This window comes from Synechococcus sp. BIOS-E4-1 (assembly GCF_014279995.1).
Lineage (GTDB): Bacteria > Cyanobacteriota > Cyanobacteriia > PCC-6307 > Cyanobiaceae > Synechococcus_C.
Genome location: NZ_CP047935.1, coordinates 2356775 through 2408962, shown reverse-complemented (window position 1 = coordinate 2408962; position 52188 = coordinate 2356775). Strand labels below are relative to the sequence as shown.

62 protein-coding genes (2 of these 62 only partly in view) are annotated in these 52188 nt (G+C 57.8%); 32 read left to right on the top strand and 30 right to left on the bottom strand.

Annotation, left to right across the window (positions count from 1 at the left end; all coding sequences use genetic code 11):
- Window positions 1-329: the 3' portion of a YajQ family cyclic di-GMP-binding protein gene (locus tag SynBIOSE41_RS13075; RefSeq protein ID WP_067325844.1), read on the top strand. It extends 166 nt beyond the left edge of the window; only the last 329 of its 495 coding nucleotides appear in the window; the start codon falls outside the window, past its left edge; it ends in the stop codon at window positions 327-329.
- Window positions 330-332: 3 nt separating this feature from the next.
- On the opposite strand, the gene SynBIOSE41_RS13070 is transcribed toward SynBIOSE41_RS13075, so the two are convergent.
- The 3 genes from SynBIOSE41_RS13070 to xth form a co-directional block, all read right to left on the bottom strand.
- Window positions 333-1607, bottom strand: a complete 1275-nt coding sequence (locus SynBIOSE41_RS13070) for a carbohydrate porin (RefSeq protein ID WP_186538217.1) — start codon at window positions 1605-1607, stop codon at window positions 333-335.
- Window positions 1608-1649: 42 nt separating this feature from the next.
- Window positions 1650-2951 (bottom strand): glutamate-1-semialdehyde 2,1-aminomutase, encoded by a 1302-nt coding sequence (hemL, locus tag SynBIOSE41_RS13065; RefSeq protein WP_186541219.1) that lies wholly within the window; start codon window positions 2949-2951, stop codon window positions 1650-1652.
- A 350-nt stretch (window positions 2952-3301) separates the two neighbouring features.
- Entirely contained in the window at window positions 3302-4147 is an 846-nt protein-coding gene (gene xth / locus SynBIOSE41_RS13060) for an exodeoxyribonuclease III (RefSeq protein ID WP_186538216.1), read from the bottom strand.
- A 62-nt stretch (window positions 4148-4209) separates the two neighbouring features.
- Between xth and SynBIOSE41_RS18155 the strand changes: the two genes are divergently transcribed.
- Window positions 4210-4506 carry a hypothetical protein gene (locus tag SynBIOSE41_RS18155; protein WP_255476087.1) on the top strand — a complete coding sequence of 99 codons (297 nt, stop codon included), beginning with the start codon at window positions 4210-4212 and terminating at the stop codon, window positions 4504-4506.
- Here the strand turns inward: SynBIOSE41_RS18155 and SynBIOSE41_RS13050 are convergent.
- Window positions 4484-5161, bottom strand: a complete 678-nt coding sequence (locus tag SynBIOSE41_RS13050) for a lipopolysaccharide assembly protein LapB (protein WP_186538215.1) — start codon at window positions 5159-5161, stop codon at window positions 4484-4486. The genes SynBIOSE41_RS18155 and SynBIOSE41_RS13050 overlap by 23 nt on opposite strands.
- Window positions 5162-5289: 128 nt before the next feature.
- Between SynBIOSE41_RS13050 and SynBIOSE41_RS13045 the strand changes: the two genes are divergently transcribed.
- The 4 genes from SynBIOSE41_RS13045 to SynBIOSE41_RS13030 are packed head-to-tail and all read left to right on the top strand — an operon-like array spanning window position 5290 to window position 8796.
- Entirely contained in the window at window positions 5290-5940 is a 651-nt protein-coding gene (locus SynBIOSE41_RS13045; protein WP_186538214.1) for a hypothetical protein, read from the top strand.
- Window positions 5940-6578, top strand: a complete 639-nt coding sequence (locus tag SynBIOSE41_RS13040; RefSeq protein WP_186538213.1) for a hypothetical protein — start codon at window positions 5940-5942, stop codon at window positions 6576-6578. Before SynBIOSE41_RS13045 ends, SynBIOSE41_RS13040 begins: the two co-directional genes overlap by 1 nt.
- Window positions 6575-7810: a nickel pincer cofactor biosynthesis protein LarC gene (gene larC, locus SynBIOSE41_RS13035; protein ID WP_186538212.1), complete on the top strand. Its 1236-nt coding sequence runs from the start codon at window positions 6575-6577 to the stop codon at window positions 7808-7810. The genes SynBIOSE41_RS13040 and larC overlap by 4 nt, the downstream gene beginning before the upstream one ends.
- A complete protein-coding gene (locus SynBIOSE41_RS13030) occupies window positions 7804-8796 on the top strand; it encodes a lysylphosphatidylglycerol synthase domain-containing protein (protein WP_186538211.1) in 993 nt (330 codons plus the stop codon). Before larC ends, SynBIOSE41_RS13030 begins: the two co-directional genes overlap by 7 nt.
- Here the strand turns inward: SynBIOSE41_RS13030 and SynBIOSE41_RS13025 are convergent.
- Window positions 8751-9668 (bottom strand): cation diffusion facilitator family transporter, encoded by a 918-nt coding sequence (locus SynBIOSE41_RS13025; RefSeq protein ID WP_186538210.1) that lies wholly within the window; start codon window positions 9666-9668, stop codon window positions 8751-8753. The genes SynBIOSE41_RS13030 and SynBIOSE41_RS13025 overlap by 46 nt on opposite strands.
- Between SynBIOSE41_RS13025 and SynBIOSE41_RS13020 the strand changes: the two genes are divergently transcribed.
- On the top strand, window positions 9600-10727 hold the full coding sequence (locus SynBIOSE41_RS13020) for an esterase-like activity of phytase family protein (protein WP_255475763.1): 1128 nt from the start codon (window positions 9600-9602) through the stop codon (window positions 10725-10727). The genes SynBIOSE41_RS13025 and SynBIOSE41_RS13020 overlap by 69 nt on opposite strands.
- A gap of 9 nt (window positions 10728-10736) precedes the next feature.
- Here SynBIOSE41_RS13020 and SynBIOSE41_RS13015 read toward each other — a convergent pair whose 3' ends face one another.
- The 4 genes from SynBIOSE41_RS13015 to SynBIOSE41_RS13000 form a co-directional block, all read right to left on the bottom strand.
- Window positions 10737-12290: an iron ABC transporter permease gene (locus SynBIOSE41_RS13015; RefSeq protein ID WP_186538209.1), complete on the bottom strand. Its 1554-nt coding sequence runs from the start codon at window positions 12288-12290 to the stop codon at window positions 10737-10739.
- Window positions 12291-12551: 261 nt separating this feature from the next.
- On the bottom strand, window positions 12552-12698 hold the full coding sequence (locus tag SynBIOSE41_RS13010) for a hypothetical protein (protein ID WP_170953724.1): 147 nt from the start codon (window positions 12696-12698) through the stop codon (window positions 12552-12554).
- A gap of 64 nt (window positions 12699-12762) precedes the next feature.
- Window positions 12763-13848 carry a GTP-binding protein gene (locus tag SynBIOSE41_RS13005; protein WP_186538208.1) on the bottom strand — a complete coding sequence of 362 codons (1086 nt, stop codon included), beginning with the start codon at window positions 13846-13848 and terminating at the stop codon, window positions 12763-12765.
- A gap of 37 nt (window positions 13849-13885) precedes the next feature.
- Window positions 13886-14167: a 4a-hydroxytetrahydrobiopterin dehydratase gene (locus tag SynBIOSE41_RS13000; protein WP_186538207.1), complete on the bottom strand. Its 282-nt coding sequence runs from the start codon at window positions 14165-14167 to the stop codon at window positions 13886-13888.
- Between the two features lie 103 nt (window positions 14168-14270).
- Here SynBIOSE41_RS13000 and SynBIOSE41_RS12995 point away from each other — a divergent pair, with 103 nt between their 5' ends.
- Together SynBIOSE41_RS12995 and SynBIOSE41_RS12990 are read left to right on the top strand one after the other, a co-directional pair.
- Entirely contained in the window at window positions 14271-14474 is a 204-nt protein-coding gene (locus tag SynBIOSE41_RS12995) for a hypothetical protein (RefSeq protein WP_186538206.1), read from the top strand.
- 81 nt (window positions 14475-14555) lie between these two features.
- A complete protein-coding gene (locus tag SynBIOSE41_RS12990) occupies window positions 14556-14699 on the top strand; it encodes a hypothetical protein (RefSeq protein ID WP_186538205.1) in 144 nt (47 codons plus the stop codon).
- Between the two features lie 92 nt (window positions 14700-14791).
- Here SynBIOSE41_RS12990 and SynBIOSE41_RS12985 read toward each other — a convergent pair whose 3' ends face one another.
- The gene (locus SynBIOSE41_RS12985; RefSeq protein ID WP_186541428.1) at window positions 14792-15130 is read right to left on the bottom strand and encodes a hypothetical protein; all 339 of its coding nucleotides are present in this window, start codon (window positions 15128-15130) and stop codon (window positions 14792-14794) included.
- On the opposite strand from SynBIOSE41_RS12985, the gene SynBIOSE41_RS12980 reads away from it, so the two are divergent.
- Complete coding sequence (locus SynBIOSE41_RS12980) at window positions 15083-16615, top strand: carboxypeptidase M32 (RefSeq protein ID WP_186538204.1); 1533 nt, start codon at window positions 15083-15085, stop codon at window positions 16613-16615. The genes SynBIOSE41_RS12985 and SynBIOSE41_RS12980 overlap by 48 nt on opposite strands.
- Before the next feature lie 124 nt (window positions 16616-16739).
- Window positions 16740-17327 (top strand): inorganic diphosphatase, encoded by a 588-nt coding sequence (locus SynBIOSE41_RS12975; protein WP_186538203.1) that lies wholly within the window; start codon window positions 16740-16742, stop codon window positions 17325-17327.
- Window positions 17328-17418: 91 nt separating this feature from the next.
- Here SynBIOSE41_RS12975 and SynBIOSE41_RS12970 read toward each other — a convergent pair whose 3' ends face one another.
- A complete protein-coding gene (locus SynBIOSE41_RS12970; RefSeq protein ID WP_186538202.1) occupies window positions 17419-17571 on the bottom strand; it encodes a hypothetical protein in 153 nt (50 codons plus the stop codon).
- 188 nt (window positions 17572-17759) lie between these two features.
- On the opposite strand from SynBIOSE41_RS12970, the gene SynBIOSE41_RS12965 reads away from it, so the two are divergent.
- Window positions 17760-18266, top strand: coding sequence for a L,D-transpeptidase (locus SynBIOSE41_RS12965; protein WP_255475762.1), 507 nt, complete (start codon window positions 17760-17762; stop codon window positions 18264-18266).
- A gap of 33 nt (window positions 18267-18299) precedes the next feature.
- Here the strand turns inward: SynBIOSE41_RS12965 and SynBIOSE41_RS18150 are convergent, their stop codons facing one another.
- A complete protein-coding gene (locus tag SynBIOSE41_RS18150; RefSeq protein WP_255475761.1) occupies window positions 18300-18674 on the bottom strand; it encodes a MarC family protein in 375 nt (124 codons plus the stop codon).
- Here SynBIOSE41_RS18150 and SynBIOSE41_RS18145 point away from each other — a divergent pair.
- Window positions 18627-18791: a hypothetical protein gene (locus SynBIOSE41_RS18145; protein ID WP_255476086.1), complete on the top strand. Its 165-nt coding sequence runs from the start codon at window positions 18627-18629 to the stop codon at window positions 18789-18791. The genes SynBIOSE41_RS18150 and SynBIOSE41_RS18145 overlap by 48 nt on opposite strands.
- Window positions 18792-18888: 97 nt before the next feature.
- On the opposite strand, the gene hemC is transcribed toward SynBIOSE41_RS18145, so the two are convergent.
- Complete coding sequence (hemC, locus tag SynBIOSE41_RS12955; protein ID WP_186538201.1) at window positions 18889-19842, bottom strand: hydroxymethylbilane synthase; 954 nt, start codon at window positions 19840-19842, stop codon at window positions 18889-18891.
- A 156-nt stretch (window positions 19843-19998) separates the two neighbouring features.
- On the opposite strand from hemC, the gene SynBIOSE41_RS12950 reads away from it, so the two are divergent.
- The gene (locus SynBIOSE41_RS12950) at window positions 19999-20451 is read left to right on the top strand and encodes a DUF6561 domain-containing protein (protein WP_186538200.1); all 453 of its coding nucleotides are present in this window, start codon (window positions 19999-20001) and stop codon (window positions 20449-20451) included.
- 384 nt (window positions 20452-20835) lie between these two features.
- A complete protein-coding gene (locus tag SynBIOSE41_RS12945) occupies window positions 20836-21798 on the top strand; it encodes an AEC family transporter (protein WP_186538199.1) in 963 nt (320 codons plus the stop codon).
- Window positions 21799-22148: 350 nt separating this feature from the next.
- Here SynBIOSE41_RS12945 and SynBIOSE41_RS12940 read toward each other — a convergent pair whose 3' ends face one another.
- From SynBIOSE41_RS12940 to SynBIOSE41_RS12925, 4 genes are all read right to left on the bottom strand, one after another.
- On the bottom strand, window positions 22149-22406 hold the full coding sequence (locus SynBIOSE41_RS12940; RefSeq protein WP_186541212.1) for a Nif11-like leader peptide family natural product precursor: 258 nt from the start codon (window positions 22404-22406) through the stop codon (window positions 22149-22151).
- 169 nt (window positions 22407-22575) lie between these two features.
- Window positions 22576-22857 carry a Nif11-like leader peptide family RiPP precursor gene (locus tag SynBIOSE41_RS12935; RefSeq protein ID WP_186538198.1) on the bottom strand — a complete coding sequence of 94 codons (282 nt, stop codon included), beginning with the start codon at window positions 22855-22857 and terminating at the stop codon, window positions 22576-22578.
- A gap of 365 nt (window positions 22858-23222) precedes the next feature.
- The gene (locus SynBIOSE41_RS12930; RefSeq protein ID WP_186538197.1) at window positions 23223-23453 is read right to left on the bottom strand and encodes a Nif11-like leader peptide family natural product precursor; all 231 of its coding nucleotides are present in this window, start codon (window positions 23451-23453) and stop codon (window positions 23223-23225) included.
- 132 nt (window positions 23454-23585) lie between these two features.
- Window positions 23586-23852, bottom strand: coding sequence for a Nif11-like leader peptide family natural product precursor (locus SynBIOSE41_RS12925; protein ID WP_186538196.1), 267 nt, complete (start codon window positions 23850-23852; stop codon window positions 23586-23588).
- Between the two features lie 207 nt (window positions 23853-24059).
- Between SynBIOSE41_RS12925 and SynBIOSE41_RS12920 the strand changes: the two genes are divergently transcribed.
- On the top strand, window positions 24060-24413 hold the full coding sequence (locus tag SynBIOSE41_RS12920) for a hypothetical protein (RefSeq protein ID WP_186538195.1): 354 nt from the start codon (window positions 24060-24062) through the stop codon (window positions 24411-24413).
- A gap of 240 nt (window positions 24414-24653) precedes the next feature.
- Here the strand turns inward: SynBIOSE41_RS12920 and SynBIOSE41_RS12915 are convergent, their stop codons facing one another.
- Window positions 24654-25070 (bottom strand): DUF3104 domain-containing protein, encoded by a 417-nt coding sequence (locus tag SynBIOSE41_RS12915; RefSeq protein ID WP_186538194.1) that lies wholly within the window; start codon window positions 25068-25070, stop codon window positions 24654-24656.
- Window positions 25071-25306: 236 nt separating this feature from the next.
- Complete coding sequence (rpoD, locus tag SynBIOSE41_RS12910; RefSeq protein ID WP_186538193.1) at window positions 25307-26728, bottom strand: RNA polymerase sigma factor RpoD; 1422 nt, start codon at window positions 26726-26728, stop codon at window positions 25307-25309.
- Window positions 26729-27035: 307 nt separating this feature from the next.
- Here rpoD and priA point away from each other — a divergent pair, with 307 nt between their 5' ends.
- Window positions 27036-29327, top strand: a complete 2292-nt coding sequence (gene priA, locus SynBIOSE41_RS12905) for a primosomal protein N' (protein ID WP_186538192.1) — start codon at window positions 27036-27038, stop codon at window positions 29325-29327.
- Window position 29328: 1 nt separating this feature from the next.
- On the opposite strand, the gene SynBIOSE41_RS12900 is transcribed toward priA, so the two are convergent.
- The 3 genes from SynBIOSE41_RS12900 to SynBIOSE41_RS12890 are packed head-to-tail and all read right to left on the bottom strand — an operon-like array spanning window position 29329 to window position 31858.
- On the bottom strand, window positions 29329-30420 hold the full coding sequence (locus SynBIOSE41_RS12900; protein ID WP_186538191.1) for a DUF3153 domain-containing protein: 1092 nt from the start codon (window positions 30418-30420) through the stop codon (window positions 29329-29331).
- A gap of 3 nt (window positions 30421-30423) precedes the next feature.
- Window positions 30424-31281, bottom strand: coding sequence for an acetylglutamate kinase (gene argB / locus SynBIOSE41_RS12895; protein ID WP_186541209.1), 858 nt, complete (start codon window positions 31279-31281; stop codon window positions 30424-30426).
- Entirely contained in the window at window positions 31274-31858 is a 585-nt protein-coding gene (locus SynBIOSE41_RS12890) for a DUF2854 domain-containing protein (RefSeq protein ID WP_186538190.1), read from the bottom strand. The genes argB and SynBIOSE41_RS12890 overlap by 8 nt, the downstream gene beginning before the upstream one ends.
- 68 nt (window positions 31859-31926) lie before the next feature.
- On the opposite strand from SynBIOSE41_RS12890, the gene SynBIOSE41_RS12885 reads away from it, so the two are divergent.
- Window positions 31927-32139, top strand: coding sequence for a hypothetical protein (locus SynBIOSE41_RS12885; RefSeq protein WP_186541207.1), 213 nt, complete (start codon window positions 31927-31929; stop codon window positions 32137-32139).
- Window positions 32140-32161: 22 nt separating this feature from the next.
- Here the strand turns inward: SynBIOSE41_RS12885 and SynBIOSE41_RS12880 are convergent, their stop codons facing one another.
- On the bottom strand, window positions 32162-32614 hold the full coding sequence (locus SynBIOSE41_RS12880; protein WP_186538189.1) for a single-stranded DNA-binding protein: 453 nt from the start codon (window positions 32612-32614) through the stop codon (window positions 32162-32164).
- A gap of 14 nt (window positions 32615-32628) precedes the next feature.
- Between SynBIOSE41_RS12880 and SynBIOSE41_RS12875 the strand changes: the two genes are divergently transcribed.
- The gene (locus SynBIOSE41_RS12875) at window positions 32629-33468 is read left to right on the top strand and encodes a precorrin-6A/cobalt-precorrin-6A reductase (RefSeq protein WP_186538188.1); all 840 of its coding nucleotides are present in this window, start codon (window positions 32629-32631) and stop codon (window positions 33466-33468) included.
- Window positions 33428-33799: a divalent-cation tolerance protein CutA gene (gene cutA / locus SynBIOSE41_RS12870; protein WP_370594127.1), complete on the top strand. Its 372-nt coding sequence runs from the start codon at window positions 33428-33430 to the stop codon at window positions 33797-33799. Before SynBIOSE41_RS12875 ends, cutA begins: the two co-directional genes overlap by 41 nt.
- Here the strand turns inward: cutA and SynBIOSE41_RS12865 are convergent.
- The 4 genes from SynBIOSE41_RS12865 to SynBIOSE41_RS12850 form a co-directional block, all read right to left on the bottom strand.
- Window positions 33735-34748, bottom strand: coding sequence for an adenosine kinase (locus SynBIOSE41_RS12865; RefSeq protein ID WP_186538186.1), 1014 nt, complete (start codon window positions 34746-34748; stop codon window positions 33735-33737). The two genes, cutA and SynBIOSE41_RS12865, sit on opposite strands and share 65 nt — an antisense overlap.
- A gap of 53 nt (window positions 34749-34801) precedes the next feature.
- The gene (locus SynBIOSE41_RS12860; protein WP_186538185.1) at window positions 34802-36121 is read right to left on the bottom strand and encodes an adenylosuccinate synthase; all 1320 of its coding nucleotides are present in this window, start codon (window positions 36119-36121) and stop codon (window positions 34802-34804) included.
- 117 nt (window positions 36122-36238) lie between these two features.
- Window positions 36239-36661 (bottom strand): photosystem II protein Psb27, encoded by a 423-nt coding sequence (psb27, locus tag SynBIOSE41_RS12855; RefSeq protein ID WP_066906123.1) that lies wholly within the window; start codon window positions 36659-36661, stop codon window positions 36239-36241.
- Window positions 36662-36699: 38 nt separating this feature from the next.
- Window positions 36700-38490: a proline--tRNA ligase gene (locus tag SynBIOSE41_RS12850; protein WP_186538184.1), complete on the bottom strand. Its 1791-nt coding sequence runs from the start codon at window positions 38488-38490 to the stop codon at window positions 36700-36702.
- 147 nt (window positions 38491-38637) lie between these two features.
- Here SynBIOSE41_RS12850 and SynBIOSE41_RS12845 point away from each other — a divergent pair, with 147 nt between their 5' ends.
- The 5 genes from SynBIOSE41_RS12845 (at window position 38638) to SynBIOSE41_RS12825 (ending at window position 40755) form a co-directional block, all read left to right on the top strand.
- Window positions 38638-39102 (top strand): resolvase, encoded by a 465-nt coding sequence (locus SynBIOSE41_RS12845; RefSeq protein ID WP_186538183.1) that lies wholly within the window; start codon window positions 38638-38640, stop codon window positions 39100-39102.
- Window positions 39103-39243: 141 nt separating this feature from the next.
- Window positions 39244-39471, top strand: a complete 228-nt coding sequence (locus SynBIOSE41_RS12840) for a hypothetical protein (protein WP_066905834.1) — start codon at window positions 39244-39246, stop codon at window positions 39469-39471.
- Entirely contained in the window at window positions 39413-39925 is a 513-nt protein-coding gene (locus tag SynBIOSE41_RS12835; RefSeq protein WP_186538182.1) for an inorganic diphosphatase, read from the top strand. Before SynBIOSE41_RS12840 ends, SynBIOSE41_RS12835 begins: the two co-directional genes overlap by 59 nt.
- Before the next feature lie 108 nt (window positions 39926-40033).
- Complete coding sequence (locus SynBIOSE41_RS12830; RefSeq protein ID WP_066905830.1) at window positions 40034-40393, top strand: 2Fe-2S iron-sulfur cluster-binding protein; 360 nt, start codon at window positions 40034-40036, stop codon at window positions 40391-40393.
- 2 nt (window positions 40394-40395) lie between these two features.
- A complete protein-coding gene (locus SynBIOSE41_RS12825; protein ID WP_186538181.1) occupies window positions 40396-40755 on the top strand; it encodes an arsenate reductase family protein in 360 nt (119 codons plus the stop codon).
- Here SynBIOSE41_RS12825 and SynBIOSE41_RS12820 read toward each other — a convergent pair.
- The gene (locus SynBIOSE41_RS12820; RefSeq protein ID WP_186538180.1) at window positions 40718-42223 is read right to left on the bottom strand and encodes a hypothetical protein; all 1506 of its coding nucleotides are present in this window, start codon (window positions 42221-42223) and stop codon (window positions 40718-40720) included. The genes SynBIOSE41_RS12825 and SynBIOSE41_RS12820 overlap by 38 nt on opposite strands.
- Before the next feature lie 82 nt (window positions 42224-42305).
- Between SynBIOSE41_RS12820 and lepB the strand changes: the two genes are divergently transcribed.
- The gene (gene lepB / locus SynBIOSE41_RS12815) at window positions 42306-43037 is read left to right on the top strand and encodes a signal peptidase I (RefSeq protein ID WP_186538179.1); all 732 of its coding nucleotides are present in this window, start codon (window positions 42306-42308) and stop codon (window positions 43035-43037) included.
- Here lepB and SynBIOSE41_RS12810 read toward each other — a convergent pair.
- Both SynBIOSE41_RS12810 and SynBIOSE41_RS12805 read right to left on the bottom strand, forming a co-directional pair.
- A complete protein-coding gene (locus tag SynBIOSE41_RS12810; RefSeq protein WP_186538178.1) occupies window positions 43009-44289 on the bottom strand; it encodes a dihydroorotase in 1281 nt (426 codons plus the stop codon). The two genes, lepB and SynBIOSE41_RS12810, sit on opposite strands and share 29 nt — an antisense overlap.
- 11 nt (window positions 44290-44300) lie before the next feature.
- Window positions 44301-45629, bottom strand: a complete 1329-nt coding sequence (locus SynBIOSE41_RS12805; RefSeq protein WP_186541205.1) for a histidine phosphatase family protein — start codon at window positions 45627-45629, stop codon at window positions 44301-44303.
- Between the two features lie 109 nt (window positions 45630-45738).
- Here SynBIOSE41_RS12805 and SynBIOSE41_RS12800 point away from each other — a divergent pair, with 109 nt between their 5' ends.
- From SynBIOSE41_RS12800 to SynBIOSE41_RS12775, 6 genes are all read left to right on the top strand, one after another.
- Complete coding sequence (locus SynBIOSE41_RS12800; RefSeq protein WP_186538177.1) at window positions 45739-47115, top strand: CPBP family intramembrane glutamic endopeptidase; 1377 nt, start codon at window positions 45739-45741, stop codon at window positions 47113-47115.
- 83 nt (window positions 47116-47198) lie between these two features.
- Entirely contained in the window at window positions 47199-47654 is a 456-nt protein-coding gene (locus tag SynBIOSE41_RS12795) for a hypothetical protein (protein WP_066905816.1), read from the top strand.
- Between the two features lie 3 nt (window positions 47655-47657).
- Window positions 47658-49463, top strand: a complete 1806-nt coding sequence (locus tag SynBIOSE41_RS12790) for a penicillin-binding protein 2 (protein WP_186538176.1) — start codon at window positions 47658-47660, stop codon at window positions 49461-49463.
- Window positions 49464-49555: 92 nt separating this feature from the next.
- On the top strand, window positions 49556-50728 hold the full coding sequence (locus tag SynBIOSE41_RS12785) for a transaldolase (protein ID WP_066906121.1): 1173 nt from the start codon (window positions 49556-49558) through the stop codon (window positions 50726-50728).
- Between the two features lie 27 nt (window positions 50729-50755).
- Window positions 50756-51142: a Crp/Fnr family transcriptional regulator gene (locus SynBIOSE41_RS12780; RefSeq protein WP_066905812.1), complete on the top strand. Its 387-nt coding sequence runs from the start codon at window positions 50756-50758 to the stop codon at window positions 51140-51142.
- A 50-nt stretch (window positions 51143-51192) separates the two neighbouring features.
- Window positions 51193-52188 carry the 5' portion of an FAD-binding domain-containing protein gene (locus SynBIOSE41_RS12775; RefSeq protein WP_186538175.1) on the top strand. The gene runs 471 nt beyond the window's last position, so the window shows 996 of its 1467 coding nt (coding positions 1-996); it begins with the start codon at window positions 51193-51195; the stop codon falls past the right edge of the window.

Below are 52188 nucleotides of genomic sequence, written 5' to 3'. Positions count from 1 at the left end.
TGACATTGCAAGCTGTTGAAGATATTCTGCGGGCCAAGGCTACAAAAAGAAACCTATCTCTGAAGATTTTTGATTTCCAGCCGGCGGAGACAGTGGGTGGTAACCGTGTGCAGCAAATGGTCAAGCTCAAGAAGGGACTCAGTCAGGAACTGGCCAAGAAAATGAGCAAGATGGTGCGTGACGAGCTCAAGAAAGTGACCGTGGCCATTCAGGGTGACAGTCTCAGGGTGACAGGTAAGAGCAAGGATGATCTCCAGCAGGTGATTCAGTTGTTACGTTCAAAAGAAGACGAGCTGGATGTGCCGCTTCAGTTTGAGAACTATCGCTGACTTTTAAAGACTCAAATTGATTTGTACGCCTCCGGCCCAGATGCCTGGCACTTTGCCCTCTCCACCTGGATTGATAATCCATTGCATCACTGGCTGAATTTGCAAAATCTCTGAAAGATAAAATGAATAATTCAACTCGATTGTTCCCTCGTAACTCAGCCCAGGGTTGATGGTCGGGCTGAAACTGGTTCGACCAAGACCGAGTGCAAGCACATCGAGTGGTCTGCCAGGAATGATTCCTTGGCTTAACCACCCACCTGCGATGAAGGTCGGGTAAGGGTTATTGGCAGGGTCGAGGCTGACGGTGCCACCAGCCCAAACTCGATTGTCGATTCCGATCGGCACATCCACAGGCCAGGTGAGTGATCCGTAAACGCCGCGGTTGATTCCTTCTCCAAGCTCCTTTGCATTGTCGACTAAGAGGCGCGTTGATGAGAAATAGCCTCCGAGCTGAACTTCAGGCAGTGGTAACTGTCTGATCACAGTCTCCTTTGTATTGGGAATATTGATCTCTGCCGATAGATCAGTTCTGGATCGGAGCGGATTGGTTTCCCATTGCAGAGCCTGAACACCGCCCTGCACATTGGGGATCCCTGGATCAACACCAAGGCTGGCCGCAAGACTGGTCTGAGGGTTCAGGTAGAAGTAAGCATATTCCAGTGAACCAAGAGATTCCGAATGAGCCTGAAGTTTGACTCCAGGAGCTATGAAAGGATCAATCGGTACTCCCACAATCAGCAGGTTTAACGTGTTGTTGAGGACTGAGCTGATGTAACTGCCCATGGCGGGAGCAGAAATAAAGCCTGGTTCTCCAGCCATGACAGGATCCAGCGACATCACGCCAAGCTCTGCTTGCCACCAGCTTTCACCGCGATTTCTGACCACGGAGGCTTCGGTGATCCAGGTCCCCACAGGATTCACCAGGGTCTGCAACGTGAAGGCAGATCCCAGATCTTTGTTCAGATCAGGATTGCCGGCGTCGTTGGTCAGCTGCACATTGAGCTGCCAGTGGTCCAGTTCATTCCAGTGCTGCTGGCTTTTGCCAAAACCGCTGCTCAGGGACAGATCGAGCACCACAGCCTGATACCAGCTCGAGGCTGAAGGATTGGCACCACCGCTGATTCCTGCCATGGGCTCTGCCGTGTAGTCGATGCTGAGATCGATCCATTCAGGCAGCTCAAGCCAGGTCTGAAGTGGGCCTCCCCGGCTGGGAGAGCCCTGCATTGATACGACCAAGAGGGTCAAGCCGACCAATGCCTTTTTGAGCTGGGACCCCATGCCGATGCTGGGATATGGCATAGGGGTGAGCCTGATTCGGAATCAGGCGACAGCAGCGAAGCTGTCTCGGAATGCCTGAATCGTTGCTTCGATGTCCGCGTCGGAATGGGCCAGGGAGGTGAAGCCGGCCTCGAAGGCTGATGGAGCCAGGTACACGCCACGCTCAAGCATGGCGCGATGCAGTTTGCCGAAGCGTTCAGCATCGGTTGCCTTCGCCTCTTCGAAGTTGCGCACAGGCCCTTCGCAAAGGAAGAAGCCGAACATGGCGCTCACGCTTCCGGTCGTGATCGGAAGGCCGGCAGAGGTCGCAGCCTCATTGATGCCAGTCGCCAGCTTCTCAGTGGTTGCGGTGAGTTTTTCGTAGCTACCGGGCTGCTTCAGAAGCTCGAGCGTCTTTATGCCAGCAGTCATGGCGAGGGGGTTTCCGCTCAGCGTGCCGGCCTGGTACATGGGGCCCGCAGGAGCCACCATCTCCATGATTTCGCGTCGACCTCCGTAGGCCCCTACAGGGAGTCCTCCGCCAATCACTTTGCCCATGGTGGTGAGATCAGGGGTGACACCGAAATGGGCCTGGGCGCCGCCGTAACTGATGCGGAACCCCGTCATGACCTCGTCAAAGACCAGCAGTGCACCGTTCTCCTTGGTGAGTTCGCGCAAACCCTCAAGGAAACCAGGCTCGGGCTGGATGAACCCGGCATTGCCAACGATGGGCTCGAGAATCACACCTGAAATGGCATCCGGGTTTTCAGCGAAGAGCTGCTTGACGGCCTCCAGATCGTTGTAAGGCGCTGTGAGGGTATTGGCAGTGGTGCTGCGGGGAACGCCAGGTGAGTCAGGTAGGCCGAGGGTGGCCACACCGGAACCGGCCTTCACCAGGAACATGTCCGCATGGCCGTGGTAGCAACCTTCGAACTTGATGACCTTGTCGCGACCTGTGAAGGCGCGCATCAGTCGCAGCACGGCCATGCAGGCTTCTGTGCCGCTGTTCACGAAGCGCACCATCTCCACGCTCGGAACGGCATCGATCACCATCTCAGCCAGGGCATTCTCAAGAGCGCAGGGGGCTCCGAAGCTGGTGCCTTTTTCGATCGTTTCCTGAAGCGCACTGATGACTTCGGGATGGGCGTGGCCACAGATCGCAGGTCCCCAACTGCCCACGTAATCGATGTATTTGTTGTCATCAACGTCCCAGGCGTAGGCGCCCTTGACTCGATCGAAGACGATCGGCTGGCCACCCACAGATTTGAATGCACGCACTGGGGAGCTCACGCCACCAGGCATCAGAGCCTGGGCGGCACTGAACAGCTCCTGGGAGCGACTGGTGTTCAAGCTTGGTGCTGTCACGGGGGCGGATGCCAAGGGGCCGATGCAAACCGTGCCACATCCTGACCCAAGAACGTGCCAAAACGGCTGATCTGTGTAGGAAGCGGGGATTCCGGAACTTGTGATACAGACATCGGCATCGTGTTTTAGGCCCTGATCAGGCCTCGCCTGGACAGCGTCCAAGCCGGATCTGAGCCGATTCCCAGCCTTATGTGGCGTTGTAGGTCGCGCCAAAGAACGACTTGTTTAAGACTGTGACGGATCGAGGATGAACTGGTCCGCATCCTCTCTTCAGGCCGGGATAGGGCGCTTTTTGAACAGCCTTGCTGCCACCAGCCTGCTGTCAACAGCTCTGCCACAGGCCTGTGGCTTCAATCAGCGATGAAGGTCTCCTGATCATCATCAACCTCCTCCTCCTCCAGCTCCCAGGAGAGATCAACCACCACAGGTGCATGGTCACTGGGTTGCTCTCGGCCACGCTCCCTTTTGTCGATCTGGCAGCTGAGGGCAAGTTCCTGAAGATCGCAGCTCAGGTAGATGTGATCAATTCTCCAGCCGCTGTCACGGTTCCATGCACCGCTGCGGTAGTCCCACCAGCTCCAGTGGCCGCTTCCCGTCTCGAACAGCCGGAAGGCATCTTTGAGATCATCACCAAGCGCCTGGACCAGGGCATCGCGTTCAGCATCTGAAGCCATGATTCCTCCGCTGAGACGATCGGGGTCATGCAGGTCTCTGGCTTCCGGTCCGATATTGAAATCACCCACAACGCAGAGGGGCTCGTCCCTTGTCTGAGCTGCCCGCAGATACCTCGCCAGGCATGAGAGCCAGTTCAGTTTGTAGCCGTATTTCTCGGATTCGAGGCTGGAACCGTTGGGCACGTAGAGATTGATCACCCTGATCCCATCGACAAGAGCACTGATCACCCTCTTCTGCTGACCCAGCTCTTCAGCTTCAGGATCAGTCCCCAGTTCTCCGATGAACCCCAAGCGCACGTCCTCCAGGGGATGCCGGCTGATCAGGGCCACTCCGTTGTAGGACTTCTGACCATGGACGCTGACGTTGTAACCCCTGGATTGGAAGGGCTCGAGCGGAAAGAGCGGATCATCAACCTTGGTCTCCTGCAGGGCCAGCAGATCCACACCGCTCTGCTCCAACCAGCGGACGACGTGATCCAGTCGAGTGCGAATCGAATTGACATTCCAGCTTGCGATCTGCACGGAGACCCTGATGCACCTGATTGGAGACCCTTAGCATCAACCGCAACCGAGCATTCGATCCCATGCAATCGCTCCGCCTGACCTCCGGTGTTGCGTTCGCCGTATGCAGCGCAATGCTCTCGGTTTGCCCTGCTGTCTACTCACAGACAACGCTTTCACAGCCGAGTGTGATTGAGCGCAATGAGGACCGCGACATCTACAACACACTCCCCGGAGAAGGCAAGAAGAAGGGATCGGTCCTGGATGTCACAAACCCCATGGAATTGATGAGGTCTCTGCGTCAGGCGACTTCCATGAACGATGCCACCGATCCAGTCGATGCCATTGATGAGGCCCTCAGGGAGTTTTCACAGCCTTGAGGCCTGGCTTGGCCGGTCTGTTCCGTGCAGCTTCGAGAGCCCAGCGCAGTTCAAGTGTCTGTAGATCAGTGCCAGTTGGTGCCAGGTTTTTGTTCAGTGTCCTGGCTTTCCTGAGCAGGGCGATGGCAGCGTCTCCTTGACCCTGATCCCGTTTCAGCAGGGCGAACGCCAGCAATGGCTCAGGTCGTTGAGGGTTGTCGTCGATCAGGTTGCGGTAGCGATCGGAAGCTTTTTTTGTGTCACCTGACAAGCGCTGCAGATCGGCCAACAGCATTCCCAGCTTCAGCCGACGTTCAGCCGGAAGGGATTCAAAACGTGCGCTCAGGCGCTTGATTGGCTCTGCGCCCTGGTCGGTCTCCTGTGAAAGAAAAGCCCACAAGGTCATCACTTCGAGCCGATCGGGGTGCAGGCGCTGCAAAGGCCTCAAGGTGCGGAGGGCTGCTTCTCGATCTCCGTCCTCGTACTGCGCGCGAGCCAGCAACAGTGACCATCGCCAGTCGCTCGGATGGCTCTGAACCTGAGTTTTGAGAATCTCCAGACCTGAGACTTCGGCGGCGGAGGAGTGTTTCTGAATGGTTGTCGGGGAGTGAGTCTCAGTCCAGAGATGGGTCACTGTCCAACCTGCGACCACACACAGCCCTGCAACTGCGCCCAAGCTCGCCAGTGTTTTCGTCGTTTGACGCCTGTATCCCGGCACCGTGTCGTGGGAATGCTTCGCCAGTCTGAGGGTCTTTGTCGAAGCTGGCTAGAGTTGCCACGGGCCAGTGGATGCACCTGAATCTGATGCGCGACCATCCCATCCCTGCGGTGACCGAGCCGCTGCAATACCGGGCAATCGGCGTCGTGCGCGGAATGTTCCGGCCCGAATCTGAAGATCAGAGCACCCGTGGCCATTTGGTTGATGCCGATGGCCAGAAACTTGATGCTGTTGTTTTGGGGCGCATGCTCACGTTGATGCGCCGTCATCTCGACATGAGCAAGCCTCACCTCTGGGTGGTGTACCCGCGGTGCAGAGAGGCAGGCCAGTTGCATCTCCAAATCGCTGGAATCTGGGAGCCCAGCACCCTCTCAGCTTCGGATGAAGAGACAGCATCCACGGACGCGTCCATGGATGAGCTGCCTGAAGGCGACGATTACTTCTCGATCAGGGGCGAGCTCATCTACACCAAGCCAGAAGCTTCCGAGGTCGTTATCAAGGTTCGTCAGCAGCCACGCGCTGATGGCTTTCGCCCTTTGCCCTTCAAGTTGCAGCTCAGTGGTGATGTGGAGCTTGCGCATTTACGCCATTTCGTCAGCCTCGACGTGCGTCGCCAGGGACAGATGCTTCATGTGCAGGCGGCAGAAGTGATCGCACCGATGCCAACCCGTGGAGGCAAGGGACGTGGTGGTGCCTCCCGCCGCCCTGCAGACCGCAGTCGGTCGGCTCGCAGCTGATGAACGCATCTCCCGTCTCTGCCACCACGGCGGGTCTGGCAGTGGCCGGTTGCACAGGTCTCGCGGTGTTTGGGCCGTTGGTGGGACTATCGCCTGCCTGGATCGCTCTGCTGGTGGGTGGAGGTTTGCTGGGTCTCACCCTTGATGCTTCCCAGCTCGAAGGGATGGGTGGTCATCTGCTGGCCGAAGCTCTCCCTGGAGGTCGGATGCGTCTGCGACGGGTGGCACGCCACGAAGCTGGTCACTGGCTGGTTGCGCGTGAAGAAGAGATGAAGGTGCGGCGCGTGCTGGTGGGTACCCGTCCCTGTCTGGAGGCTGGCCTGCGCTGCAATGGAGCAACCGAATTCGACCTCCCTGATCAGGTCCGCTTACCCATGGAGGATCTGCGCCGCTGGAGCCGCGTGCTTCAGGCGGGAATGGTGGCAGAAACCCTGTTGGAGGGATCAGCAAGGGGAGGGGCTGATGACCGGGCGCTGCTTGGCAGGATCTGGGGAATGTCAGGTCAGGATGTGGAAACGGCACAACGTGAACAGCGACGTGCTCGACGTGAGGTGGAGCAGTTGCTGAAGAAGCGTCTGGATGATCTGGACGCTGTCGCTGAAAGGCTGCTGGAGGGCCTCGATCCGGAGGTGGCATGACGCCTGGCCTCGCCGCCTCCTACGTGGTGGATTGCCCGACGGGCCTGGCCGGGGACATGTTGTTGGCGTCCTGTCTGGATCTGGGGGTTTCCCCAGAAGTGATTCACGCGCCGCTGCGTGCCCTGGGTTTTGAGAATGGGTATGCCCTTCGAGTCGAGGAGGCGCATAACGGAGGCCTGCGCGGCCTGCGTCTCGAGGTTGAGTCGCGGGAGGAACATCCGCTTCATCGCCACTGGGGCGAGTTGCGGCAAAGAATCCTCACGGCTGCGCTCTCTCCCTTTTTGCACGACAAGGTGTTGTCGGTGTTCACCGCTCTCGCTGAAGCCGAGGCAGCCGTTCACGGCATTGCCGCTGATCATGTGCATTTCCATGAAGTTGGAGCCATGGACAGCCTTGTGGATGTGGTTGGGGTTTGTGCTGCCATCGAGCATCTCAATCCGACATCACTCTGGTGTGTCCCTCCTCCAGCAGGACGGGGCGGAGTTGCCACGGCTCACGGCCTGCTGCCGGTCCCTGCTCCAGCCGTACTCGAGCTGGCGCGATGTCATGGTGTGGAACTGCGCTGGGGCGGGGACTGGCCAGAAGCTGAGCTGACAACTCCGACAGGTCTGGCTCTGATGGCTGTGCTGGCCGATGGCTTTGGATGGCCAGAGAAGTTGGCTCCTGAGGCTGTTGGAACTGGCCTGGGCCATCGTGAGCTGGACCGCCCTAACTTGCTGCGCCTCATCCGTCAGCATCCTCAGGTCTCTGGTGCAACCAACCAGCCCCGTTGGCAGGACCTGATCATTCAGGAGGCCTGGATTGACGATGTTTCGGCTGAAGCCATGGCATGGCTGATTCAGCAGCTGCGTGATTCGGGTGCTTTGGATGTCGCCTGCTCTCCGCTGCAGATGAAGAAGGGACGTCCAGGAACTGCCGTGACGGCACTGGTGCTGCCTGAGCAGGCAGCTGATCTGCGCCGGATCTGGTGGAGGGACAGTCCAACCCTGGGTCTGCGCGAGCGGCGTCAGGGGCGCTGGGTGCTGCCGCGGCGTCGAGGCGTTCTCAGCACTCCATGGGGTGAGCTGGCGGCCAAGCAGATGTTGAAGCCGGACGGAACTCAGTCCGTGAAGCCCGAGCGGGATGCCCTTCAGCAACTCGCACACCGCGCTGGACTCTCTCCGGAGACTTTGTGGCAGAAGCTTTCTCAGGAGCGGCTTCAGTTCAATCCGGAGCAGGAGTGGACATGCTGAAGCGTTTCAGATCCCTGCTTTCGCTGAAGCTCCCGGGAGGCCTGAAGCTGTGGATCACCCTGCTGGCGCTTGGATTTGTGGGTTGGGCGCTGGCCGGTCATGCCGTGGGACTGCGCTCGCTCTCGATCACAACACAAGGCTGGTGGTGGCTTGTGCTGGCCCTCGGCCTCAGTTGGCTGAGTTTGCTCGTGAATGCGGGCGCTTGGCAGGTGCTGGTGGGTTGGCTGGGATATGGCACAGGCTCAACACCGCTGCTGCCTCTATATCTGAGCAGCAATCTGCTCAAGTATCTGCCCGGCGGGGTGTGGCATTTCCTTCGGCGGGTGAGGGCTTTGGGGCCTTCGATCGGTACGGGGCCGGCACTGGTGTCCGTCTTGCTTGAGCCCATGTTGATGGCGGTGGCGGCCCTGCTCTGGGTGCCCTTTGGTGGTTGGCAGAACGGACTGGCCTTGCTGGCACCACTGCCTGCACTGCTCCTGCTTCCACGCTGGAGAGAGCCCTTGCTCTGCCGGCTTGAACGCAGTCGTTTGCGGCAACTCAACCGCTCTGATCCCGATCTGGCCTCCTTGCCTCCCCTGGATCAGTTGGGAAGTGGCCGCAAGGATTACCCCTGGGCACCTCTGATGGCCGAGCTGGTGTTCATCGCTTCACGCTTCTCCGGTTTCTGGTGCTGCATTCAGGTGTTCGGTCTGACCCCGGTGCTGCCGATCGGCAGCTGGATGGCAGCCTTTGCCCTGGCCTGGGCCACAGGGCTTGTGGTTCCCGCTGCTCCAGGGGGGCTTGGTGTATTCGAGGCGATTCTGCTGCTGCGCCTGGGTTCATCCGTGCCGGAGGCAGCACTCCTCGCCGTGGCACTCAGTTATCGCCTCGTGGTCACTCTTGCGGATCTACTGGCTGCTGCAGGCGTGAAAATGGATGGTCTGATCGCCCTGCGCGTCGCTCAGCTGAGTGATTCTCCGCAGTCCTCATCGGGCTCCTCCAGCTGAACCGTGCAGTGCTCGATGCCCTTGTGTTGCATCGCCTGCCGAACCCCGCTCAGCAGCTGCGGATCCTGATCGCTCAGGCCCGCATCTCTCTGCAGGTGAACAGTGAGGGCCACCCGCGTTCCGCCGATGGACCAGATGTGCAGATGATGGACGCCCTGCACCTCTGGCATGGCTTGCAGATCGGCCAAAACGGCGGCTGGATCAATCCGATGGGGAACTTCATCCATCAGCTCGGCGAGGCCATCGCGCAACAACATGATCCCCAGCCATCCCACGCTCAGGCCAACTCCAAGACCTGTGAGGGGATCAATCCATGTCCAGCGGGTGATGGAGGTCACCAAGGCGCTCAGCAGCACCGCCGCTGAGACCGCTGCATCTCCGAGCAGGTGAAGAGCAGCAGCTCGGCGGTTCAGATCACCATGGTGATCTGAACCGAACAGGCGGGCGGAGACCAGGTTCACCACCAGGCCAGCGCCTGCTGCGATGGCGACCGGCCACGCCACCACCAGCTCCGGTTGTCGGAATCGCTGGATGGACTCCACGCAGACCACTGCGGAGGCCATCAGGATCAAGACGGCGTTGGCGACGGCTGCCAGCTGGGTGGAGCGTCCGAAGCCATAACTAAACCGACCCTTGGCAGGTCTCTGGCTCAGGCTCTCCGCTCCCCAGCCCAGCAGGAGTCCCATCACGTCACCGACGTTGTGTAGGGCATCGCCGATCAGTGCGATCGATCCGAAGGCGATCCCAACGGCGATCTGCAAACCGCTCAGGCTGGCATTGAGCAGAACCGTCCACCGGAATGCTTGTCGACTTTGGCCGTGCCCGTGGCTGTGGCTGTGGCCGTGGTCGTGGCTGTGCTGATGATGTTCCAATCGACCTTGGTACCTAAAAACATGATGGCCGCAGCCTTGCCGGCTTTGCCATCGCCAGCACAGGCACTTCCTTGCCCTCTGGCGGCTGGCTGGGAGTTGATTCACAACATTGAACTCCCAGGGCGAGGCTTGGATGGAGATCGTGTTGGTGGCTTCTCTGCAGTGGCCTATCAGCGGAAGGAGGACCGTCTCTGGTTGCTAAGCGACGCAACCACGGGCTACTTGGTGTCGTTCACTGGCCTGAGCCGTTTACTGCAAGGTGAGCAGGCATCGCTGCAAGGTGGTCGACGTCTGCTGTTGAGGGGGCGAGAGGGTTCATCTCTGCCGGCGGACTTTGACGGTGAGGGGCTGGTGCTTAACGGCAATCAGATCTGGATCGTCAGTGAGGGGCGCCGACGCCCTGAGAGAAGGGCAAGACTGCAGAGTTACAACCTCTTGAACGGACGCCTGCAGCGCGAGGTCCCCCTACTTGCTGATTGGCAAGAGACAGAGGGGCAGGGACTTGCTGCCAACAAAGGGCCTGAAGCACTCACGCAGATGGCATCCGGTGATCTGGTCATGGCAGCCGAGGCTCCACTGATTCAGGACAGCGCTCAGCAGGGCAAGGACTGGGTGCGGTTCGCTCGTTTGCGCTCCGGTTCGGATCATCGGCTTGAGCCCCATGGGGGGGTCGAGATCGGACCTGCGGGTGCAGCGGTCAGTCTGAAGCTGGGTTTGACTGAACTGCTGGCCTTGGGAGAGGGCCCAGCAGTTCTGGCGCTGCTGCGCAGTTTTGCCTTGCCTGTGGGGTGGTCTGCCCATCTTCAGGTTCTGCGTCTGCCGGGAAGTGAGTCGCCGTCCGCTCCGCCGATTCAAGCGTTGCAAAGCTGGGATCTGTTGGCGAGTGGCCTGCCATCAGCCAATTGGGAGGGAATGGCCTGGGGACCGGTGATGAAAGATGGTCGAATTCCGCTGGTGCTGGTGAGTGACGATGGTTTTCACCCTTTCCAGAGCAGCTGGCTGTCCGTTCTGGCTCCGCGGCGCGGGCCGGATTGTGTGCCCAATCGTTTCGCCTTCTGATCCCGACCTCTACTCCGAATCCCGATCCAATCGCGGCACCAGAGCTGATGAAGCAATCAGACCCAGGACCAGGATCATCAGCGCCGGCCAGACCGCAGCGGCGAGTCGCTCATCACCTGCGTACTGAAACACCCTCACCGCAAGCGTGTCGAAATCGAAAGGTCGTAGCGCGAATGTGAGCGGCAGCTCCTTGACGGTGTCCACGAACACCAACAGGCTGCCAACGAGGATCGGGCCTCGTAGAAGCGGCAGATGAACCCGTCTGAGCACGGCCGGCCAACGCAAGCCCAGCCCTGTTGCTGCTTCGTCAAGGCTGGGAGAGAGTCGCTCCAGAGCTGCATCAATGCCCCCCTTGTTCACTGCGAGGAAGCGATCGCTGTATCCCCAGAGCAGAAGCAGGATTGGAGACAGTTGCCATGGGGCGCCGATCACCAGCAGAGCCAGCGCCAGAACTGCCCCTGGAATGGCGTAGCCCATGCCCGCAAGAAAAGTCACACCTCTGAGCCATCTGGCAGGACTCCAGCGTTTGGCAATGGCCAGCAACATTGCCGCCAGGCCCGCCAGCAGGGTCGCTGCCAGTGCGAGACCCAAAGTGCGCAGGGTGAGCAGCAGCAATTCTGGTGTCAGACCGGTGGCCAACTGCTGCCAGTTCATTGCGCCCCACAACAGCGGAATGCCAAGGGTGATCAGGGGAGGTAAAGCTCCAAGCACCTGGGCTGCGAAGGCCCTTCCGCCGCTCAGCATCCATGCAGGAGATTCTCCTCCTGCAACGCCTTCTGACCAGCGGCGGCTGCGGCTGCGCAGTCTGCGTTCGCCGAACAGAAGCACCATCACGATGCAGAGTGTGATCAGAGCAAGACCCACAGCACCAGCGGGATTGCCCTCGATTCTCCAGGCCTCGATAATTCCAGCTGAAAGACTGGGAATGCCGAGCAGTTGCACGGCACCATATTCATTCAAAACCTCCATGCCCATGAGGGCAATGCCTGCACCGATCGCCGGCAAGGCCATGGGCAGTGCAATGCGGCGGAAACTGTTCCAGGGCCCCACACCCAGCGAGCGGCAAGCTTCCAGTTGCCGGCGTCCACAGATCGTGAAGCTTTCGGTGCTCAGCAGGAAGACATAGGGGTAGGTGGTCAGCGCCATCACAACGATTCCCCATCCCATCCCGTTGATGGTGATTCCCTCCAGACTGCCGATATCCACCAGAGTCGCCGCCAGCAGATACGACGGATTGGCCAGTGGCAGCAGCTGGGCAATCCGCAGCCAGCGGCGGCCTGGGAATCGGCAGTTCGCCAGCAGCCAACCGTTGGCGGTTCCGATCACACCTCCCATCAGGCTGGTGCCGAGGAGTAGCACAACCGTGCCGCGGATCTGGAGCAGACCGTCCGGCCTGAGGCTGGCATTGCCGCTGCTTACGCCACTGAGTCCTTCGCCCAGCAGGCCGATGACAGGAAGCAGGGCCAAGAACGCAATTGCCACGGCTCCTGCCACCAGCCAAAAGCGGCCTGACAGCAAGCTGCGCGTACGCGTGAGCACTCCTTGCCGAAGGGGATCTGCCATGGAGGAACTGTCGCTATTCACGCTTGAGTCACTTGCAAGGACTGGTGATCAGGAGCTGAGCAGGCTTTCGGCTCTGTTCGCTGGAGCCAGTAGCTGTGGCGTTCTCCAGGCAGAACGAGTCCGTTGTGTCGCGACAGGAATGCTGGGAAGACACGCTTAAGGGCGATTTTGAGAAGCGTATTCAATAACCTGGATACGTGCATCAAAAAACCCTCACGCCAGGTGAGGGTTTTGAAGGTGATAGGGCTTTCAAGCTGCTGTTCAGCGATCGTTGCGACGAACGGGGATGGGAACCAGGGCTGGCTCCATCAAGCCACCACCGCCATTGTCATCATCGGAATCGAGCAGCAGCCAGAAGGCAAGCGCCAGAGCCATCAACAGACCACCAGCCGCGAGAACTTCAACCATGCCCTCTCCTCATTGAATGACACCCTAATCAACTTTGCTGAATACGGGGCAACTTCGCCCCCACTTACTGATCAACAGGCACGACAACGCACTCTTGAAGCTGATGTCTCAGGGAATTATGGTCGAGACCACGACCGATCAGTACCAGTTGGTTCTTTCGGGTTCCATTCCAGTCGCTGTCGTCGATTGAGAACCGTTTGCCCGCCAGGTGGAACACGTGACGTCGCTCGCTTTCCTTGAACCAGAGAATTCCCTTTGCTCGAAAAACGCTTTCGGGCAGATGATTGTCGAGAAAATTCTGAAAGGCTCTCAGATCAAAGGGATCACTGCTTGAGAAGGACAGTGACGTGAATCCTTCAATGGCCAGATGATCAGCGGATCCATGGTCGTGCCCGTGGTCATGGCTGTGTTCATGATCGTGGCTATGCCCATGGTCATGGCTGTGTCCGTCGTCGTGGCTGTGCCCATGGTCATGGCTGTGCCCGTGATCGTGGCTGTGTCCGTGATCGTGGCCTTCGTTCACCACCCGGTCGGATTCGAACAGACCCACGCTCAGCAGAAGGGGCAGCGGCACATCTCCCTTCACTGAGTGCAGGATGCGCGCATCTTTCTTGACGTCGCGCAGCTGTTGTTCGACATCCTTCACGCGACTTTCATCAACAAGATCGGTCTTGTTGAGCATCAGGATGTCGCCATAAATCACCTGTGATCGACCGACTTCGCTGGCAATGGCCTCTGCTCCGAAGTTCTCGGCATCAATCAAGGTGATGATTGAATCGAGCCTTGTCAAATCACGCAGCTCGCTGCCCAGGAATGTCATTGCAACGGGCAGCGGATCAGCCAGACCCGTGGTTTCAACCACCAGATATTCGACGGGTTTGGGTCTGTTGAGGATGCGGTCCACGGCATCAAGCAGCTCGCCGTTGATCGAGCAGCAGATGCATCCGTTGCTCAGTTCGACCATGTCCTCATTGGTGCTGACCACCAACTCATTGTCGATTCCGATCTCCCCGAATTCATTGACAAGCACAGCTGTTTTAAGCCCCTCCTGATTGCTCAGGATGTGGTTCAACAGTGTTGTTTTCCCTGCTCCGAGAAAACCAGTGAGAATCGTCACCGGCACCGCGGCTCGCTTCACGCTGGTTGTCATAGAAAAATTCCCTTCCTTCATCCATTTTGGCAGCGGCTCACTGCAGGGCGTCGATGGATTGCGCCAGCTCTGCATCCAGATTGCTGAGTCCTCCCAGGTCGTGGGTGGTCAGCTCGATCGTCACCCGGTTGTAGACATTGCTCCAGTTGGGATGATGCTGTTTTGCTTCAGCCAGCAGGGCAACCCTTGTCATGAAGGCGAATGCCTCACTGAAGTCGCTGAACTGCCACTGTCGTTTGAGGCGTTCATCCCCCACCTGCCACTGCTTCAGAGTGGCTCGTAGGTTTTCACGATCCTGAAGGCTGAGCAGTGCTGCCATTGATCATCATCTCTGAACTTCAGCTCTAGCCTGGAGCGTGAGCAGCGGTTGTGGTCAACAGATGATCAACAGACTGGTCTGGATTCTGCTGATCCTTGTCCCGATGGATAGCGTTTCAGTGCTTCCGGCAAGGGCGCAACGGGTGGTCAAGAAACTCACTGCTGAGTGCCCGATGGGTTACATCGATCTGTCGAACGGCAAGTGCAGCGCTCTTGGATTAATGAGCTATACCCTTCGCCCGGCAATGGATGACAACTGTCCCTCCGGTTGGAATCCCATGGGCGGTGGCTATTGCCGCAAGGACTGAACCAATCGACCTGAACCAATCGACAAATCCGCGAGACAATGTAGTGATGGAGCGGTCAGCCTGTGTCGGAGAGCTTGAGTCATGACAGACGTCGACTATTTGATCAATCGATTTCATGAGCTGTTCCGACGCCAGGATGCCCAGCGTCAGTTGAAACGGCTGACTCTCGAGGAACAGACGGATCAGGAGCGAGGCTCTCCTGAAGACGGCGAAGAGTTGCCCTGAGCGGAGAGTCAATCCCGACTCCGCCCTGTAACCGCTGTTTCAATTAGAACAGCGTTCCCGACAGATCTTGGGAGATCATGCGACTCCTGTATTTAGCAGCAGTCTTCGCCACGGCCTCCTGGCTGATCGCTCTGTTGTGGCGGAAGCTCGTCGCTGTCCGACAAGTCAACGTCATTGTTGAATCCCCTGAGAGAACAGCCCAGGTCAATGCCCTGGAGAGGGCTCTGAAAGCTGAAGGTGGGGAGCCGGATTCCAGTGCGAACGACGATCAGGAGCTGTCCTGATGGCGCATGGATGGAGCGCAAGCGCATCAGTGATCTGCGTTGTTGGATCTGTGCTCCGATCTTGAAGCTCGTTAAGGTCTTTCCAGATCGATGAAGCCAATGGCTGCCGGGATAACGGCTTGGGATCGTCTTGGCTCGCACCTTCACGAAACCCAGGTTATGGATTCCATAACCAGGACTCTCTACTGGGATCAGAACACCCGAATGCCAAGCGGTGGTTCAGCCTGGCGGGGTGAGCAACTGGCTCTGCTGGCTCGCCAGCTCCATGCACGCCAGAGTTCAGAGCACTACGCGCAGCTGATTGCGGCAGCCCGTGAGGACTGGCGAATTCGCGCCAACAGTGTTGATCACCCTGAAGTCATCAGTGGCCAGGCCCGCAATCTGGACCTGCTTGAGCAGGATCTCCGCCGGCAGCAGGCACTTGATCCGGATCTTGTCAGTGCTCTTGCCACAGCCAAATCCCAGGGTTACGACCTCTGGCAACAGGCCCGCCGCACTTCCGACTTTTCACTTTTTGCGCCGGCTCTCCGTCGGATGGTCGAGTTGCGTCAGGAACAGGCCCGTCAGCTGGCAGAACCGCGAAGTTGCTGGGAAACACTCGCGCAGCCGTTCGAGCCTGATCTCACATTGCAGCGGCTTCAGGATCTGTTTGCGCCGCTGCGCAGACGCTTGCCCGAACTACTGGAGCAACTCAAGGGCAGTCCCAGACCGTCGACTCTCAGTTGGGATCTGCCCACATCAACCCAGCAGCAGCTCTGTGATCAGCTGCTCAGCGACTGGGGCAGGGACAAGGGGATCACATGCGTGGCTGCTTCGCCCCACCCCTTCTCGATCACCTTGGGGCCTCGCGACTTCCGCATCACCACGCGCGTGGTGGCTGGTCAGCCTCTGTCCTGTTTTCTGGCCACAGCCCATGAGTGGGGACATTCGCTCTATGAGCAGGGACTGCCGACCAGCACGCATCAGTGGTTTGCCTGGCCTCTCGGCCAGGCCACGTCGATGGCGGTGCATGAAAGTCAGTCGCTGTTCTGGGAGAACCGGGTGGCCCGCAGTCAGCCCTTCTCGGAACTCTGGTGGGAACGCTTTGCCTCTGCGGGCGCACCTCTTGAGTCAGCAGCGGATCTCTGGCAGGCGATGAATCCGATGGCGCCAGGATGCAACCGGGTGGAAGCTGACGAACTCAGCTATGGACTTCACATCCTGGTGCGGACGGATCTTGAGCTGGCTCTGCTGGAACAGGGGCTGCCGGTGGAGGATCTCCCGAGCGAATGGAATCGTCGTTACCGCGAACTGCTGGGAGTCACCCCTGCTGATGATGCGCAGGGCTGCCTCCAGGATGTGCACTGGAGTGAAGGTCTGTTCGGCTACTTCCCGTCCTATCTGCTCGGACATCTGATCAGTGCACAGCTGAGCGAAGCGATGCAGACGGCGATCGGTTCCCCCGAAGAGCATGTCCGCCGTGGTGATCTGAGCGTCATGCTCGGCTGGCTGAGGGAGAACGTCCATCCCATCGGGCGTGCCCTCAATGCTGAACAGCTTGTGGAGAAGGTCTCCGGTCGCAGTCTTTCCAGCACACCTTTCCTGAACTATCTCGAAGCCAAGCTGGAGCGCTTGTGCATTGCGCGGGTCTGAGCCCTCTTCCCAGAACTAGTTGATGAATCAGCGTGTGGTGATTTTCAGAGTCGAACAACTCTGTTGAGAGCGAAGCTGATGCTGACACTTGCTCGTAATATCACCGCTCCGAACGCCGTCCTCCATGGCCAATCTCGACCAGGCTCCGAGCCGCAGCATGCCGAACCTGCTGCATGTGCTGCCGGCCTTTGCTGATGAATCCGAGTTGCGTCTGAACACGATCGTGGAGCTGAACTCCAACACGATCAACAAGTACGAGCTGATCACCGAGACCGGGCACCTGAAGCTGGACCGGGTTGGTTACTCCTCTTTGGCCTATCCCTTCGCCTACGGCTGCATTCCCCGCACCTGGGATGAAGATGGTGACCCGCTCGATATTGAGATTGTCAATGTCACTGAGCCTCTGATTCCAGGTTCGATTGTTGAGGCTCGCATCATCGGCATCATGACCTTTGATGACGGTGGTGAGGTCGATGACAAGGTCATCGCGGTTCTGGCCGATGACAAGCGCATGGATCACATCAAGTGCTTTGAAGACCTTGGTGAGCACTGGAAAAAGGAAACCACTTATTACTGGGAGCACTACAAGGATCTGAAGAAGCCTGGAACCTGCACCGTGAACGGTTTCTTCGGTACGGAGAAGGCCGTCGAGATCATCAAGGCCTGTGAGGCTCGATATGTGACTGAGATTGACCCCAAGCTCGTCGATTGATCCACGAGTGGCATTGCGATCAACGTCTTGGTGCTGCCCATCTACCCCTGCATCAGCATCTTGCTGATGCAGGACGACTGACTTTTGGGTGTCAGCTGTTGCCTGTCAGGGGCTGCTCTCTGGCCAGTCGGCGATATCTGGCAGTTTTCCGCCTGCTGTGCCCACATTCAGCTGTGCGCACATTGATGAAGGCCTGGAGCATGAATCGAGCTTCAGCTTCGCTCCACTGAAGTTGTTCCGGCATCGCAGCAGCCAGCGGATTGGGCCCTTCTGTTAGAGAAAACCTGGAAACATTCCGCGGCGCAGGGGGGGCATTTCTTCAGAAAGTCCTCCACTGGTGTGCGGTTTTTCCTCTGACCAATGGATACGTTGAGACCAGTGAGTCTTGGCTGTCCGGTAATGCGTCTCAAGTGCGTTGGCTGCTCCTCTTTGTTGGCTGTTGGGGCTGTTTCTGTAGCTCTGGCTGCATCAGGCTCAGCAGTTGCTTCGCCTCAGCTGCAGGCACCGCTCTTTGCTTCAGCGAAGGTGCATTCTGTGAATGCTGAGACGAGCATTCATCTCGATCTCAAGCAGCGACGCATCAGTGTGATCCGCGCTGGACAGTCCATCGGGCGCTGGCCGGTGGCGATTGGTGATCCCAAGACTCCAACACCGACAGGTGTGTTTCGGGTCGAGACCAAGCTTGTCAATCCTCAGTACGAAAGCACGAAATCCGGCCGGGTTCATCCGGTCACCGGACCTGCCAGCCCACTCGGCCATCGCTGGATCGGCTTTCTACAGCAGGGACCCAACCAATTCGGCATTCATGGAACCCCCTGGCCTCATTGGGTGAAAATCCGCGCGGCGGTGTCCAATGGCTGTGTACGCATGCTCAATGCCCACGTTCAGAAGCTCTACGAGCTTGTGGATGTGGGCACTCCGGTGATGATCACCCGGTGAGTCCTATCTCCTGAAGCACCGGGAAGCCTGCACTTAAAACTGAGAACGCATCTGCACTGCAATCGCAGTGAGGATGAGGCCCATGATTTTTGTGAGTACCTGCAAAGCAGACTCACTGATCTTGGATGAGAGCATCTCACCAGCGTTAGTTATTAGATAACTAAGCGCGCTCATGGCGAGCACCACGAGGCTGAGGCTCAGTTTTCCTCCCATGCTTGCTGCGCTTGGATCCACGATCACCAAAGTGATGGTGCCCGGGCCAGCCAGCAGGGGAATGCCCAAGGGAACGATCCCTTTGACCGAGGAGTTCTGGTCGCGTTCCACGGACTTCGGGTCGTGGTGAACCTTCGAAGGTTCGGAGTGCCGCATCGAAAGGCCGATCAGCACCACGATCAAGCCCCCTGCCACCTGAAGGGCTGGTCGCCCGATTCCAAAGAAGCCGAGCAGGTCGTTGCCGATTCAGGTGGCGAGGAGCAGAGCGATCAGCATGGTGGACGCGCTGCTTCGAGCGATGCCCGCTCCTGACGCTTATGGCCATTCGTGAACGACAACTAGATCGGCAGATTGCCGATTGGATTGGAAATGGTGAAAATTCCGCCCGTCGTGTGCAGCAGTGACTTAGTCAGGCTTCGGGACGAACCGTTGCGAAGATCTCCTGCAGGATCTCCCCAGCTCCACGAGATTTCAAGTCTGCTGCGAGCTTCAGGCCCACATCTTCAGGATTACCGAGAGGGCCGCGGCGTTCATCACGGATCAGTCGCTGGCCATCAAGGCTGGCCACCATCCCGGTGAGAACCAGTTCATGGCCGTCAATACGGCTGTTGACCCCGATGGGTACCTGGCAGCCGCCTTCAAGTTCTCGGAGGAAGGCACGTTCCGCGAGGCATCTCCCTGCAGTGGGGCCATGTTCAAGGACTTGAATGATGTTGAGAACATCTTTGTTGTCTGTGACACATTCGATGCCGAGGGCTCCCTGTCCTACGGCATGCAGTGAGATGTGGCCAGGAATGATCTGATGGATCCGATCGGCGAATCCGAGCCGACTCAGGCCTGCCGCAGCAAGGATCAGACAGTCGTAGCCGCCACCATCCAGCTTCTCTAGCCGGGTGATGACGTTGCCGCGAACGTCCTTGAACTGCAGATGGGGAAAGTGGTGGCGCAGCTGGGCGAGTCTCCGCAGTGAGCTGGTTCCGACGACGGATCCCTCTGGAAGTGTTTCCAAGGTGTATTCAGCGTTCTTGCTGTTGACCACCAGGGCATCCGCGGGATCCTCCCGCTCGGTGATGCAACCGAGCATGAGGCCCTCGGGCAGGTTGGTGGGCAGATCCTTGAGGGAATGCACGGCGATCTCTGCTCGACCCACCAGCATCTGGGCCTCCAGTTCCTTGGTGAACAGGCCTTTGTCCCCGATTTTGGCAAGAGCCACATCCAGAATTTTGTCGCCCTGAGTGGCCATGGCTTCCACCGAAATCGCCAGGCCTGGGTGAGCTTTCTCCAGTTCGGCTTTGACCCAGTTGGTCTGCACCATGGCCAGCTGGCTGCGGCGGGAGGCAATGCGCAGTTGCTCGAGAGCCATGGGCACGTTGAAACAGCCACTCAGCCTACGGAGTCGAAGGCCCAGATCTGCTCAAGATTTCACAGAATGCAGGCCCGTGGGGGCTTCTTGCCTCTGGATGACGACTCACTGTTTTAAGCGAGCAGCTTTACGATCAAATCGTTCTCGAGAGTTGTAATGCCTGGTCCTGTGGTCAACGGGGTGAAGGTGAGCCATTCAACTGCTGGCTCGTCTCTTGCTCCGGTGGATGAATCAGTACCTTTTCTGCCTTTGTTGAGCGAGGGATCGATTCGACTGGTGCTACTCACCAGCGGTGTGATGCTGGTGGCGAGGCTCAGGCAGACCACCGACTCCGACGGCGATCGGGCTTATCAGTTGATCAGGCCTCTGCGGCTGGAAAAGCACGATGATTCAGGGCCATGGTCCCTGCATTCCTATCTGGCTGGGTTAACGCCCCAGCGCAATGTTGTGATGCTCAAGGCTGCTGTTGCAGCATTGCTCGAGCCGGAAGCACGCATTCTTCAGGCTTATACCCGTTCCACCAACCAGGAATGTCCTCCATCGGAAACGCCAGTTGAGCGTTTGAAGAAGGCATTTCAGGAATTTACCGACAGCATTGAGTCCCACTGAACGATTTTTCAATTCAAGAAGGCTGCGAAGGAGCAATAAAGCTTTCTACAAAAAATAGAGATTTATAACCATGGTGCTTTTGATATGAGATCAGGTTTTAGTTGACACAATGCGACTGGTCTCAGTTCCTGAATAGGCGTTTTTGGGTTGATATTGAAATTTTGATGAAGAGCTTCTCAGGGTTGGGCCCATGGGCGCTGAGAATTAATTGGTCTTTAGTCAATCGAGCTTGCCATGATTAAGTCAAGTTGATCGCAGCACCTTCCGGCTTTTCGACTTGTGTACTGCGCTTTCATCGGTATGAAAATGCATTTGAGTGCCAGTGCTTCCAGCTTTACAAGAAGGCCATGTCATTACCACTGTCAATAGAACTTCTTCTGCGCCATGCCACATTCGATCATTAGTGCGATCTTCCCTGTTATTGCTTACCTCTGCATTGGCTACATTGCTAAGCGAACTAAAAAGTTTGATCCCGCGAATAGTGGAATTCTCATTGGCTATGCGTTGAATATCTCGATTCCATGCATGATTGTGCTTGATATGACTCGGCAAGATATGTTTAAGGACTTTTCTCAATATTTTCAATTCTTTGGCGGTTACCTTCTTGTCTCATTTATTGTTTTTTTGATATCCTATGTTTACGGAAGAGTTGTTAAGCGTCAGAATTTATTGATTGGCTCATATTTTGCAGCTGCTGCTTCTTATTCAAATACCTGCATGATTGCGTTGCCAATTCTAGCCATCATGCTTCCCATTGGAGGCGCAACGTATGGAGTTATTGGAGTGATCGTTTTGATTATAGGGCTCCAAACCACTTCGATTATTTATGAATACACATCCAAAGAGGAATCAGGCTTGAGTGTTCGTAAGGTGCTTGGCTCAATTTGGAAGGCGATGAAAGCGAATTACTTTATTGCTATGATCCTAGGCTTAATACTCTCCTTCCTGGGCTTTCAGTTTCCCAGTGTACTGGGAGCGAGTTTGAATGCTGTTGGCATCACAACGGCGCCAGTTGCCCTGTTTGCTATCGGGGCTCAACTCAACTTCACTCTCTTTAGGAACCACATTCGTATTGTCAGTGAGTGTACATTTTTCAAATTATTTTTGATGCCTGTGCTTGCCTGGTTTGTTTGTGATCTTGTTAAATTGCCACCAGCTCCAGCTGTTGCGGTGATCCTTTGTAGTGCAGTACCCACCGCGAAATGTCAATACGCTGTCGCTCGATCACATGACGTCTATGTAGAGGAAACTGAATCGATTGTTGCGGGCACAACGATTCTTTCGATGATTACTCTGACAATTGTCATCGCTTTGCTAGCTGCTGAGTTTCCAGCGATTGTTACATGAACATTGCTGTTAAAAGTAATAAGCGCTTAGATTCACTTGCAATTGCAAGAACTGGATCTTCATCTGAATCATCAGATGCTTTGAGTTTCTCCTGAAGACTTGTGTCGCTTTAAATCTTTTTGAGGAAGGCTTTGAGTTGCTCTTCTGACATGTTTATTAAGTCTGTTGAGAAATTTTAGCAACGGTCTGCTGCAGAGGCTTTGGATAATATTTACTGCGCTCAATCGTGCCAGGTGTAGAATGCTAATTGGTGGTCTTTTTGGGGTAATTGAAGAAATAAAAAGCCCCTGCGGTTGCAGGGGCTTTGATGAGTAGGCTCAGAATCGACGGGTCCCGTACGGTCTCTTTGATTACCATTTTGATTGAGCGCTCTTCATGCAGCACTCAAATGCAGCAGATACATACCCACCACCCACGCCTTCCAGCTCTTCTTCTGAAACCTCTGATTGAGCGTTCTTCAAGTCATCAGCAGAGATGCTAAGTCCCGCCTCCTTCGCAATCGCCACAACACCATCAGCATCGGAAGCTGCTTGCAGATTCTCTTGAAGCGTGGTTTCGCCTTTGACCTTGGAGAGGAATTCCTTGAGTTGCTCTTCTGATACGGGTATCGGGAGTCTTTAATGGTTATAGCAATGGTCTGCCTTAGTGTCTTTGGCTAATACTTACTGCGCTCAATCGCGCCAGGTATTGAAGGCTGATTGTTGGGATGAGTCAGACTTTTGAAGAAATCAAAGCCCCTGGGGTCTCAGGAGCTTTGAGTATGTAAGATCCTAGAGCTCATGATTTCGATTTCCTGCATATCCTTTTAGATACCCTATACGCTTTACAGAATTTCCCTGGAAAATTGGTATAAACCCAAAAACCTCCCGCCACGTCTTCAAGTTCATCTTCAGAGATCTCGGACTGAGCGTTCTCCATGTCGTCAGAAAAAATACTTAATCCAGCGCCTTCGGCAATTGCAGCAACAGCATCAACATCAGCAGCTGCTTTGAGCTGCTCCTGAAGGTTTGTGTTGCCTTTGACGTGAGCCAAGAAAGCCGTGAGTTGTTCTTGTGTCATGGTTCTAAGGAGTGAATGTTTGGGGGTGTTGCCCCCTGGACTCCTTCAAGATCACAGCTCTACTGGTGAACTCCACTACACAGCTCTGGTGCAGCACCCAAGAAGTTCTGGTGAGCTTCTGGTGCTTCAGTTACTACCTAATTGAGCAACGCTTTAACCCGCCTGACTTCTGCTCAACTGCGCTCAATCGTGCCAGGTATTGAAGGCTGATTTATGAGCTTATTGGCGAGGTTGAAGCAATAAAAAGCCCCTGTCAATGCAGAGGCTTTGAGTGTGTAGGTTTTGAAGCCGAGGGGAAAAGATTTCAAGAAGGGAGATTGCACATTGCGGTGGAAACTAGGGGGCCCACCCAGTATTCACAATGGTCAACAATGCCCACAAGAGCCAACGCCTTTCACTGAGAGCCACCAGCCACCAGCCACGCCTTCTAGTTCCTCTTCACTGAGTTCTTGCATGTGTTCGGTTCCAAATTCGTGACCGTGTTCTTTAGCAATTCCTACAACATCTTCAGGTGACTTAGCTGCTTTTAGCTTGTCTTGAAGATTGGAATCACCTTTGACTTTGGAGAGAAATGCCTTGAGTTGCTCTAGGGACATGAGTATCAGGTCTGTTCAGCAGTCATAGCAGCAGTCGGCAGTTGGCAATAAAAAACCCCGCACTTGGCGGGGCGTGATCAGTGTAATTTGCTTTGTCGGCTTGAGTTCGAATTTCATTGCATACATTATGCATTAAACGGTAATTATCAAACTACCTTTGAAATGTTTTAGACAGTTGCAGTGAGCTGAATGAACACAGCCACCTCCAGCAACGTCTTCCAGCTCTTCTTCAGAAATCGCTGATTGAGCCTTCTTCAAGTCATCAGCAGAGATACTAAAGCCAGCCTCTTTTGCAATCGCAAGAACTGCATCAGAATCGGCAGTGGCTTTGAGTTTCTCCTGCAGGCTGGTGTCTGCTTTGACCTTCTCAATAAAGGCTTTGAGTTGCTCTTCTGACATGGGTTTCAGGAGCCTTTGGTGGTTCTAGCAACACCTTTTGATATTTCCAACAAGAAAGCCAAGTGCTGGTTAGGAACCACTGGGCTTTCTCGGAGACTAACAATAAGAACCTAAAAGGTTGTGTGAGAGCATCTCAAACACTCACACCATTATTTATGAGGCTAGAAGCTCTCTCCCATAAATACTCAAAAGGACTCATGGACCACAATGGATTACTCGGAACTTGCTAAAGGTCAGCATTTAACTGACGCCAAAGACACCATTCAACTCTTGATGGATGAGGGGTATGACTTCTCTGAATACTCATATGATGAAGTGTTTAAAGCTTATATGTTCAGTGTTTATGGAATTAGTGAGAATGTGAGCTACGAACAACAGCAGATCAACGAAGGGTTGGGAAGCATTCTTCGTCTTGGTTCTAAAGCTGTGAGGGGAGCCCTTCGTAATCGTGGTGTTCGCACTGCTATTGGTTTTGGTGCTGCTGACCAATACTTCACTGGTGGTAAGGGTCGTCGATCTCTGGTCAGAGCAGCAGGGGATGCTCACAACATTGCTCGTTAAGTGGGTCAAAACTTTCCCGAATATGGAGCTGACAACAGCTCTAATAACTCCAGTGGTAGTAGGAGCAATAACAACCCACCAAACACGCCAAGAACTGACAGACCTGATCGGGATGAGAGAGGTGGCTCTAATTCAGGAAATGGGACTGATTCAAAAACCACTGCCACAGCCTCTAGCCCATCACCAGCACCATCCCGTGGACCAGAAAGACCTCAGAGCTCCTCTTCTCCCTCCACTTCGTCACCACCTCAGCCTTCTTCTCCTTCCACTTGTGGCAGGGCTCAACCCAAAACGCACTTCCAGAGCACTCGACTTGGAAATGCAGTCAGTGGTGTGACTGTTGACTCTTGGAAGAAGGTCAAAGCTCAGTGAAATGAAGGTGTGACTCGTAGTTATTCCATGCGAGATGCCTACAGAGAAGTTCTGATGAACGAGAAGGCTGCCTGGAACAACCCAGCCACCTGGAAGAAGTTGTGAATGCTTGGTCTCTTGCTGCTCCACCTCAATGGATAACTGACCCATCCACCAATCCTTGTCCTGTGACTCACCCACCAGGTAGTCATCTCTCACGATCACGGTCATTCCAGGCTTCACATCAAGGAAGACAGGTCTCTTTTCAACAGGTGCCTTGGCCTCGCTGAGGCGGTCAACACTCATCCGGAACCAATACAGGAGTACTGCCCAGGCTAGGGGTCCCTTCTGGGTTCGTCCGGGCCTTTAAGCCCCCTGTTCGACATAGATTTGTAACGAGATCCCTGTCACCTTTCGGAGGAGATTCCACGGAGACCCCTTCTTTTTGGAGGCTCTCATAAAGAAGGGGCTCTCGGCTAAGAACCCCTGTGTAGCAGTTGGTTTGAAGGAATGGCAGAGCCAGTTTTGACCCTGCTTGCTCACTACTTGATGTATTCCTTCAGGACCCCGTTCCGATTGGGATGCCGCAGCTTGCGCAATGCCTTGGCTTCGATCTGGCGGATCCGCTCACGGGTGACGTCGAAGATCTGGCCGATTTCCTCGAGGGTCTTCATGCGTCCGTCATCCAGGCCGTAGCGAAGACGGAGCACGTCGCGCTCCCTCGGACTGAGCGTGGCCAGTACGCCTTCGAGATCCTCACGCAGAAGATTTTTGGCCACGTCCTGCTCGGGATTCTCGATATCGGCTTCGATGAAGTCGCCGAGGCGGGAATCCTCTTCTTTGCCGATTGGGGTCTCAAGGGAGATCGGCAGCTGGGCGCTCTTGGCGATGAAGCGCAGCTTCTCAATGGTCATTTCCATTGATTCAGCGATCTCTTCTTCCGTGGGTTTGCGGCCGAACTCCTGGCTGAGCACTTTGGTGGTCTTTTTGATGCGGGAGATGGTCTCGTAGAGATGGACCGGCAGGCGAATTGTTCGACTTTGATCAGCGATGGCCCGTGTGATGGCCTGACGAATCCACCAGGTGGCATAGGTGGAGAATTTGTAGCCTTTCTCGTGGTCGAATTTCTCCGCGGCACGAATCAGTCCGAGACTGCCTTCCTGGATTAGGTCCTGGAAGCTCAGGCCACGATTCATGTATTTCTTGGCGATCGAGACCACAAGGCGCAGATTCGACTGAACCATTTTTTCCTTGGCCCGACGCCCGAGCATCAGTCGGCGGCGAAAACGAATCAGCGGCATCTCCACCAGCGCCGCCCATTCCTTGTTATCGGGTTCGCGGCCGTTGTCACTTTCGAACTGGGCAGCCAGCTCCTCGAGGTAGAGAAGGTCAGCGATCTTTCTGGCCAGTTCGATTTCTTCGTCTGGCCGCAGCAGGCGGATCCTGCCGATTTCCTGCAGATAGACCCTGATCGAATCCTCGGTGTAGACCCCTTTGGGGCCAACTTTGATGCTCGCCAGCACCTTGGCCTTGGCGTCTGCTTTGGCTTTCTCTTCTTTGCTGATGGAAGGGTTGCCAGAGGTCTTGGCCAGCAACTGATCAGCGGCGGCATCAAGATCAGCGGGCTTGGCAGCGGTCGAGCTCTTGGCTCGGGTTGCTTTCGCAGGGGTTTTCGCGCTCTTTGCTGTCTTGGCGGCTGCTGCACCCTTGGCTGCAGTTGCGCTCTTGGCTGTAGTTGAGCTTTTGGCTGAGCTGCTTTTCGTGGCCGGCTTCGATTTCGTGGCTGCCTTCGTGGCAGATGACTTTGCTGCTGAAGTCTTTGACTCCGGCTTGGCCTTCTTGCTCACACCCTTGGGCAGTCCTTTGGAATCCGCCAACATCACGATGGATGGAGTCGCCTTAGACGTCGCTGCTTTGGAGGAAGCAGTCTTGGGCTGAGCTGACTTGCTTGCAGCAGGACTCATGGGGATTGGGATGGTGAGGGTGTACGGAACTAACGCAGTCAACTGGTACGCAACCAAGCTCGGCCTGGTGACGCATCACCGCCTTGAAGCCTCCCCAAAACAGACGGGGTGACAACTGAGAGCAGTGATCGAGAATCAATTGGTGGGCTTTGGGCTGGGGCAGGGCTGTCAGGGGCGTTCTCAGACCGGTCGGCCGTCGGGGTAACCCCTGGCTCGAGCTTCGTGTCTTCCCACTGGACGGAACTCTGCTCTGTTCCGACAACAGCTGTTGAGCTGTCCAACATCTGTATCTTAAGAAAAACATGTGATGTCGGCAACCCCCGTCAATCAATCCTCCAGCCCTCCTGCCGCGCAGTTGATTTCGGAAGTCGATGTCTGGCTGGAGGCCGGTCGTGACGGGCGTACTTTCAGCTATTGCGACAGTCACAGTCTCGGAGTGGGACTGGGAGATCTGGTGGCGGTCCGTCTGAGAGGCCGTCGACTGCAGGGGCTGGTCACCGGCTGCAGGCCACTCGAAGCAGTGGCGAATTGTGCCGACAGCGACGCCGTTCAGCTCAACCCGGTCGAAGAGCTGGTGCAGCGCGCTGCAGTCGACCCGTCATGGCGCTCATGGCTGGACGCCATGGCAGCTCTTTGCCACACCAGTTCCTTTCGGATGCTCAAGGCGGCATTGCCTCCGGGATGGCTGGGACAACGGCCTTGTGCGGCACCGGCCCTGCGTCAGCTCTGGTGGGTTGAGCGGCTTGAAGCTGCTGATCCAACAGCCATGCCGAAGGCTTCCAGGCAATGCGAGCTGTTGGTGGAGCTCGAACGCAGGGGCGGTGGCGCTTGGCAACGTGACCTTCTGGCGGAGGGGTTCCAAACAGGCACCGTCAAGAGCCTGGAGAGCAAGGGCCTGATTCGCAGACAACGCAAGCCAGCGAACGCTTCCAGTGGATCAGACCCGGAGACGCCCTGCCCTGCCGAGCTGGAGTCACCGCGATTGTTGACGGATGAGCAGCAAGCCGTGGTTAGCCAGTTTCAATCACTCCCCGAGGGTGGAGGACTGCTGCTCTGGGGCATTACAGGCTCCGGCAAGACCGAGGTCTACCTGCAGTTGGCAGCTGAGGAGCTGATGGCTGGCCGTCACGTTCTGCTGCTCACTCCGGAGATCGGCCTCATTCCCCAGCTCGTGGATCGTTGTCGTCAGCGTTTCGGAGGGCGGGTTCTGGAATATCACAGCGGTTGCACGTCCAGTGAGCGGGTTCGCACCTGGCGTCGTTGTCTCGAGAGTACCGATCCCATTGTGGTGGTAGGTACTCGCTCCGCGGTGTTTCTTCCCCTGCGCCCGCTGGGTCTGCTGGTGCTGGATGAGGAACACGACAATTCCTACAAGCAGGACTCACCCATGCCCTGTTACCACGCAAGGGTCATGGCGTCAGAGCGGGTGAGGTTGCAGGGTGGTCGTCTGCTGCTCGGCAGCGCGACACCCTCCCTCGAAAGCTGGAGCCGTCTCCAGCCTCAAGGAACTCTGGTTCTCGCCCGGCTGCGCTCGCGGATCTCCAGCCAGCCACTGCCACCCGTCCGGATCATTGACATGCGTCATGAACTGGCCGAGGGCAATAAACGCTTGATCAGTCGTGCCCTGATGGACCGGTTGGCCCAGCTCCCGGACAAAGGGGAACAGGCAGTCGTGCTGGTGCCGAGGCGCGGATACAGCACGTTTCTGAGCTGTCGCAGTTGTGGAGAGGTGGTGATGTGCCCTCATTGCGACGTCCCTCTGACCGTTCACGGCAATCGGGGCGCACAGCAGTGGCTGCGCTGTCACTGGTGTGACCATCGAGCCCCCATCACCCCCTCTTGCACATCATGCGGTTCCCTGGCGTTCAAGCCCTTTGGTGCAGGTACTCAACGGGTGTTGGAGCGTCTTGGCGAGGAACTCAGTGATCTGCGTCTACTGCGCTTTGATCGGGACACCACCGGTGGTCGTGATGGTCATCGAAGACTGCTGGCTCAGTTTGCGGAGGGTGAGGCCGATGTGCTGGTCGGGACGCAGATGCTGGCCAAAGGGATGGATCTGCCGCGCGTAACTTTGGCGGCGGTGCTTGCCGCCGATGGTCTTCTGCATCGACCTGATCTGAGGGCTGGAGAGCAGTGCCTGCAACTGCTTCTTCAACTCGCTGGCCGAGCCGGACGCGCAGAAAAGCCCGGTGAGGTGCTGGTCCAGACCTACAGCCCTGACCATCCAGTGATCCGTCATCTGGTGGATGGTCGTTACGAACGTTTTCTGGAAGAGGAATCGGCCCTGCGCCGTGAAGCAGGACTGGTTCCATTTGCGCGGGCTTGCCTGATTCGCCTCTCAGGTCAGTCGGCCAGCGATACAGCGACCGCTGGAACCCTGCTGGCTGAACGGATTCGCGCAGGCTGTGCCGCGGCAGGCTGGCAATTGCTCGGCCCTGCGCCCGCTCCTGTGGCTCGGGTGGCGGGCCGCAGTCGCTGGCAGTTGCTTCTGCACGGTCCCCAGCACAGTGAGATTCCCCTGCCATCCGGAACCGGCCTGTGGGAAGGGCTCCCAAAAGATGTTTCGCTGGCCGTTGACCCTGATCCTCTGCAGCTGTGAATCAGGACGGCAGCTGGGGATAGCCAAATCCGAGTCGAACCCGCATGGACTGGAGCAGAAAACTCAGCAGCAGCAGCGGAACGATCAGCACACTGCCCAGCCCGAGAGGACTCCACTGCCATCGCTGGATCTGCAGTTGGTTGACGCTGCCGCTGTCAAGGGTCCAGAGCAGAACATTCCCTTCCAACCGACCCTTCATAGGACTGCTGCTGACCTGCTGAAGATCCTGAATTGGGGTGATGCTGATCTGCAAATCGCCGGCGGGAAACTCGGCGAGTGGAGAGAGGTCGAGGCGCAGGTTCAGTTGCTGCTGCATCCCCACCAACCAGTTTCTCTCCACAATCGCCAGATCCGGGGTGGGGAGGGTCACGCCAGCGCTGCGTCCAGCCAGCTCCACACTTCTGCGCATCAGCGTGGCGGCCTGACCTGCCCCCAGGGTGGGGCTGATCAGGTTGAGGGAGCCTGTCCTGTCCTGATGCACCCTCCAGTTGAGGCCTTCCGAACGCAGCGCCTTCGCAAAGTTCTGCTGCCAGGGAAGACTGTGGCCACTGAGGCTGTTGATTCGCCAGCTCATCGCCAGGCGATCCGGACCCGCCAGATCAAGCTCGGCCGTGACGCGTACGCAGCCGCTGAGCAACAGAGTCAGTCCGATCAGTACCGCCAGCACCAGCACGGCAAAACCTGCTGATGGTGCCTGCGTTGGTCCCGTTGGCGGTGGAGGCGGTGGAGGTGGGCCACGTCTTCGCCGGCTGGTGAGAGTCCCTTTCCCCACGCGGGGAGCCATGTCCAGTGTCGGTAGCTGCATCGACCAGCGTGCCGGACGCTCAAGGCTTGGCGCTTCGAGAACACTCAGCAACTGACGAGCCCGGTTGCGCAGATCAGGATCCTTGCAACGTGTGAGCAGACGACAGGTGGAGATCGCCTTGCGTTCCTCCCCCTGTCCCATCCAGGCCGTCACCATCACCATCCGGATGGCAGCTCCCTCGGGTTCAGTGATCGGGTTCGCGTCGGCGAGAGGCTCCAGCAGGCGCAGACACAGGCCGTAATCACCGCGTTCAAGTGCCCGCTCGGCTGCTGCAAGCCCTGTGCTCATGCCTCAGCTGCGTCCCACCACCATGGTGCCGATGCCGGCATCGGTGAACACTTCCAGCAGCAGGGCATGGGCGACGCGTCCATCCACGATGTGGGCAGCGGCAACTCCCTGGGCGAGAGCTCTGATGCAACATTCGGTCTTGGGTGTCATGCCCCCTGCAACCACACCCTCCTGAATCAGTTGTCTGGCTTCTGAAAGCTTCAGCTGACGGATCAGCGATCCCGGATCCTCGCGGTCGCGCAGGATTCCTGGTGTGTCCGTCAACAAAATCAGCTTCTCGGCTTCCAGGGAGGCGGCTACTTCACCGGCCACGGTGTCGGCGTTGATGTTGTGGGCCACTCCGTCGGGGTTAGCGGCCACGCTGGAGATCACGGGCAAATAACCACGCTCAAGCAGTGCTTCGAGCACGTCGGGATTGACTTTGGCCACATCGCCGACCATCCCGTGGCTGCCATCCCCCCAGGAGCGCGCTTCCACCAGGCTGCCGTCACTGCCGCTCAGGCCGACCGCTTTGGCGCCAAGTCGGTTGAGTCCGTTCACGATCTGTTTGTTGACTCGACCAACTAGAACCATTTCCACCACGTCCATTGTTTCGTGGTCAGTCACTCGCAGCCCATCCCTGAATTCAGGTGCGATGGCCAGTCGCTTCAACCAGTGATTGATCTCTGGCCCCCCGCCGTGCACAACAACAGGCTGGACTCCGACACTGCAGAGCAACGCCAGATCTCTGAACACGGCTGTTTGCAGCTCGGCATGGGCCATGGCCGCACCGCCGTACTTGACCACGATCCTGCGGCCTGCGAAGCGCTGAATGTAAGGAAGAGCCTCACTCAGAACAGAGACCCTGAGGGCATCATCCATTCGCTTGTTCTCCGGAGTCACCTTGCTGATCCGATGCCGAAACGCCCACTGGCAGGAGAATCAGATCCAGGCGGTCTCCGTTGAGAGGGGTGATTGTTGCCTCGAGGCCTTTGGCAAAAAAACGGCTTAATCGGTCTCTTCGCTCCTGCCAGATCTGCAGGGGAACGGCCTCACAGGCGAAACGCAGCCGCAGTCCGTAGTGACCGCTACGAATGATCTCCTCGACCTCGAGCAGCTGAGGAGGGTTGTCTTCATCCCACAGCTTGAGCGATTCCAGAGAACTTTCCAGATGCGCTTTCTGGCCATAACGCCAACGTGTGACATCGCTAAGAAGTTTTCCCAGCTCAGGAGTGGCAGCCTCACGTTCTGTCTTGAGTTGTGCTCTGGGCGTTACACGCTTGGCCGGTGGCAGCTCCGACGATTTCAGGGCCAGTCCCCCAAGCAGGATCGGAATGCCGTAAAAAATTGTCGGCAGGCTCAAGTTGGCAGCGCCGGTGCCGTAGGCCACAGAACCAACCACGGTGAGCACACCGCCGGCGATGGTGACCAGGCTTCCTGGCGAGAGCAGATCGTTCATGCGGCATTGGAAGTGGCGCCATTCTGACCGTGCGGGGTTCAGGATGGATGGGCCTGCGGCCGCAGTTGATGGACAGCACCCGATCGCAAGACCAGGATCAGAACTCCACGCAGGATGCAACAGCGCTGATTCAGCAGCTGGAGCAGGACAGGGCCTGGTTGCTGGAACAGATTGACCGGGGGCGATGGCAGGAATTTCGCCTGGACCTGGCCGCACTCGAGCGTGAGCTTGGCCAGCTGTTGCAGCGAGCTTCAGAACATTTCAGCTCCGGCTCCGAATAGCTCTGAAGACTGTGCCCAGTTTTCAGAAGGGGATGTCGTCCGTGTCTGGAACCAGCGGCGCGGTGTTCCACTGCGCTGCGGGCTCTTTTGCAGGAGCAGGAGCAGGAGCCGCTTCAGATCGTTTGGCAGGAGCGGCCGCTGCGGGCTGGGCCTGAGCCGTGGAACCGGCTCCACCAGTCACAGGGTGGAGCCGGGCGAGTGTAAATTCAGCGCGTTTTTCCTTGGTGCCGTCCTGACGTGGCACCGTGTTCATCCGCAGCCTGCCTTCGATCAGCAGACGCTGGCCCACCTGCACGCGATTCTGCAGGTCCTGGGCGAGGTTGCCCCATCCCACCACCTTGAGTTGGCCTCTGGGGTCATCGGGACGCAACGCATCAAAACCAACCTCCATTTCAGCGATTGGTGTCTGGTTGTCTTGGGTGTATCGCAGGGTGGGAGCCTGTAGAACATCCACCTCGAGTACGCAGTGATTCATCCTCGGCCTGGTCGGTGAGCGCCATCCTGATGCACCGCTGGCGGAATCGCCAGAACCATGTGCTGGTCTTCGCTGGAACCGGTGAGGGACCAGTGATCGCCGGGGCTCTGCTGGAGTCCGGTCACCGCGTCAGTATCAGCGTTGTCAGTGCAGCTGGGGCAAGGTCCTACTCCGCCATGCCCCTGCATGACCTGCATGTGGGAGCTTTCCCCTCTCAGGACTCTCTCGAGGAACACCTGACGGCGCTGGGCGTGACGTTTGTTCTGGATGCGACCCATCCCTTCGCCCTGCAGATCAGTGCTCAACTCCGCATGGCCTGCTCCATCCTGAACCTGCCGCTGCTTCGGTTCGAGCGGCCTGATCACGACGTGTCGGATGGATCAGTGCTCTCAACAGTGGGTGATCTTTCTGACTGTGCTCTTTCGGGCCACCGTCTGCTTCTTGCCGTCGGAGCGCGGCAGCTGGCCTCCGCCGCTGCGGCGGCCAGGCTGGCAGGAGCCTCTGTTCACGCCAGGGTTCTGCCCACGCCTGAAGCCATTCGCCAAGCAGGTCTTGCGGGATTGTTCGGCGAGCGGCTTGCCGTGTTGAGGCCTGGAACCGGTTATCGCACCGGTGGATTGGAAGCTGCGCTGTGTCGCCGCTGGCAGATCACCGATGTGCTCTGTCGTCAGTCGGGTGGAGCTGCGGATCAACTCTGGAGTGATCTGGCTCGCCGCCACTCCATTCGGCTCTGGAAGCTGAAACGACCCAACCCGATGCCCAACGTTGACGTGGTTCATAGCGTGAGCCAGTTGTGTCGACAGCTGAATGACCATGTCAACGGACCTGAGACTGGTCCTCACCACGGAGGCTGATCAGATCAAGGCGGGAGCCCTCGCTGAGCAGTTGATCACGCGCCGTCTAGCTGCCTGTGTCAGCTTGATGCCAGTGCAGTCCTGCTACCGCTGGCAGGGGGAGATTGAGCGTTCGCAGGAAGTGCAGCTGCTGATCAAGACGAGCTCTCAACGCCTGGAGCAGTTGCTTTCAGCTCTCGAGGAACTGCACAGCTATGACACTCCCGAAATCCTCCAGCTGGTAGCTCAGGCTGGAGCTGCCTATGCGGCATGGGCGCTGGATGCTCTCAGCCCAGATGCTCCTTCATCAGCTCAGGAAGAGAGACCTGGGAGCGAGCACCCAGCTGGGTGACGATCTGACCGGCGCAAAGCGCTCCCAGCTGTCCGCAGCGCTCCAGTGAATCGCCCTGGGTGAAGGCATGCAGAAATCCTCCGGCGTAGAGATCACCGGCACCGGTGGTGTCAACCAGTTCGCCGAGCCCGTAGATGCCGATGTCCCAGCGCTGATCTCCGCTGAGTACAACCGATCCATCGCTTCCGCGGGTGACTGCCGTCACGGAGCAACAACCGCGGACCTTCTCGATTGCGGTGTCGAAGTCTTCGGTTTGATAGAGGGCTTTGATCTCCACTTCATTGGCGAACAGCATATCGACATGACCGTTCACCAGTTCGAGAAAGCTTTCCCTGTGGCGATCCACGCAGAAGCCGTCGGAGAGGGAGAGAGAGACTTTCCCTCCTGCAGCACGGCAAGCCTCCGCTGCAGCGATGAAGGCCCGCTTGGCTGCAGGGCTGTCCCAGAGATAGCCCTCCAGATAGAGCACTTTCGTCTCCTTGACCATGGAGAGGTCCAGATCCTCCGGCTCAAGCTGTGTTGATGCCCCGAGGAAGGTGCACATCGTGCGCTCTGCATCGGGAGTCACATAAATGAGACAGCGTGCAGTGGTGGCGCCGGTGGTTGCGGAGGGTGTCTCAAACCTGGTTCCCACTGCACGAATGTCGTGGCTGAAGATCGATCCGAGCTGGTCATCACGCACCCGACCGATAAACCCTGTTCGGCCGCCAAGCTGAGCGATGCCGACCATGGTGTTGGCCACGGATCCACCGGAGGTTTCCAGTCCAGGACCACTGGATGTGTAGAGAGCTTCCGCCTGCTGTTCATCAATGAGGCACATGCCCCCTTTCTGCAGACCGTGCTCGCTGAGAAAACCGTCCTTGGTCTGGACCAGTACATCAACAATGGCGTTGCCGATTCCCACCACATCCAGGGAGGCGTTGGGCTGGAAACGGGAGGAATCGGCCATGAACAATCTGGTGTTGACTGCGGCAGTCTTACGCCCTGATGGGCGTGCCGGAATCAGGCGCTGAGCAGTGCCCGTTTTGGACCGTGGATCGGATCCTCAACAACAATGGTCTGATCGCGACCGGCACCCAGTGACACGATGGCGATCGGGACCTCCATCAGATCGGCCAGGAAGCGCAGGTAGGCCATGGCTTTTTCGGGAAGATCCTCAAGGGTGCGGCATTCAGCGGTGGAACACTGCCAGCCAGGGAACGTCTCGAAAATCGGCTGACAGCGGGCGAACGCCTCGGCACAGGAAGGGAAATGTTCGATCCTTTCCCCATCAAGTTCATAGGCCACACAAACCTGAAGTTCGTCGAGCTCGTCCAACACATCGAGTTTGGTGACGGCCAGGCAATCCAGGCCGTTCACGCCGACGGCATAGCGTCCGATCACACCGTCGAACCAGCCACAGCGCCGGCGCCGGCCGGTGGTGGTGCCGAACTCGCCACCTCGGTCGCAGAGATGATCGTTGAGGCTGCCATCGAGTTCGGTGGGGAACGGCCCTTCTCCCACTCTGGTTGTGTAGGCCTTGGCCACACCGATCACGCGGTCGATCAGGGTCGGACCCACCCCAGCTCCAATGCAGGCTCCGCCTGAGACAGGGTTGGAGGAGGTGACATAGGGATAGGTGCCGTGGTCGAGGTCAAGCAGAGTTCCCTGTGCGCCCTCGAAGAGAATGTTTTTGCGATCGCGCGCCGCCTGGTGAATCTCCCGTGTGCAGTCCACGACATGGGGTGCCAGTCGTTTGCCGTAGGCCAGGTATTCACTGATCACCGCTTCGGCATCGAGCGGTTCCACGTTGTAGATGGTCTGCAGAAGCTGGTTCTTCTCATTCAATGGGCCTTCAAGGCGGTCGCGCAGACGCGATTCGTCAAGAAGGTCGATCACGCGGATTCCACTTCTCTGGGATTTGTCCGCGTAGGTCGGACCGATGCCCCGCCCCGTGGTGCCGATGCGCCGATCGCCTCGCTGCTTCTCCATCGCCTGGTCGAGCAGACGGTGGTAGGGCATGGTCACATGCGCTGTGGAAGACAGCTTCAGCCCGGCGATGTCGATGCCGTTCTCGATCAGCATGTCGAGTTCGCCGAGCATCACCTTGGGATCGACCACTGTTCCTGAGCCGATCAGGCAAATGGTGTCGGGGTAGAGAATTCCAGAGGGGATCAGGTGAAGCTTCAGAACCTGATCGTCCACAACGATGGTGTGGCCAGCATTGACGCCCCCCTGATAGCGAACGACTACATCAGCGGAACGGCTGAGGAGATCTGTGATCTTTCCTTTCCCTTCGTCACCCCACTGCGCACCGATGACGACAACATTGGCCAAAGACATCGCGGCCCGAAGCCGCCATTCTGCACAATCCGGAACTCTCTCAGATCCACCTGCCTGAGGTCAAAGAGAGTTGCGAAATTGTGATTGCATCTTGAGAAACCTTGTGGGTTCTTGAGATCAGGTGCCACGAAGAGCGGCTTTTTCGGCTTTGCTCAGCTCTTTTTCGACGCGCGTGCGCAGTGCTTCCGGCACAGGCCGATTGGTGTAGGTGTTGTAATGACCCTGCAGGGAATTCAGAGCAGTCTGCATCGTGGTGAATGAGCTGAGACCGTTCACCCTGGACTTTGGGCGATACCGCGACATGTAGTCATTGATGAGGTCGTGGGCTTCCTGCTCCGAGGCCTGCAAGCCTTCCGCATCTGAGGGAAGTGAAAGCGTGGTCTGCAGCGAATGAACGACTGCCACTGTGTCTTCGACGTAGTCACCAGTCATGGTCGAGACCGAGTCGCCGCAGGCGGTGAGCAACAAAGAGAGACCCAGGCACAGGGCCAGTGTGAACCCCCTGAGTTGGCGGCTGAGGCGTTGCAGCGCGATTCGCATGGCAGGAAAAGTTTGACGAATTTTAAGGCGGAGCAGCACTAAATCAGCGGGCGACCCTTGACGGCCTCGAGCACAGAGGTCAGCGCGTCCTGATCAGACATGGTGCTGTTTGAGCGAGTGGATCGTTCCACCAGCTCGACCCGTCCGGACTCCGCTTCGCGACCCACAACGATTCGCCATGGGATTCCAATCAGATCGGCATCCTTGAATTTGACTCCGGCACGTTCGCTGCGGTCATCTAGAAGTGCTTCAACCCCTTTGGATTGCAGCGATCCGTAGAGAGCCTCTCCAAGAGCCAGCTGTGTCGGGTCCTGAACGTTGGCAATAACAACAATCACCTGAAAGGGCGCAATGCTCACGGGCCAGCAGATGCCCGCGTCATCGTGATGCTGTTCCACTGCCGCTTGGGCGAGGCGGGAAATGCCAATGCCATAGCAACCCATCAGCAGGGACGACTGTTTGCCATCTTTGTCGGTGAAACGTGCCTCGAGCGCGTCGGAGTATTTGCTTCCCAGTTGGAAGATGTGCCCCACTTCGATGCCCCTGCGCTCTTCAAGAATCTGCTCCTGATTGTGGAGAGACCGATCTCCGGCCTTGGCATTGCGGAGATCAGCACGAATCTGTGCGGGCATGGAGGACCAGGTCGCCCCCCAGCGATGCTGGTCAGAGCAGTTGGCGCCGCAGACAAAGCGCTCAAGATCGAGGGCGGTTGGGTCGGCCAGACGTTCAAAACGGATTTCCCAGCTGCGGGCACCGTTCAATGAGCTGTCTTCAAGGTGCGGGCCGATGGCGCCGAAGGGCAGGGGCGCAAGACCCTGCTGCCGGAGCTGCTCGGGGTTGATTGGTGCAATCTCCAGTGCAGACGATCCCAGTCGCTGGGTCACGGCATTGGTCAACTTGACCTCATTCAGTTCCTGGTCTCCACGCAGGCTGACCAGCAGGGGTTGTTCTCGACCATCATCCAGGCGGGCGAGCAGCGCCAGCACCTTGACGGTCTGACAAGGAGAGAGGCCGTTGGCGGAGCAGAGATCCTCAATTGAGGTCTGATCCGGAGTATCAAACTGTCGTTCCTCGCCTGGCGGCAGAGCCTCCGCTGGGGATGGATGCGACACCGCTTTCTCCTGATTGGCGGCATAGCTCCCGTCGGGCGTGGAGAGGATCAGGTCTTCGCCTGCATTCGCCATCACCATGAATTCCTGGGAAGCGGCTCCTCCGATGGCGCCGCTGTCGGCATCAACACCAACAGCATTGAGACCGCAGCGCTTGAAGATGCGGGCATAGGCCCCGGCCATCAGGGCATAGGTCTGCTCCAGATCCGCTGCGTCGGAATGGAAGGAGTAGGCGTCCTTCATGATGAATTCGCGACTGCGCATCAGCCCGAAACGGGGCCTGATCTCATCGCGGAACTTGGTCTGAATCTGATAGAGCGTCACCGGCAGCTGCTTGTAGGAGCGCAGCAGCTCCCCGGCGAGTTCCGTGACGACTTCCTCATGGGTAGGGCCAAGGCCAACGCGCCGGCCCTGACGATCCTCCAGGTGAAACATGATGCCCTCGCCGGCGGTATAGCCCTGCCATCGACCGCTGCGTTCCCATGGTTCGGCGGGTTGCAGTTGTGGCAGCAGTGTTTCAAGCGCGCCGAGGCTGTCAAGCTCCTCACGAACGATCGTGCTGATCTTGCGCAGCACGCGCCACATCAAGGGGAGGTAAGCGTAAATACCCGGTCCAACACGTCTGATGTAACCACCACGAACAAGCAATTGATGAGATGGGATTTCAGCGTCCGCGGGCACGTTCCTCAACGTCACCAGCGACAGGCGGGAGACGCGCATGACAGGAATTTATAGAGGGGGCCAGGAAGCTATCACCGCCAAGAAAACGGTCGATCCGGGAACTGTCACTTTTGCTGTGATCGATGCTGGCGTCCTGAGTCTCAGCTGCTATGTTCTGCAAAATCCAAGCTGTCCCAGCGCTGTCTCATGTTTCCTCGGCCGTTAGAAGTTTCAGTACCGGCCGTGAGTGGATCTTCGGATTTTCGGAGTGATGCTGCCGCAGTTCTTTCTCAGTCGGATGCGTTGGTTGGTATCGATGATGTTCAGAAGTCGTTGAATCGATCGCGTGCATCGGTGTATCGCTACACCAACACTGATCCGCGTAACCTCAACCCGGTTTTTAATCCCCGCAAGCTCAACCCTGAATACAGAAGTGATCAGAAAGATCCTCTTCTGTTCCATCCCAATGAGGTGGCGCGATTTGCCAAGGATGTTCTGAGGATCAAGGAGGTCACCGTTGAGGTCCTCAATTCCCCTTCCACGGCCACGCAGCAGGTGCTTGGAGCCATTCTCGATGAGCTGCGTCTGATCAGATCCCGCCTCGATGGTCTTCCTGAAGCTCCCTCTGATTTGGCATCACGCCGTGATCGTCAGGAACGTCCTGCTGCATAAGACTTGCAGTGATGTCAGAATACAAGTGAGTTTTGATTCCTCGCATTCACAACTCAATCTCCCGACAGGTCGTTCTTTGTGCGCTCTGTATGACTTCTAAGCCCTGTGCATGAAGTCCGGGATGTCCCCGACCACCACTGAATGGACCCTGAGCCTGCCCCCAAGCCCCCTGCGCATGCTGCGCAGTTCGTGGCCATCCCTGCTCTTGCTGTTCTCGGGTTCACCCTCGCCATCACAGGGCTGGGTATTCCATTGGCCGCTGTGCTGACCGATCGCCCCACCCACACCTCCGTCACCGCCAAGGAGAGTTATGGATCTCAGGGCTCTTACCCCATCTCCGTCTCCAGGACTGGTGAATCTGATCGTTGAGATTCCAGCGGGAAGCAGCAATAAATATGAATACTTTGCTGAAGCTGGTGTGATGGCTCTCGACCGGGTTCTTCATTCATCAGTCAGATATCCATTCGATTACGGATTTATCCCCAACACCCTTGCCGAAGATGGATCACCCCTCGATGCCATGGTCATCATGGCTGAGCCCACTTTTGCGGGATGCCTGATTCAGGCACGACCCATTGGGGTGCTTGATATGCATGACATGGGCCATTACGACGGCAAAATTCTTTGCGTGCCTGTGGCCGACCCACGTCAGCAGGGCATTCAGAGCATTCTGCAGATCGCTCCCAGCCAACTGGAGGATGTTGCTGAATTTTTCCGCACCTACAAAAACATGGAAGGCCGTGTGACGGAGATCGGAGGCTGGCGCGATGTGGATGCGGTGCAGCCTCTGCTTGAGACTTGCGTTCAGGCTGCTTCCGCCTGATCGGTCATCGGACCAGAGAGCACCGTGCTCAGCCTGGTTCACGCGAAGAAATCCTCGAATGCAATCGCGGGCCTTGTAAATTAAGAGACATTCCTACGTAAAAGATCCGTGCCCACCATCCGTTTTGAGCAGGAAGGCCAACAAATTGGCTGCATTGAGGGTGCCAACCTGCGCAAAGCGGCTCTCTCAGCAGGTGTCAACCCTTACAAAGGTTTGAACAATCTCAACAACTGTGGTGGCGTCGGCCAGTGTGGCACCTGCGTGATCGAAGTTCTTGAGGGTGCGCAGAACCTCTCTCCCCTCAGTGATGTCGAGGAGGTTTACCTGGCTGACCGTCCTGCCAACTACCGCCTCAGCTGTCGGACCACGGTCAATGGTGACGTGACGATCCGGACGCGTCCCGGAGACGGTGTGGGTCAGGGCTCCAATAGCCTTGTTGGTGCTGTCAAGAGCCTTCTCGGTCGATAGGCGTGGCTGATTTCACTGTTTTCAGCTATCCCCGTTGCAGCACCTGCCGGAAAGCTCTTGCATGGCTTGAAAGAGAGGGCTTGGATCACGAGGTGATTGATATCACCCTTGATCCCCCATCGCTCGATCTCCTTCAGCTGGCATTCAGGCAGTTCGGACAGGTCAAGCCCTTGTTCAACACCAGTGGTCAGAGCTACAGGGCTATCGGTGCTGAAGCGGTCAAACTGATGAGCGATGAGCAGGCGCTCCAAGCCCTTGCCGCAGACGGAAAACTGATCAAGCGACCGTTTGTTCAATGTCCTGATGGTCGATTTCTGGTCGGTTTCAAGCCCGAGATTTGGTCTGAGTCGCTTCTGAGCTGAAGTTCAATCCGTCAAGCTCCGTGATCAGTTCGTCAACATCTTTCTGGAATCTCAGCTGGTTCATGCTGCTTCTCTTGAAATCCTCGAGAAAAGCCGCCACGAGTTCCTGACTGCGTTCAAGCACCGGACCCTGTTCCAGGGTCTTCGCCAGTTCTTCCCAGAAACGGTCAATGGCCTGGATCCCCAGTTCTTGAAGCATGGGGTCCTTCTGTGCAAAACGATCGCCTGCGTTGCGGGAGAGATTCAACAGTGAATCAACGAGGCCTGTCGAAAGCTGAAGACTGAGCTGAGTTTCGGCTTTGTCCATCCCAGGTAGTGCTCGAAGCCGAGCCGGAATCGCCGTCTCCTCAAGGTTGCGTCGCAGAGCATGACTCACCAGGGCAACCAGCTGGGGGCGCATGCCTGGTCCCACCTGAGTTAGCACCAATGGAAGCCACAGGCGCAGCAGTTCAGCGAGTTCTCTTTCTCCATCCGATTCGATGCTCTGATGGCTGCAGAGGCGACGAATCTTCTCAGGCCAATGGGGCGAACGCACTGCATCCTGAGCAGCATCAAGGATGCGCAGAGTGATCACTTCGAATAACTCGAGGGCGAGTACGGCGACCACACCACGGCTGACTGCGGCTCTAAGCGGTTCCAGCTGGATCATGCGTGCGCTGGACAGACGCTCTGTGACGGGCACGATTCGCAGCAGTCTCCAAAACGGAATCAGCAGCGGTAAATCAATCCATCGACGCAGCAGTGCGTCTCTCCAGGCGATGGCCGGGTAGCGCTGCTTCAGCCGAATGGCCCGCAGCATGATGTCCAGAAGGAACAGAATCTGGAAGGGAAGATCGATCCTCCACGAGAGATCGATCGGCTGGCCGTTTTCATCGGTGCCGCGCCAGTAATTCGTGGAAGCGAGTGGAAGAATGCTTTTGCGCCAGAACCTGCGTTCTGCCGACCATCTTGCATCTGTGAGATAGCGGTCTCCAAGCAGATGGGCGGCGGATTGTTTGGCTGAATCCATGCCTGCCCTGGCCCTCAGGCGACTCTTGATTTTTTCCAGTGTTCCCGTTTTGTCGGAGCTGACAAAAGGGTTCTCATCGATCAGCTGACTGTTGCGCACCACCATTTCCAGACGCAGCTGTTTGGCTGCGGGGCTGTTGATGCCGCTGGCTGCGGCGGTGCGTTCCAAACGCTGAAAATGTTTGATGTAGGCCTCGGTGTCCTGATGGGGCTCAATTCCCTTCACCGGGTCGTACAGAGGTGTGATGTCGGGCAGCCAGGGCAGCGGAACAGCGAGGCTGATGGAGGGCAGCGGAAAGAGTGTGCGCTGCAGCCAGAAGTTGCGCAGGGGCACATAGGTCACATCGAAGACGACCCAGGCCAGGTTCAGTGCTGCGATTCCTGCGATCAACCTGTCCCAGCCAAGCCAGAAGCGACGGCTCGCGGAGGGTTTCACACCTTGCCACCGAGGTCTGACCATGGGTGTGAGCGTTCTCAGCTGAGGCTAGGAGGCCATCGCCATCAGGCCTATCTTGGGGGCCTCAAGGTCAGCAAGGTTTCCGTTGCCAGACGCCCAGCACGACGCTTCGCCTCCACAAGCTGATTCTCAATCGGATTCTTCTGCGGCTCCCTCCAAGTCGCAGGGCCCCAAAGGACATCCGTTCTGGGATTTCTGGGGGCCAGTGATCTTCACCCTGGCTCTGTATCTCGGGATCCGTCATTACGTGGCTGAAGCACGCTTCATCCCTTCCGGATCGATGCTTCCAGGTCTGCAGATCCAGGACCGGCTGCTGGTTGAAAAACTCTCTTACGCCACACGCGGTCCAAAGCGTGGAGAGATTGTTGTCTTCAACTCACCGCATGCTTTTGATCCAGCGCTGAAAACCGCTGGCTCGCCACCCACGTTCCGCTGTGCACTGGCCAACTTCCCTCTTCTGGGTTTGATCCCCGGTCTTGGCCACCCTGCATGCGATGCCTACATCAAGCGGGTTGTCGCTGTGGGTGGAGACCAGGTCTCCGTGAACCCGCGTGGTGAAGTGCGCGTGAATGGAGATCCCGTGGATGAGCCCTACGTCACCAAATACTGCCCGGTGGATGAGCAGGGGATGAGTCTTTGCCGCACGCTGAATGTGACGGTGCCTGAAGGGCATGTGCTCGCACTGGGCGACAACCGCAGCAACAGCTGGGACGGACGCTACTGGCCAGGTGGTCCTTTCCTGCCTGAGGATCAGATCATCGGCCGAGCACTCTGGAGGTTCTGGCCTCTCAATCGGCTGGGCTCGCTGGGGTCCTGAGGCCGCACCGCAGAACACGTCCACTTAAGGGCCGGTTGAGGCATGGCTGATTGGCTGCCCTCGACGCCCATGGATCCGATCGCGTGGGGGTCCAGATCACCTCCGGATCAAACAGAAGCCAGCGATTGCTTCCCGGGATCAGACGCTCTTCTTCAACCCCCAGCAGTCGGGCGGGCCCGAAGCTGAGCACGTCCCAGAGATGTTCAGCTGTCCAGCCCTTCGACACCACAAGCGCTTGCCAGAGAGAGGGAAGCACATGTTGATGACCGGCAATTCCGCGTTGGCGTTGATCAGGAGGCAGCAGGCACTCTTCATCGTCAAGCGGTGATGCATTCACAGCGATTGCCTGGATCAGGCCAGTGCTTAGGCCTTCAATCAGTGCATCGCGATCTCTTCTGTTGCCCAGCGAAGGTGAAACAAACCAGGAGGCTGCCGTTGCCGCGTTGGAACTGTTACTCGTCAATACATGCCACCAGCTGACGGTTGCGGCAGGAGGCAACGGCGACCGCTGGAGGAGATCAACCCCTGCTGCGGTGGACAGACCCATCAGGATCAACTTGCGCTGTTGGTGCTCCTGCTGAAGCTGAGCAAGCTGGCTGAGGGGCAACGTTTCGCTGCTCAGAGGATCAGTGGGCCAGCCTGCTCTCAGTGCTTCGGGGCCTTCCCGCAGTAGGCCCTCTCCGCGCAGAACGGCATCCAGGGGTGGGATCAGAACAGGAGATGAACCTGATTCGCCAAGGGTGAGGGCGCGGTCGAGCAAGGGGATCGGCGGCATGCTGTCGCCATCCGACAGACCCACAGCACCCGCCTCGATCAGGTCGGCATGGGCAGTCAGTTGTTCGCCCTTTCCTTCCTCACTGAAACCAGCCCAGAGATGGACAGCCACGTCACAGCCGGACAGCACAAATCCGCGAAGTCGATCAGGTCGTTCACGACGATTACCTGACGCCTTCGGCAGCAGAGCAAACTGTCCATATCCGCCTGCAGCGGCAGAGCGCACGAGGCTTTCCAGGGTTTCGCCCCTGCTCTGGAATGGTTCCGGCAGATAGGAATGAACATCGACCAGGCATGGAGCAAGCAGCTGATGCCCGGCAGCCCTCGAGGCGATGCCCGCTGATCGAGCCGCTTCGCGGGCCTGTTCGCCCAGTGCTTCGAGACGTCCCTCACAGAGCAGGGCCGCACCCTGCTCCTGCAGCGGCTGGTCGGGACCGACCAGCACCCTCACGGGGTCGAGCAGGATCATCTCGGTCATCGAACTCAGTATCAGAGCGCTCCGGCCGCCGTGCGATCGATCACGCCGCCGAGGTGGGAGGTGAGGTTCAGGCAGGCAATCACTGCAGGCTGACCCGGTTCGGATGGCATGTCGACCACCGTGACGCCTCCGTTGCCCTGTTTCACGGCCCAGATGTCAGCAGGGGTGAGACCCAGAAGATGGCAGAGGATTGTTTTGTTGACAGCGTCATGGGCCACCACCAGAGCGGTTTCCGTGGAATCGAGGCTGGATGCAATCGCATTCCAGCTGTCAACGGAGCGATTCCACACGTCCTGGATTGTTTCCCCTTCAGGCATCTGCACCGTGTCTGGTGAGCGTTTCCACTCTTCCAGCAGATCGCCCCAGTCGGTGCTGATTTCCGATTCAAGCTTGCCCTCCCAGAGGCCATGACCGATTTCCATCAGTCCGTCCGTGAGTGTGATCGAGATGCCTGGGTGAGATTTCAGGATGCCCTCAGCCGTTTCGCGCGGGCGTGACATCGAACTGCTGTAGGCCTTCTGCAACGACACGTCCTGCAGAAAGCCCCTCGCAGCTTCCGCCTGAGCATGCCCATTGCTGTTGAGAGGGATGTCGATCTGCCCCTGGAAGCGACCTTCTCGATTCCAGTTCGTTTCGCCATGTCGCACAAGGATCAGCCGCGATCCTGCGCCCTTGGCAGGAAGTGGAGGGTCGAGGTGCGCAGTGCTGTTCATGCACTCGATCTGCACCTGATGGCCGTTGTCGGATGGGCTGAGATTGAAGATCGAGAGTGAGGCATTGTCGAGGCGGAGTCGACGGAAGCCCCGTTCCGGATCCCCCAGCAAGCTCACGATCAGGCAGCGCAGGATGGCGTTGTGCCCCACCAGCAACACGGTGTCATCGCTGTTCACGGGATGGCGCCTGACCAGTTCGTCCAGGAAGCGTCGGGCCTGCTGCATCAACTCCTCGTAAGGGCGATAACGGCTTCCGTCCTTTCTGATCAACTCCAACGCTTCGGGCTTCTGTTTCCAGGTGGCGAATTCCTCTGGGAAGCGTTCCGATCGTTCGGATGCTGTCAGTCCACTCCACGGCTCGAGATCAATCTCCAGGAGCCCATCATCGAAGCGAGCTTCAAGTCCGTCGTCACGGCTTTCAAGGATTCCCGCTGCTGTGGATGCAGCCCGTTTCAGCGGGGAGCTGTAAACCGCCTGGATGGGGACATCGAGAAGCGCCTGCCCGAGCAGGCGAGCCTGCTCCTGTCCTGAGACAGTGAGTGTGGAAAGATCGTCCCGCCCCTGGATCCTCCGCTCCACATTGAAGCTGCTGAGACCGTGGCGAACGAGGAGAAGACGCAGGGGCACCGCTACATGCTGAGAGAGCGCCGCCATCGTATGAGCGTGACCCAGGTGCACTCTTCATCGGCTGTGGCACGCGCTACCGACGAGAATCCAACGCAGTTGCCCGCTCTGTGTGACCAGCCCACCCTCCGGACGTTCAACGGCGGCCCCGTCCTGGAAGGTGCTGCTTGCCCTTCTATCGCTGGTGCTGGCCACCGCTGTTTGGGTGTTAGGGCTGGTGGACAGTTTCGCCAAACCTTCTGTCGCACCTGCATTGTCGTTGGAGCAGCAGGAGTTGACGCTGCTGGCAGAACCCCAGATTCCCTCGTCTCTGCGAACGCTTCTGCTTGGAGCGGATGCCTCCGATTCCCTGCTGAGCAGCCTGCGACAAATTCCACTGGACCGGCTGGATGACCGCCAGAAGATTTTGTTCACTGCTCTGGAGACGGATCCAGAGCATCGGCGCAGCCTCCAGCAGGTGGATCTCGAATCCAGTGATCTGCTTCAGCTTCAGAGAGCTCTCGCGAAAGACGACAGCCGCAATGTCTCGGCTGAGCAGCGTTCCAAGCTGCTGCTGCTGACCTCCGACCCATTAAATCGTCGACTCGCCTGTGAGGCACTCGGTGGTGAAGAGGAGAGCTGTCTCGATCAGGCGTCTGCCAAGAGGGCCGCACGCCGGCTGGTGATCAGTGAGCTGCTTCCCCTCCTGGCCCTACTGCTCGGTGGACTGTTGTTGTTGCGTCATTTATGGCAACTGCTGCGTCGCCGACTGCCGTCATGGCCCACTCTGCTCGCTCCCCCGCTCGGGGTTCTGGACATGGTGCTGCTTGTGGCGGGCGGTTTCGTGGTGCTTGGGGAGGTGTTGATGCCTCTGTTGGTGATTCCGATCGCCTCCACATTCACGCGTGGCCTTTCAGCGCCACTGACACAGGGCGTCAACGTGTTTCTCGGTTATGTCGCCTTGGCGGGACCTCCCCTGCTGATTCTGCGTCAGCAGCTGGGGCAGCTGGACCGTGCACAGATGCCTCCGCAAGGATGGCTGCAGTGGAGGCTTCAGCCTCTGGGCAGTGCCTTGCTTCAGGGGGCCCGCGGTTGGCTGATGGTTTTGCCTCCCGTTGTTCTGAGCGGCTGGTTGATCACTCGTCTGATCGGCGATCAGGGGGGCAGCAACCCATTGCTTGAGATCGTCCTCAACAGTCAGGACCCACTCGCCCTGTTGTTGCTCTCTCTCACGGCTGTTGTTCTGGCGCCGCTGTTTGAAGAAACGATCTTCCGCGGCGTGCTGCTGCCTGTGCTGGGCCAGTTTCTCGGCCGATCGGGAGGCGTGCTGGTGAGTGCTCTGGTCTTTGCTGTGGCCCATCTCAGCATCGGCGAACTGGCTCCGCTGCTGGTGCTCGGCCTCGGCCTCGGCCTCCTGCGTCTCAGCACCGGCCGCCTGCTTCCCTGCGTGGTGATGCATGCCCTTTGGAACGGCGTGACCTTTCTGAACCTCGTGTTGCTGGGCGGCTGATCCAATCTTCAGTCCTGGTCAAGGTTTCAGGCTTGCGGTGTCCTCCCTCAGATGGTTCACTGGCGCATTGATGAGCCTTATCCGTGGTCGCGGTTCCGCAGTCACAACCGTCCTCCGCGCAACGTCCTGCTGCCAGTAGTCCGTTCGAAGTCATTCAGGGGTCGCTCTCTGCACGACGCGTTGCACGCAAGTCCCCTTTGTTGGCGGGCCTGCACCGCACGGCAGACGGCAGCCTGATCGGAGTGTTCGCAGCTGTTCTTGTGCTCAGTGGTCTCACGCTCCATTGGCAGCATCGCTGGACGCTGGCCTTCCGTCAGCTTGAAATGACCAGGGACCTGGCCCATCGTCTGACCGAATCCACGGCCATGTTCGAACGACATCTGCTGGAGCGTTCCCAGACCCCCAAGCAGATGGTCCCCACCACGGTGGCCAATCTGGTTTACCTCGATCGTCCCTCTTCGGCTGCAGCCAAGCCAGGGGTCGATCATCTGGCCATGCTTGGTTCGCTCATGGAGCGCACCATTCATCACGGCTACTGATTCATGGGCCGTTCCACCAATCCCACCCGGTCGGGATCCAGCCGTCAGCGCAGGAGAGTTGTGCCTCTGGAGCCAGTCCCGGCAGGACGAATGCGCTCCGTGTTTGCACTTCTGTGTCTGGGGCTTGTCGGGTTGATGGGAAGAATGGCCTGGCTGCAGGTGTTTCAGGCCAGCGAGCTTGAAGGTCGTGCCCGTTCAGTGCAGACGCAGCGCACCAAGCCACTGGGAACCCGTCGGCCGATTGTTGACCGCACCGGGCGGCTGATCGCTCTTGACGAAGAGCGCTATCGCCTCTGGCTGCATCCGCGCTACTTCAATCTTCCCGGTGATGCCCCAACGCTGATTCGCCCCCCCGCTGATGTCGCGGCACGGTTGGCGCCTTTGCTGAAACTCACTGAGGCGGAGATCCTTAAGCGAATCGGCGATCGTCCCTCTGGGATCAAGCTGATTGAGGGACTGGACCCCGAGACGGCATCAACAATCCGCTCAGCTGGCATCTCCGGAGTTGATCTGGAGTCCTACCCCCACCGCGTCTACCCCCAGGGCGATCTGTTCGCCAACGTGGTTGGTTTCCTCAATCAGGATCGAGAACCTCAGGCGGGGCTTGAACAAAGCCGACACAACGAACTTCAGCGCCATGAACAGCCCCGAAGTCTTCGCAGAGGAGCCGATGGCACTCCGCTGCCCGACAATCTCGATGCCGGAGTCTTTTTCGGGGACGATCTGCGTCTTCAGCTCACCCTCGATGCGCGTCTGCAGGCCGTTGCCGCCAAGGCCCTTGCCGCACAGATCAAAACCTGGAAAGCCCAGAAGGGTGTTGCCATCGTTATGGATGTCACCAATGGTGAGTTGCTGGCCCTGGCATCCGTTCCCACGTACGACCCGAACAGCTACTGGAGTTTTCCTGCGGGTCGTTTCCGGGAATGGTCGGTTCAGGACCTCTATGAACCCGGATCGACGTTCAAGCCGATCAACCTGGCGCTGGCTCTTCAGGAAAATGCCATTCAGACAACAGGACGTGTTCAGGACAGCGGTTCAGTCACCATCGGTGGCTGGCCGATCAACAATCACGACCGGCGAGCCAACGGTCTGATTGACTTCGCCACAGTGCTGCAGGTGTCCAGCAATGTCGGCATGGTTCAAGCCATGCGCAAGTTGTCCTCCTCCACCTACTGGGACTGGTTGAGTCGCCTCGGTCTGGATGCACGGCCGGACACCGATTTGCCCGGAGCCGTTGCCGGTCAGCTCAAGACCAAGGAGCAGTTCACCACCCAGCCGATCGAGCCAGCCACGGCCTCCTTTGGTCAGGGATTCTCACTGACACCGTTGAAGCTGGTGCAGCTCCACGCATTACTCGCCAACGGCGGCCGTCTTGTCAGCCCCCACATCACCCGAGGATTGAGAGCCGGCGATGCGCTGGCTCCGCCTGGATCGCGTCAGGGCAAGCCACTGCTGAAACCTGAGGTCACCAGCACGGTGATGGCCTGGATGGAATCTGTGGTTGAGCAAGGAAGCGGCAAGGGAGTCCGAACACCGGGATACCGCATCGGTGGCAAGACTGGAACGGCTCAGAAGGCTCTGAACGGTGTTTATGTGCCCGGTGCTTTGATCTGCAGCTTTGTGGCGACTCTTCCCGTCGATGATCCGCAATATGTCGTGCTGGTGGTGGTGGATGAGCCCCAGGGAGACAATGCCTACGGATCCACAGTGGCTCTGCCGGTTGCGAAATCAATCATCGACGGTCTCTTGGTGATTGAAAAGATCCCGCCCAGCACAGCGCGCAGCTCTGCTCCAGCTCAAGCAGGTTGAAGCGCTGCTCTGGCTCGCCTGAGGTTGCACTTTCTCGCAAGATGCCAGCTGCGAAAACGCAGCTACGTTACGAGCAACAAGCCCTTAGCGACATGGCAACTCTTCTTGAGCAGCTCTCTGCAATGACCGTCGTGGTGGCGGATACGGGTGACCTTGAAGCGATCCGTAAATTCACGCCACGGGACGCAACGACCAATCCCTCACTGATCCTGGCAGCTGCTCAGATCCCTGCCTACCAAAGCCTGATCGACGAGGCACTGCGGTCCTCCCGTCGTCTGATCGGCGACAGCGCGCCCGTCGAGACAGTGGTCAAGGAGGCGCTTGATGAGATCAGTGTGATCTTCGGCAAGGAGATCCTCAAGATCGTTCCTCGCCGAGTGTCCACTGAGGTGGATGCACGCCTCAGTTACGACACTGCTGCCACCATTGAAAAGGGCCGCAAACTGATCCGCCTCTACAACGACGCTGGAATCAGCAACGATCGCGTGCTGATCAAGGTTGCCTCCACCTGGGAGGGGATCAAGGCCGCTGAAGTCCTCGAGAGAGAAGGAATTCACTGCAACCTCACTCTCCTGTTCGGCTTCGCTCAGGCCGCGGCATGTGCAGAGGCCGGTGTGACCCTGGTTTCACCTTTCGTTGGCCGCATCCTTGACTGGTACAAAGCCGATACGGGAAGGGATTCCTATCCCGGTCCTGAAGATCCCGGCGTGCTGTCTGTGACCAAGATCTTCAACTACTTCAAGGCCTATGGCTACAAAACCGAGGTGATGGGGGCCAGTTTCCGCAACATCGATGAGATCACCGAGCTTGCTGGTTGTGATCTGCTCACCATTTCACCCAAGCTGCTTGATCAGCTGCGTTCCAGTGAGGCCACGCTCACCCGCAAGCTCGATGGTGCCAATCCATCCAGCAGCGAGTCCCAGATTCATGTCGACCGGGACATGTTCGATTCGATGATGGCTGCCGATCGCATGGCCACCGACAAACTTGGCGAGGGCATCAAGGGGTTCAGCAAGGCCATCGAAACTCTGGAGAGCATGCTTGCCCATCGGCTGGCGGAACTCGAAGGAGGACAGGCCTTCGGTCATGCCGTGCAGGAGATCTTCATGCTCAATGACATGAATGGTGACGGCTGCATCACCAGGGATGAGTGGCTGGGCAGTGATGCCGTCTTCGATGCTCTGGATGCGGATCATGACGGCAGACTCACCCAGGAGGAGGTTCGTCGTGGTTTCGGCTCTGCCCTGTCACTGACCAGGGCCTGATCTTCCCGTGCTTCCGATTGTCACTCCGTGAATGCTCTTGACACCATGCGTGCCCTCGCTCGGAAAAGCGAGGTGCACGCCGTCAATGCTGGTGACGTCATCTTCAAGGCCGACGACCCCGGAGCGTCGATGTTCGGTGTTCTTGAGGGAACTGTTCGACTGTCCTGGACCAATGAGAACGGTCAGCAGGGATACGAACTGATCGAGGCCGGCAACGTCTTTGGTGCAGGGGCCCTTGTGATGGAGGGTCATTGCCGCCTCGGCACAGCACAGGCCGAGACCGATTGCCGCCTGATTGAGATGAACCGTGAGAAATTCCTGTTTGCCGTCCAGGAGTCGCCCATGTTCGCCATCGAGCTGCTGGCCTCTGTTGACGCCCGTCTGCGTGATCTGAAGATCGCAACCCACTCCTGATCCCGGGCTGATTAGTTTCGTCTGAGTTGGGTGGAGCTGTCCCGCATTCGATGGCAGTGCAGCTGGTCTGGTTCAAGCGTGATTTGCGGCTCGAGGATCACAGGCCGCTGATCCAGGCGTTGGCCCTTGGAGACGTGCTGCCTCTCTACATCGTTGAACCCGAGTTCTGGCTTCAGCAGGATGCATCGGGCCGTCAGTGGGAATTCTGCAGGGAGGCGCTTTTCGATCTCCGCCAGGCGATGGCAGCCCTCGGTCAGCCCCTGGTCATTCGTTGTGGGGATGCAGTGGCAGTGCTCGAGCGTGCCAGGCGACAGCTTGGTGTGTCGGGCCTTTGGAGTCATGAAGAAACCGGTAATGACTGGACCTACGCCAGAGATCGGCGCGTCGCTGCCTGGGCAAGGGAGCGGAGCATTCCCTGGAGACAGATTCCGCAGTTCGGGGTGATCCGGCCGCTACGGACGCGTGGTGGATGGGCCCGGCGCTGGGAAGAGCGGATGGCGGAGTCGATCACGCCTGCTCCCGACCATCTCGAGCCACTGCAGGGTGTCACGCCCGGCGAGTTGCCAACGGCCGCTGACCTGGGACTCGGGCCTGATCCGTGTCCGCATCGTCAGCGGGGTGGCCGTGATGCCGGGCTGAACGAACTCGGGCACTTCCTGGAGCACCGTGTGGAGCAGTACTGCCGATCCATTTCCAGTCCGAACCGAGCCTTCACGGGATGTTCCAGGCTTTCCGCTTATCTCACCTGGGGTTGCCTGTCCATGCGTGAGGTGCTTCAGCGCAGTCGTGGCATGCAGGGACGCGGTGCCCGCAGCTTTGGCTCAAGACTTCACTGGCATTGTCATTTCATCCAGAAGCTCGAGGATCAGCCATCGATTGAATGGCAGGACTTTCACCCTTTCATGCGTGATCTGCGTGATCCTGATGCCGAACGTCTGGCGGCATGGGCCGAAGGCCGGACGGGGGTGCCTTTTGTGGATGCCTGCATGCGCGCCCTGAGAGCGCATGGTTGGATCAACTTCCGGATGCGGGCGATGTTGATGTCG

What these genes read in the sequence shown, in the direction of transcription:
- priA (WP_186538192.1), top strand. Translation starts at nt 27,036, where the DNA reads ATGTCGGCAACCCCCGTCAATCAATCCTCCAGCCCTCCTGCCGCGCAG.
- SynBIOSE41_RS12975 (WP_186538203.1), top strand. Translation starts at nt 16,740, where the DNA reads ATGGCCAATCTCGACCAGGCTCCGAGCCGCAGCATGCCGAACCTGCTG.
- SynBIOSE41_RS12785 (WP_066906121.1), top strand. Translation starts at nt 49,556, where the DNA reads ATGGCAACTCTTCTTGAGCAGCTCTCTGCAATGACCGTCGTGGTGGCG.
- SynBIOSE41_RS13045 (WP_186538214.1), top strand. Translation starts at nt 5,290, where the DNA reads ATGCGCGACCATCCCATCCCTGCGGTGACCGAGCCGCTGCAATACCGG.
- SynBIOSE41_RS12790 (WP_186538176.1), top strand. Translation starts at nt 47,658, where the DNA reads ATGGGCCGTTCCACCAATCCCACCCGGTCGGGATCCAGCCGTCAGCGC.
- SynBIOSE41_RS12995 (WP_186538206.1), top strand. Translation starts at nt 14,271, where the DNA reads ATGGATAGCGTTTCAGTGCTTCCGGCAAGGGCGCAACGGGTGGTCAAG.
- SynBIOSE41_RS12970 (WP_186538202.1), bottom strand. Translation starts at nt 17,571, where the DNA reads ATGCCGGAACAACTTCAGTGGAGCGAAGCTGAAGCTCGATTCATGCTC.
- SynBIOSE41_RS13070 (WP_186538217.1), bottom strand. Translation starts at nt 1,607, where the DNA reads ATGGGGTCCCAGCTCAAAAAGGCATTGGTCGGCTTGACCCTCTTGGTC.
- SynBIOSE41_RS12920 (WP_186538195.1), top strand. Translation starts at nt 24,060, where the DNA reads ATGGATTACTCGGAACTTGCTAAAGGTCAGCATTTAACTGACGCCAAA.
- cutA (WP_370594127.1), top strand. Translation starts at nt 33,428, where the DNA reads ATGTCAACGGACCTGAGACTGGTCCTCACCACGGAGGCTGATCAGATC.
- SynBIOSE41_RS13010 (WP_170953724.1), bottom strand. Translation starts at nt 12,698, where the DNA reads ATGGTTGAAGTTCTCGCGGCTGGTGGTCTGTTGATGGCTCTGGCGCTT.
- SynBIOSE41_RS12885 (WP_186541207.1), top strand. Translation starts at nt 31,927, where the DNA reads ATGGACAGCACCCGATCGCAAGACCAGGATCAGAACTCCACGCAGGAT.
- rpoD (WP_186538193.1), bottom strand. Translation starts at nt 26,728, where the DNA reads ATGAGTCCTGCTGCAAGCAAGTCAGCTCAGCCCAAGACTGCTTCCTCC.
- SynBIOSE41_RS12980 (WP_186538204.1), top strand. Translation starts at nt 15,083, where the DNA reads ATGGCTGCCGGGATAACGGCTTGGGATCGTCTTGGCTCGCACCTTCAC.
- SynBIOSE41_RS12840 (WP_066905834.1), top strand. Translation starts at nt 39,244, where the DNA reads ATGGACCCTGAGCCTGCCCCCAAGCCCCCTGCGCATGCTGCGCAGTTC.
- SynBIOSE41_RS12935 (WP_186538198.1), bottom strand. Translation starts at nt 22,857, where the DNA reads ATGACACAAGAACAACTCACGGCTTTCTTGGCTCACGTCAAAGGCAAC.
- SynBIOSE41_RS12930 (WP_186538197.1), bottom strand. Translation starts at nt 23,453, where the DNA reads ATGTCCCTAGAGCAACTCAAGGCATTTCTCTCCAAAGTCAAAGGTGAT.
- larC (WP_186538212.1), top strand. Translation starts at nt 6,575, where the DNA reads ATGACGCCTGGCCTCGCCGCCTCCTACGTGGTGGATTGCCCGACGGGC.
- hemC (WP_186538201.1), bottom strand. Translation starts at nt 19,842, where the DNA reads ATGGCTCTCGAGCAACTGCGCATTGCCTCCCGCCGCAGCCAGCTGGCC.
- SynBIOSE41_RS12865 (WP_186538186.1), bottom strand. Translation starts at nt 34,748, where the DNA reads ATGGCCGATTCCTCCCGTTTCCAGCCCAACGCCTCCCTGGATGTGGTG.
- SynBIOSE41_RS12950 (WP_186538200.1), top strand. Translation starts at nt 19,999, where the DNA reads ATGCCTGGTCCTGTGGTCAACGGGGTGAAGGTGAGCCATTCAACTGCT.
- SynBIOSE41_RS13040 (WP_186538213.1), top strand. Translation starts at nt 5,940, where the DNA reads ATGAACGCATCTCCCGTCTCTGCCACCACGGCGGGTCTGGCAGTGGCC.
- SynBIOSE41_RS12925 (WP_186538196.1), bottom strand. Translation starts at nt 23,852, where the DNA reads ATGTCAGAAGAGCAACTCAAAGCCTTTATTGAGAAGGTCAAAGCAGAC.
- SynBIOSE41_RS13015 (WP_186538209.1), bottom strand. Translation starts at nt 12,290, where the DNA reads ATGGCAGATCCCCTTCGGCAAGGAGTGCTCACGCGTACGCGCAGCTTG.
- SynBIOSE41_RS12890 (WP_186538190.1), bottom strand. Translation starts at nt 31,858, where the DNA reads ATGAACGATCTGCTCTCGCCAGGAAGCCTGGTCACCATCGCCGGCGGT.
- SynBIOSE41_RS12850 (WP_186538184.1), bottom strand. Translation starts at nt 38,490, where the DNA reads ATGCGCGTCTCCCGCCTGTCGCTGGTGACGTTGAGGAACGTGCCCGCG.
- SynBIOSE41_RS12915 (WP_186538194.1), bottom strand. Translation starts at nt 25,070, where the DNA reads ATGAGTGTTGACCGCCTCAGCGAGGCCAAGGCACCTGTTGAAAAGAGA.
- SynBIOSE41_RS13000 (WP_186538207.1), bottom strand. Translation starts at nt 14,167, where the DNA reads ATGGCAGCACTGCTCAGCCTTCAGGATCGTGAAAACCTACGAGCCACT.
- SynBIOSE41_RS12810 (WP_186538178.1), bottom strand. Translation starts at nt 44,289, where the DNA reads ATGACCGAGATGATCCTGCTCGACCCCGTGAGGGTGCTGGTCGGTCCC.
- SynBIOSE41_RS12990 (WP_186538205.1), top strand. Translation starts at nt 14,556, where the DNA reads ATGACAGACGTCGACTATTTGATCAATCGATTTCATGAGCTGTTCCGA.
- SynBIOSE41_RS18155 (WP_255476087.1), top strand. Translation starts at nt 4,210, where the DNA reads ATGCAATCGCTCCGCCTGACCTCCGGTGTTGCGTTCGCCGTATGCAGC.
- SynBIOSE41_RS12880 (WP_186538189.1), bottom strand. Translation starts at nt 32,614, where the DNA reads ATGAATCACTGCGTACTCGAGGTGGATGTTCTACAGGCTCCCACCCTG.
- SynBIOSE41_RS12860 (WP_186538185.1), bottom strand. Translation starts at nt 36,121, where the DNA reads ATGTCTTTGGCCAATGTTGTCGTCATCGGTGCGCAGTGGGGTGACGAA.
- SynBIOSE41_RS12820 (WP_186538180.1), bottom strand. Translation starts at nt 42,223, where the DNA reads ATGGTCAGACCTCGGTGGCAAGGTGTGAAACCCTCCGCGAGCCGTCGC.
- SynBIOSE41_RS13005 (WP_186538208.1), bottom strand. Translation starts at nt 13,848, where the DNA reads ATGACAACCAGCGTGAAGCGAGCCGCGGTGCCGGTGACGATTCTCACT.
- argB (WP_186541209.1), bottom strand. Translation starts at nt 31,281, where the DNA reads ATGGATGATGCCCTCAGGGTCTCTGTTCTGAGTGAGGCTCTTCCTTAC.
- SynBIOSE41_RS12900 (WP_186538191.1), bottom strand. Translation starts at nt 30,420, where the DNA reads ATGAGCACAGGGCTTGCAGCAGCCGAGCGGGCACTTGAACGCGGTGAT.
- SynBIOSE41_RS12945 (WP_186538199.1), top strand. Translation starts at nt 20,836, where the DNA reads ATGCCACATTCGATCATTAGTGCGATCTTCCCTGTTATTGCTTACCTC.
- SynBIOSE41_RS13030 (WP_186538211.1), top strand. Translation starts at nt 7,804, where the DNA reads ATGCTGAAGCGTTTCAGATCCCTGCTTTCGCTGAAGCTCCCGGGAGGC.
- SynBIOSE41_RS12835 (WP_186538182.1), top strand. Translation starts at nt 39,413, where the DNA reads ATGGATCTCAGGGCTCTTACCCCATCTCCGTCTCCAGGACTGGTGAAT.
- SynBIOSE41_RS12845 (WP_186538183.1), top strand. Translation starts at nt 38,638, where the DNA reads ATGTTTCCTCGGCCGTTAGAAGTTTCAGTACCGGCCGTGAGTGGATCT.
- psb27 (WP_066906123.1), bottom strand. Translation starts at nt 36,661, where the DNA reads ATGCGAATCGCGCTGCAACGCCTCAGCCGCCAACTCAGGGGGTTCACA.